Annotated in this window: 44 protein-coding genes and 1 pseudogene; 16 read left to right on the top strand and 29 right to left on the bottom strand. The window is 73.0% G+C overall.

Annotated elements, in window-relative coordinates:
* Window positions 1–1,275 (bottom strand): annotated as a pseudogene (locus EBN88_RS06480) (DNA-binding protein); the annotation flags it as partial.
* A 189-nt stretch (window positions 1,276–1,464) separates the two neighbouring features.
* On the opposite strand from EBN88_RS06480, the gene EBN88_RS06475 reads away from it, so the two are divergent.
* Window positions 1,465–2,319: a helix-turn-helix domain-containing protein gene (locus tag EBN88_RS06475; protein ID WP_122182836.1), complete on the top strand. Its 855-nt coding sequence runs from the start codon at window positions 1,465–1,467 to the stop codon at window positions 2,317–2,319.
* Between the two features lie 128 nt (window positions 2,320–2,447).
* Here EBN88_RS06475 and pstB read toward each other — a convergent pair whose 3' ends face one another.
* The 5 genes from pstB to EBN88_RS06450 form a co-directional block, all read right to left on the bottom strand.
* Window positions 2,448–3,227 (bottom strand): phosphate ABC transporter ATP-binding protein PstB, encoded by a 780-nt coding sequence (gene pstB, locus EBN88_RS06470; protein ID WP_122182835.1) that lies wholly within the window; start codon window positions 3,225–3,227, stop codon window positions 2,448–2,450.
* Between the two features lie 59 nt (window positions 3,228–3,286).
* Window positions 3,287–4,384 carry a phosphate ABC transporter permease PstA gene (pstA, locus tag EBN88_RS06465; protein WP_122182834.1) on the bottom strand — a complete coding sequence of 366 codons (1,098 nt, stop codon included), beginning with the start codon at window positions 4,382–4,384 and terminating at the stop codon, window positions 3,287–3,289.
* Window positions 4,384–5,367, bottom strand: coding sequence for a phosphate ABC transporter permease subunit PstC (pstC, locus tag EBN88_RS06460; RefSeq protein WP_233580496.1), 984 nt, complete (start codon window positions 5,365–5,367; stop codon window positions 4,384–4,386). Before pstC ends, pstA begins: the two co-directional genes overlap by 1 nt.
* Window positions 5,368–5,493: 126 nt before the next feature.
* Window positions 5,494–6,606, bottom strand: coding sequence for a phosphate ABC transporter substrate-binding protein PstS (locus EBN88_RS06455; RefSeq protein ID WP_122182833.1), 1,113 nt, complete (start codon window positions 6,604–6,606; stop codon window positions 5,494–5,496).
* A 256-nt stretch (window positions 6,607–6,862) separates the two neighbouring features.
* Window positions 6,863–7,570, bottom strand: coding sequence for a response regulator transcription factor (locus EBN88_RS06450; RefSeq protein WP_226961621.1), 708 nt, complete (start codon window positions 7,568–7,570; stop codon window positions 6,863–6,865).
* Window positions 7,571–8,120: 550 nt separating this feature from the next.
* Between EBN88_RS06450 and EBN88_RS06445 the strand changes: the two genes are divergently transcribed.
* Entirely contained in the window at window positions 8,121–9,179 is a 1,059-nt protein-coding gene (locus EBN88_RS06445) for a hypothetical protein (protein WP_122182832.1), read from the top strand.
* 30 nt (window positions 9,180–9,209) lie between these two features.
* Here the strand turns inward: EBN88_RS06445 and EBN88_RS06440 are convergent, their stop codons facing one another.
* Window positions 9,210–10,076, bottom strand: coding sequence for a GIY-YIG nuclease family protein (locus tag EBN88_RS06440; protein WP_122182831.1), 867 nt, complete (start codon window positions 10,074–10,076; stop codon window positions 9,210–9,212).
* 132 nt (window positions 10,077–10,208) lie between these two features.
* On the opposite strand from EBN88_RS06440, the gene EBN88_RS06435 reads away from it, so the two are divergent.
* From EBN88_RS06435 to EBN88_RS06425, 3 genes are all read left to right on the top strand, one after another.
* On the top strand, window positions 10,209–11,498 hold the full coding sequence (locus EBN88_RS06435; protein WP_122182830.1) for a DNA cytosine methyltransferase: 1,290 nt from the start codon (window positions 10,209–10,211) through the stop codon (window positions 11,496–11,498).
* 263 nt (window positions 11,499–11,761) lie between these two features.
* Window positions 11,762–12,286 (top strand): very short patch repair endonuclease, encoded by a 525-nt coding sequence (locus EBN88_RS06430; RefSeq protein WP_233580495.1) that lies wholly within the window; start codon window positions 11,762–11,764, stop codon window positions 12,284–12,286.
* A 212-nt stretch (window positions 12,287–12,498) separates the two neighbouring features.
* Window positions 12,499–13,356: an alpha/beta hydrolase gene (locus EBN88_RS06425; protein ID WP_122182828.1), complete on the top strand. Its 858-nt coding sequence runs from the start codon at window positions 12,499–12,501 to the stop codon at window positions 13,354–13,356.
* A 118-nt stretch (window positions 13,357–13,474) separates the two neighbouring features.
* Here EBN88_RS06425 and EBN88_RS06420 read toward each other — a convergent pair whose 3' ends face one another.
* The 4 genes from EBN88_RS06420 to EBN88_RS06405 all read right to left on the bottom strand — a co-directional run bounded on the left by EBN88_RS06420 (window position 13,475) and on the right by EBN88_RS06405 (window position 17,551).
* Window positions 13,475–14,446 (bottom strand): ABC transporter substrate-binding protein, encoded by a 972-nt coding sequence (locus EBN88_RS06420; protein WP_122182827.1) that lies wholly within the window; start codon window positions 14,444–14,446, stop codon window positions 13,475–13,477.
* A 68-nt stretch (window positions 14,447–14,514) separates the two neighbouring features.
* The gene (locus EBN88_RS06415) at window positions 14,515–15,417 is read right to left on the bottom strand and encodes an ABC transporter ATP-binding protein (protein WP_122182826.1); all 903 of its coding nucleotides are present in this window, start codon (window positions 15,415–15,417) and stop codon (window positions 14,515–14,517) included.
* Window positions 15,414–16,499, bottom strand: coding sequence for a FecCD family ABC transporter permease (locus EBN88_RS06410; protein WP_122182825.1), 1,086 nt, complete (start codon window positions 16,497–16,499; stop codon window positions 15,414–15,416). The genes EBN88_RS06415 and EBN88_RS06410 overlap by 4 nt, the downstream gene beginning before the upstream one ends.
* A complete protein-coding gene (locus EBN88_RS06405; RefSeq protein ID WP_122182824.1) occupies window positions 16,496–17,551 on the bottom strand; it encodes a FecCD family ABC transporter permease in 1,056 nt (351 codons plus the stop codon). Before EBN88_RS06405 ends, EBN88_RS06410 begins: the two co-directional genes overlap by 4 nt.
* Before the next feature lie 66 nt (window positions 17,552–17,617).
* On the opposite strand from EBN88_RS06405, the gene EBN88_RS06400 reads away from it, so the two are divergent.
* A complete protein-coding gene (locus EBN88_RS06400; protein ID WP_122182823.1) occupies window positions 17,618–18,286 on the top strand; it encodes an HAD family hydrolase in 669 nt (222 codons plus the stop codon).
* Window positions 18,287–18,317: 31 nt separating this feature from the next.
* Here the strand turns inward: EBN88_RS06400 and EBN88_RS06395 are convergent, their stop codons facing one another.
* On the bottom strand, window positions 18,318–18,560 hold the full coding sequence (locus EBN88_RS06395; RefSeq protein ID WP_233580494.1) for a hypothetical protein: 243 nt from the start codon (window positions 18,558–18,560) through the stop codon (window positions 18,318–18,320).
* A gap of 166 nt (window positions 18,561–18,726) precedes the next feature.
* Here EBN88_RS06395 and EBN88_RS32550 point away from each other — a divergent pair, with 166 nt between their 5' ends.
* Complete coding sequence (locus EBN88_RS32550) at window positions 18,727–19,110, top strand: cold-shock protein (protein ID WP_122182821.1); 384 nt, start codon at window positions 18,727–18,729, stop codon at window positions 19,108–19,110.
* A gap of 108 nt (window positions 19,111–19,218) precedes the next feature.
* Here EBN88_RS32550 and EBN88_RS06385 read toward each other — a convergent pair whose 3' ends face one another.
* From EBN88_RS06385 to EBN88_RS06370, 4 genes are read right to left on the bottom strand one after another with little or no spacing between them, the layout of a single operon-like run.
* A complete protein-coding gene (locus tag EBN88_RS06385) occupies window positions 19,219–20,100 on the bottom strand; it encodes a 1,4-dihydroxy-6-naphthoate synthase (RefSeq protein ID WP_122182820.1) in 882 nt (293 codons plus the stop codon).
* Complete coding sequence (locus EBN88_RS06380) at window positions 20,097–20,822, bottom strand: futalosine hydrolase (RefSeq protein WP_122182819.1); 726 nt, start codon at window positions 20,820–20,822, stop codon at window positions 20,097–20,099. The genes EBN88_RS06385 and EBN88_RS06380 overlap by 4 nt, the downstream gene beginning before the upstream one ends.
* 21 nt (window positions 20,823–20,843) lie before the next feature.
* Entirely contained in the window at window positions 20,844–21,422 is a 579-nt protein-coding gene (locus tag EBN88_RS06375) for a hypothetical protein (RefSeq protein WP_122182818.1), read from the bottom strand.
* A 27-nt stretch (window positions 21,423–21,449) separates the two neighbouring features.
* Window positions 21,450–22,847, bottom strand: a complete 1,398-nt coding sequence (locus EBN88_RS06370) for an MFS transporter (RefSeq protein ID WP_407703380.1) — start codon at window positions 22,845–22,847, stop codon at window positions 21,450–21,452.
* A gap of 294 nt (window positions 22,848–23,141) precedes the next feature.
* Between EBN88_RS06370 and EBN88_RS06365 the strand changes: the two genes are divergently transcribed.
* On the top strand, window positions 23,142–23,918 hold the full coding sequence (locus EBN88_RS06365) for a DUF3027 domain-containing protein (RefSeq protein ID WP_122182817.1): 777 nt from the start codon (window positions 23,142–23,144) through the stop codon (window positions 23,916–23,918).
* 89 nt (window positions 23,919–24,007) lie between these two features.
* Here EBN88_RS06365 and EBN88_RS06360 read toward each other — a convergent pair whose 3' ends face one another.
* Window positions 24,008–24,730: a sulfite exporter TauE/SafE family protein gene (locus EBN88_RS06360; RefSeq protein WP_122182816.1), complete on the bottom strand. Its 723-nt coding sequence runs from the start codon at window positions 24,728–24,730 to the stop codon at window positions 24,008–24,010.
* Window positions 24,731–24,911: 181 nt separating this feature from the next.
* Here EBN88_RS06360 and EBN88_RS06355 point away from each other — a divergent pair, with 181 nt between their 5' ends.
* Window positions 24,912–28,085, top strand: coding sequence for a sacsin N-terminal ATP-binding-like domain-containing protein (locus EBN88_RS06355; protein WP_233580493.1), 3,174 nt, complete (start codon window positions 24,912–24,914; stop codon window positions 28,083–28,085).
* A complete protein-coding gene (locus EBN88_RS06350) occupies window positions 28,073–28,939 on the top strand; it encodes an endo alpha-1,4 polygalactosaminidase (protein ID WP_122182815.1) in 867 nt (288 codons plus the stop codon). The genes EBN88_RS06355 and EBN88_RS06350 overlap by 13 nt, the downstream gene beginning before the upstream one ends.
* A gap of 58 nt (window positions 28,940–28,997) precedes the next feature.
* Here EBN88_RS06350 and bla read toward each other — a convergent pair whose 3' ends face one another.
* The 5 genes from bla to EBN88_RS06325 form a co-directional block, all read right to left on the bottom strand.
* Window positions 28,998–29,939: a class A beta-lactamase gene (gene bla, locus EBN88_RS06345; protein ID WP_233580492.1), complete on the bottom strand. Its 942-nt coding sequence runs from the start codon at window positions 29,937–29,939 to the stop codon at window positions 28,998–29,000.
* On the bottom strand, window positions 29,936–30,604 hold the full coding sequence (locus EBN88_RS06340) for a hypothetical protein (protein ID WP_122182814.1): 669 nt from the start codon (window positions 30,602–30,604) through the stop codon (window positions 29,936–29,938). The genes bla and EBN88_RS06340 overlap by 4 nt, the downstream gene beginning before the upstream one ends.
* Window positions 30,605–30,622: 18 nt before the next feature.
* Window positions 30,623–35,191 carry a DUF6531 domain-containing protein gene (locus EBN88_RS06335; protein WP_147472666.1) on the bottom strand — a complete coding sequence of 1,523 codons (4,569 nt, stop codon included), beginning with the start codon at window positions 35,189–35,191 and terminating at the stop codon, window positions 30,623–30,625.
* A 209-nt stretch (window positions 35,192–35,400) separates the two neighbouring features.
* Window positions 35,401–35,589, bottom strand: coding sequence for a DUF397 domain-containing protein (locus EBN88_RS06330; protein ID WP_122182812.1), 189 nt, complete (start codon window positions 35,587–35,589; stop codon window positions 35,401–35,403).
* Between the two features lie 12 nt (window positions 35,590–35,601).
* A complete protein-coding gene (locus tag EBN88_RS06325; protein WP_122182811.1) occupies window positions 35,602–36,453 on the bottom strand; it encodes a helix-turn-helix domain-containing protein in 852 nt (283 codons plus the stop codon).
* Window positions 36,454–36,609: 156 nt separating this feature from the next.
* Between EBN88_RS06325 and EBN88_RS06320 the strand changes: the two genes are divergently transcribed.
* Complete coding sequence (locus EBN88_RS06320; protein WP_122182838.1) at window positions 36,610–36,930, top strand: hypothetical protein; 321 nt, start codon at window positions 36,610–36,612, stop codon at window positions 36,928–36,930.
* A 42-nt stretch (window positions 36,931–36,972) separates the two neighbouring features.
* On the opposite strand, the gene EBN88_RS06315 is transcribed toward EBN88_RS06320, so the two are convergent.
* Both EBN88_RS06315 and EBN88_RS06310 read right to left on the bottom strand, forming a co-directional pair.
* A complete protein-coding gene (locus EBN88_RS06315) occupies window positions 36,973–37,896 on the bottom strand; it encodes a phosphotransferase family protein (RefSeq protein ID WP_122182810.1) in 924 nt (307 codons plus the stop codon).
* 77 nt (window positions 37,897–37,973) lie between these two features.
* Complete coding sequence (locus tag EBN88_RS06310) at window positions 37,974–38,321, bottom strand: DUF2530 domain-containing protein (protein WP_122182809.1); 348 nt, start codon at window positions 38,319–38,321, stop codon at window positions 37,974–37,976.
* Between the two features lie 211 nt (window positions 38,322–38,532).
* On the opposite strand from EBN88_RS06310, the gene EBN88_RS06305 reads away from it, so the two are divergent.
* The 3 genes from EBN88_RS06305 (at window position 38,533) to EBN88_RS06295 (ending at window position 41,861) form a co-directional block, all read left to right on the top strand.
* Window positions 38,533–38,973 (top strand): MarR family winged helix-turn-helix transcriptional regulator, encoded by a 441-nt coding sequence (locus EBN88_RS06305; RefSeq protein ID WP_122182837.1) that lies wholly within the window; start codon window positions 38,533–38,535, stop codon window positions 38,971–38,973.
* A 147-nt stretch (window positions 38,974–39,120) separates the two neighbouring features.
* Window positions 39,121–40,479 (top strand): MFS transporter, encoded by a 1,359-nt coding sequence (locus tag EBN88_RS06300; RefSeq protein ID WP_122182808.1) that lies wholly within the window; start codon window positions 39,121–39,123, stop codon window positions 40,477–40,479.
* 77 nt (window positions 40,480–40,556) lie between these two features.
* A complete protein-coding gene (locus EBN88_RS06295; RefSeq protein ID WP_147472665.1) occupies window positions 40,557–41,861 on the top strand; it encodes an aminoglycoside phosphotransferase family protein in 1,305 nt (434 codons plus the stop codon).
* A 238-nt stretch (window positions 41,862–42,099) separates the two neighbouring features.
* Here the strand turns inward: EBN88_RS06295 and EBN88_RS06290 are convergent, their stop codons facing one another.
* Window positions 42,100–42,615, bottom strand: a complete 516-nt coding sequence (locus tag EBN88_RS06290) for a GNAT family N-acetyltransferase (RefSeq protein ID WP_122182806.1) — start codon at window positions 42,613–42,615, stop codon at window positions 42,100–42,102.
* A gap of 78 nt (window positions 42,616–42,693) precedes the next feature.
* Between EBN88_RS06290 and thpR the strand changes: the two genes are divergently transcribed.
* On the top strand, window positions 42,694–43,260 hold the full coding sequence (thpR, locus tag EBN88_RS06285) for an RNA 2',3'-cyclic phosphodiesterase (protein WP_122182805.1): 567 nt from the start codon (window positions 42,694–42,696) through the stop codon (window positions 43,258–43,260).
* 335 nt (window positions 43,261–43,595) lie between these two features.
* Here the strand turns inward: thpR and EBN88_RS06280 are convergent, their stop codons facing one another.
* The 3 genes from EBN88_RS06280 to EBN88_RS06270 all read right to left on the bottom strand — a co-directional run bounded on the left by EBN88_RS06280 (window position 43,596) and on the right by EBN88_RS06270 (window position 46,339).
* The gene (locus tag EBN88_RS06280) at window positions 43,596–44,594 is read right to left on the bottom strand and encodes an aldo/keto reductase (protein ID WP_122182804.1); all 999 of its coding nucleotides are present in this window, start codon (window positions 44,592–44,594) and stop codon (window positions 43,596–43,598) included.
* Window positions 44,595–44,783: 189 nt separating this feature from the next.
* Complete coding sequence (locus EBN88_RS06275; RefSeq protein WP_122182803.1) at window positions 44,784–45,308, bottom strand: hypothetical protein; 525 nt, start codon at window positions 45,306–45,308, stop codon at window positions 44,784–44,786.
* Between the two features lie 260 nt (window positions 45,309–45,568).
* Complete coding sequence (locus tag EBN88_RS06270) at window positions 45,569–46,339, bottom strand: hypothetical protein (protein WP_122182802.1); 771 nt, start codon at window positions 46,337–46,339, stop codon at window positions 45,569–45,571.
* A 139-nt stretch (window positions 46,340–46,478) separates the two neighbouring features.
* Here EBN88_RS06270 and EBN88_RS06265 point away from each other — a divergent pair, with 139 nt between their 5' ends.
* A complete protein-coding gene (locus EBN88_RS06265) occupies window positions 46,479–47,552 on the top strand; it encodes a hypothetical protein (RefSeq protein WP_122182801.1) in 1,074 nt (357 codons plus the stop codon).
* Between the two features lie 62 nt (window positions 47,553–47,614).
* Here the strand turns inward: EBN88_RS06265 and EBN88_RS06260 are convergent, their stop codons facing one another.
* Window positions 47,615–48,061, bottom strand: a complete 447-nt coding sequence (locus EBN88_RS06260) for a hypothetical protein (protein WP_199742275.1) — start codon at window positions 48,059–48,061, stop codon at window positions 47,615–47,617.
* Window positions 48,062–48,290 lie beyond the last annotated feature (229 nt).

Raw genomic sequence — 48,290 nt, 5'->3', positions numbered from 1 at the left:
CAGCAGCCCCAGCGCCCGGTGGCGCAGCGCGGCGGCCGGGCCCCGGTCCAGGCCGCCGCCGAGCGCCGCCAGCAGCCGGCCCTTGCCGTCGCGGGTGCCGACCAGGGACGGCACCCGGGTTCCGGCCAGCCAGGCGGTGGCCAGCCGCAGCCAGCGTTCGCCGGTGGGCGCGGCCAGCCAGTCGTCGTAGGCGGGGGTGGGCGCGTACCGTTCGTCGGCCTCGTCGTCGGAGGCCAACAGGCCGGCGGCGTAGGCCAGTTCCAGCCAGAACACGGCCTCGGGCTCGGGCACGTCCAGGGTCACAGCGACCCGTTTCAGCTCCCGCACGCCCAGCCCGCCGGAGCGCAGCACGGGCGGGCCCTCGTGCTCCCAGGAGGCCAGCAGCTCCTCGACGGTGTCAACGGCGCGCTGCGCCGCGCCGGCCGCCGTGGCGTCGACCAGCTCGGCCGCGTGCTCGGCGACGGCGACCACCGGCGGCGGCTGCGGGCGCGGCTCGCGGTGGGCCCGGCCGCCGCGCAGGGTCAGCGCGACCTCCCTGGGCAGCACCACGGTGCCCGGCTGGGTGGGCATCAGCAGGCCCCGGTCCAGCAGCCAGCGCAGCGGGGCGCCGGAGCGCGCGGCCTCCGCGCCGCTGCCGAGCGTGCCGTAGGGCGGGCCCCAGGTCAGCCGGTCCAGCGCGGACCTGGCGGCCTCAGGCGCATCGGCGAGCAGCGCGGCCAGCCGCTCCGGGTCGCGGAAGAGCGCGCCGAGCGCGGCGACCGCGCTCACCGGGTCGTGGGTGGGCGGCAGCCCGCACGCGGTGAGCAGCGCCTGGGTGCGGCTGGGCGCCATCCCGGCGGCCGCCTCGGCCAGCGTCGGGCCGAGGCCGGTGGCGCTGGGCCGGCCGGCGCTGGGCGCGAGCAACTCCTGGGCGACGCGCACCAGTCGGAGCGCGTCCGCGCGCCCCCACAGCAGCGCCCGGGAGCGCAGCGTGGCGAGCGCCTCGGGGAGCCGTTCCTCGCCGCCGGGCAGCAGGGCGGTCAGCGCGTGTTGCGAACAGGGGCGCTCGGCGATGGCCAACGCTTCCGCCGTCTGGAGGGTGAAGGTGTCCAGATGCTCCAGGGCGCGCATCACGGAGGTGCGCGCGCCGGCCCGCGTGGCCAGCTGGGAGAGGTCGCCGGGCAGCGGGGAGAGCAGGTCGGGGCGGGCGCGCAGCAGCTCGGACAGCTCCGCGTCGGAACGGGAGCGCAGTTCGTCCGCGAGGGTGCGAGGGCTGTCGATGGAACCGCTGGTCATCCTGCCAACCGTAGCGGCAGTCGGCCCCGGGTGACATGGCCTGGCGCGGTGGAGCGCGTCGGCTGAACCGTTTTTGTCGTCCGTTTGCTCCGGGGCAACCGTGCCATTGGGGGTGTGTCAGGCGAGTGGACTGTCGAGGTCGGGGCGCGGCAGACTCGGAAACCAGTCAACGGAAGGACCTGATCGACGATGCCGCCGAGGGAGAACCCGACCGCCCGACAGGCCCGACTCGGCGCCGAACTGCGCAAGTTGAGGGTGGCGGCGGGGCGTACCGCGCGCGAGACGGCGGCCATGCTGGGCACCGACCAGGGGAAGATCAGCCACATAGAGTCCGGCCGCATCGGCGTCAGCGAGGAGCGCATCCGGAAGCTCGCCGACTTCTACGGATGCGCTGACGAGGCGCTGCTTGAGGCGCTCTGCGCGATCGCCAGGGAGCACCGTGGCCAGTTCTGGTGGGACGAATATCGTGGCACCCTTGCCTCCCAGTACCTGGCGGTCGCCGAGCTGGAGCACCATGCCACCGCGCTGCGCACCCTCCAGACCGTGACGGTGCCGGGCCTGTTGCAGACGGAGGAGTACGCGCGGGCGCTGTTCCGGGGCGGGCTGCCCGAGCCCACCGAGGAGGAGATCGACGTGCGGGTGGCGCACCGGATGCGCCGCAAGGCGGTTCTGGAACGGGAGAACCCGCCCCCGTTCTCCGCGTTCCTCCACGAGGCGGCGCTGCACATGCGGTTCGGCGGGCGGAAGGTCGCCAGGCGCCAGCTGGAGACGCTGATGGAGGCGGCGGACATGCCGCAGGTGACGGTGCGGGTCATCCCGTTCACCAACGAGGACTTCTACGAGGTCACCCAGCCGATGCTCTATGTCCACGGCGTGGTGCCCCAGTTGGACACGGTGCTCGTCGACGGCCCCACCGGGGGCGGGCTGTTGGGCGCGGACGACGAGCTGGCGCACTACCGGATCTTCTTCGGCCGCGCGACCTCGCGTTCGCTGGACCCGGAGGAGTCCCGGCAGCTGATCCACCACATCGCGCGCACGCTCTAGCGCTGTGCGTTCGGGGAACGAGGCGTGGTTCGGTGGGACGGCGGGTTGGGCGGGTGCGGGGCGCCCGTGGCGGGCGTCCCTTTTCCCACCCACCCGCCCTTTTTCGGCGGAGCCGGGGAGGTGCGGTGTCAGCCGAAGCGGCCGGAGACGTAGTCCTCGGTCGCCTTGTTGCTGGGGGAGGAGAAGATCTTCGTCGTCTCGTCCATCTCCACCAGCCCGCCCGGCTCGCCGATGGACCGCAGGTTGAAGAAGCCCGTCACATCGCTGACCCGCGCCGCCTGCTGCATGTTGTGGGTCACGATCACGATCGTGTACTGCTGCTTCAGCTCCAGCATCAGGTCCTCGATCGCCTGGGTGGAGATCGGGTCGAGCGCCGAGCAGGGCTCGTCCATCAGTAGCACGTCCGGCTGCACGGCGATCGCCCGCGCGATGCACAGCCGCTGCTGCTGCCCGCCCGAGAGGCCCGAACCGGGCCGCTTCAGCCGGTCCTTGACCTCCTCCCAGAGGTTCGCCGACCGCAGCGAGCGTTCCACCAGCGCGTCCATCTCGGACCGCTTCATCCGCTTGTTGTTGAGCCGCACCCCGGCCACCACGTTGTCGTAGATGGACATCGTGGGGAACGGGTTGGGCCGCTGGAAGACCATCCCGATGTGCCGGCGCACCGCGACCGGGTCCACCTGCGGGCCGTACAGGTCGTGCCCGTCCATCAGCACCTTGCCGACGGCGCGCGCCTTGGGCACCAGTTCGTGCATCCGGTTCAGGGTGCGCAGGAACGTGGACTTGCCACACCCCGAGGGCCCGATCAGGGCGGTGACCGAGCGCGGCTCTATCGTCATCGAGACGCCCTGCACGGCCAGGAACTTGTCGTAGTAGATGTCGAGATCCTTGACCTCGATGCGCTTGGCCACGGTGCTTCGCTTCCTCTGCGTGTCCGGTGTGGACGGTGTGAACCCGGTCCCTGCGGCCGTCAGGCGCGGGTCTTCGGGGCGAACAGGCGGGAGATCAGGCGCGCCACGAGGTTGAGCGCCATCACGATGAGGATCAGCGTGAGCGCCGCCGCCCACGCCCGGTCCAGGAACGGTTGCGGCGGGATGCCCGGCGTCGCGTACTGGTTGAAGGAGAAGACCGAGAGCGTCGCCATCCGGTCGTCGAACGGGTTGAAGTTGTCGCTCGCGGTGATGCCGACCGTGACCAGCAGCGGGGCGGTCTCGCCGATCACCCGGGCGATGGCCAGGGTGACGCCGGTCGCGATGCCGGCCAGCGCGGTCGGCAGCACGACCTTGACGACGGTGCGCCACTTCGGCACGGCCAGCGCCATCGACGCCTCGCGCAGCTCGTTGGGCACCAGCTTCAGCATCTCCTCGGTGGAACGCACCACCACCGGGATCATCAGCACGCTCAGCGCGACCGAGCCCATGATGCCCATCCGCACCCCGGCGCCGAAGAACAGCTCGAAGAGGGCGTAGGCGAACAGGCCGGCCACGATCGAGGGGATGCCGGTCATGACGTCCACGAAGAACGTGATGTAGCGGGCCAGCGCGCCGCGCCCGTACTCGACCAGGTAGATCGCGGTGAGCAGCCCGATCGGCACCGAGATCAGGGTGGCCAGGCCCGTGACGATCAGCGTGCCCATCAGCGCGTGGTGCGCGCCGCCGCCCTCGCCGACCACGCCGCGCATCGAGTTGTTGAAGAAGTCGGCGTCGAAGCGCTCAAGTCCCCGCGCCAGCACCGCGCCCAGCACGGAGACCAGCGGCAGCAGCGCCACCAGGAACGCCGAGGTGACGACCGCCGTGACCAGCCGGTCCTGCGCCTTGCGCGCGCCCTCGACCGCCCGCGACCAGCCGCAGACCAGCAGCGTGTAGCCGACGGCGGTCACCAGCCCGGCGACCACCGGGTTGACGTCGAGCAGCAGGTGCAGCGCCAGGCCCAACGCGGCCCAGGCCAGCAGCGCCAGCGGCGCGGCGCGGCGGGGCAGCGAGCCGTGGGTGAGCGCGGGGCGCTCCAGCACCACGGGCGGCTCCTCGGGCTCGGGCGCCTTGGTGAGGGAGGTCGGTGATGTGCTCATCAGTTGGCTCCCGAGAAGTCACGGCGGCGGTTGATCACCGCGCGGGCCGTCATGTTGACCAGCAGGGTGACGGCGAAGAGGACCAGGCCCGAGGCGATCAGCACGTTGATGTCCAGGCCCGAGGACTCGGGGAAGTCCAGCGCGATGTTGGCCGCGATGGTGGACGGGTTGCCGTTGTTGATCAGGTTGAACGTGACGCCGCCGGACGGGGAGAGCACGATCGCCACGGCCATCGTCTCGCCCAGCGCGCGGCCAAGACCCAGCATCGCGCCGCCGATGATGCTGGAGCGGCCGAACGGCAGCACGGCCTGTCGGATCATCTCCCAGCGGGTCGCGCCCAGCGCCAGCGACGCCTCCTCGTGGAGCCGGGGCGTCTGGAGGAACGCCTCCCTGATCACGGCCGTGGTGATCGGAAGGATCATCACCGCCAGCACGATCGAGGCCACCAGCATGGTGCGGCCGGTCGCCGAGGCCGGGCCCTCGAAGAGCGGGATGAACCCGAGGTTCTCCTCAAGCCAGCGGGTCGGCTCCACCGTCAGCGGCGCCAGCTCCGACAGGCCCCACAGGCCGAAGATGATGCTGGGCACGGCCGCCAACAGGTCGATCACATAGCCGAGCGCCGTCGCCAGTCGGCGCGGCGCGTAGTGCGTGATGAACAGCGCGATGGCCACCGCGAGCGGCGCGGCCAGCAGCAGCGCGAAGAGCGCGGCCAGCAGGGTGCCGAAGAGCAGCGGCCAGACGTAGAGGACGATGCCGTCCCCGCCGGGCACCTCGTCGGGATCGGCCCACAGCGCCGGCCACGCCTCGACCAGCAGGAACGCCGCGACCCCGGCCAGGATGACCAGGATCAGCACGCCGGCGCCCATGGCCGACGAGGAGAACACCCGGTCCCCGAAGCGACTCACCGGTTTCTCGAACAGCGGTGCTTCGGGCGGCGGTTGGGGCTGGTTGTCGGGGTGGGTCAGCTCGGTGCTCGATGACACTCTTCGCTCCCTTCGTCGAGGCTGGTTCTCCGAACGGGCGGGGCCGCCGCCCCGGGAGGGGCGACGGCCCGTGCGCGGGTGGCCTCCCCGCCGGGGGGAGGCCACCCGCGCCGGGCGTTCGGATCGTCAGCCGGCCGCGATGGCGTCGATGGCGGGCTGGATCTCCTGGCGCAGCGCGTCGGAGATCGGCGCCGAGCCGGCCGCCTCGGCGGCGGCCTGCTGGCCCTCCTCGCTGATCACGTAGGAGAGGTAGGCCTTCACCAGCTCGGCCTCGGCCTCGCTCTCGTAGGTGGCGCAGGCCATCGCGTAGGAGACGAGCACGATCGGGTAGGTGCCGGCCTCGGTGGTGTCGCGGGCCAGCTCGTAGGCGAAGTCGTACTGACCCCGGCCCTCGACCCGCTCGGAGACCTCCAGCACGTTGGCGGCGGCCTCAGGGGAGTAGGCGACGAAGTCCTCGCCGACGCCCACGTTGACGCTCGGCAGGTCACCGGCCTGGCTGGCGTCGGCGTAGCCGATGGTGCCGTTGCCGCCGGAGACGGCCTGCACCACGCCGGAGGTGCCCTGGGCGGCCTCGCCGCCGGAGACCGGCCACTCGTCGCTGACCTCGTGCGGCCAGGCGTCGGGGGCGACGATGCTCAGGTACTCGACGAAGTTCTCGGTGGTGCCCGACGGGTCGGAGCGGTTGACCGGGGTGATCGGGGTGTCGGGCAGCTCGGCGTCGGGGTTGTCGGCGGCGATGGCCTCGTCGTTCCAGGTGGTGATCTCCTGGTTGAAGATGCCGGCGATGGTGGCGGGCTGGAGGTTCAGCTCGTCCACGCCCTCGACGTTGAAGATCAGCGCGACGGGCGAGACATAGACCGGAACCTCGATGACCTCGCCGCAGCGCTCGGTGGCGGCGGTCAGCTCCTCGTCGGCGAGCGCGGCGTCGGTGCCGCCGAAGGCGATGCCGCCGGCGATGAACTGCTCACGGCCACCGCCGGAGCCGACCGGGTCGTAGTTGACGGTGACATCCGGGTTGGCGGCCAGGAAGCCGGCCTGCCAGGCCTGCTGGGCGGCGGCCTGGGAGCTGGCGCCGGCCCCCGATATGGTGCCGGACAGTTCGGAGCCGCCCTCGCCGTTGCCCCCCGAAGTGCCCCCGTCGCCGTTGTCGTTGCTCTCGTTGTCGCTGCTGCACGCCGTGACCAGCGCCAGGGCGGACACCACGGCTATCGCGGCGATGCGAGCGCGCGTCTTGCGCATGACCTGCTCCTTGTTCCTGACCGGCCCCGTGGCCGGGATGTGGAGATAACGTCGATGACGTGTTTCACCGAGAACGTAGGAGCGGCCAGCGAAGCAGTGAGGGCCAGAAGGTGAACAAAAAGATAGGTTCGGCGGAACCGGTAGTTTCACAAAGAGAGTTGGAATCGTTAAGGAAGAAGCCTGGTGATCATGGCTGTGATCAAGGGCGTGTCCCGGCCCTGGAGCGGGCCGGGGCACACCGGGATCGGGCCGTGTGTCAGCCGGCCGGGGGCACCAGGCGGTAGCCGACGCCGCGCACGGTCTGGATGATCTCCGGGTGGTGCGGGTCGTCGCCGAGCCGCTCCCGAAGCCGCCGAATGTGAACGGTGATGGTGTTGGAGCGCCGCGCCCCCTCGCCCCACAACTCCGTTCTGATCTGGTCACGTGTGATCACTTTTTCGGCGTGCAGCATCAACAGATGTAGCAGCTGAAACTCCCTCAGCGGCAGCCGGGCCGTGGAGACGCCGTGCATCCGCACCTCGTAGGTGCTCGGGTCGAGCGTCAACGGGCCGCAGACCAGCGGCTGGTCCCAGCCCCGGTGGCCCCGGTCGGCCAGGCTGAGCAGCTGGGCCACCTCGCGCGGCCGATAGGGGCGCGCGACACATGCGCTCGCGCCGGCGGCCAGCGCCGGCGCCACCTGCGCGGTGTCCTCCGGGCCCACGCCCAGCACCACCGGGATCGACAGCCGCCGCCGGACCAGCCGCAGCACGGTCGCCCCGTCGATCAGCGGCAGGTCGGCCGAGACCAGCAGCACGTCGGGCTTGCGTAGCCCGGCCTCCAGCAGCGCGGCGGCGCCGTCGGCGCAGTGCACCACCGACACCTGGTACTTGGCCAGCTGTGTCGTCAGCCCCTGCCGGATGCGCTCGTCGGCGTCGGCCAGCAGCACCACGGGGTGCGTGCCCAGCGGGATGGGCGCCGGGCCCACGGCCCGCTCCGGCCCCACGCCGGCGGCAGGGCCTTCGTCCTCCGCACCGTCAACCTCCGTGCCAGGCACGGAGGTTGCCCGAGTCGAACTCAACCAGGCGCCCACGGGCTCTCCCTCGCTGTCGGTCTCGGCGGTGGTCTCGGTGGTCGTTACGGCAGTCGACTCGGCAGTGGTCTCGGCGGTGAACGAACGGCCAGGGCGTCAGGCCGCGTCGCGCCACGGGAGACGAGCGGGGCCGGCGGGCGGGCCGACGGCCGTGCGCCGGGCTCCCGGGAGGCGTGAAACCGGTGTCCACGAGCGACGTTCACCATGTAACGAGCTGTGGGTAGCGGGTTGCACGGCGTTCGGTGAACCCGCGATGAACAACGGTGTTCCCCCAGGTTCCGCCGCGCTCCCGCGCGGGATCGTCGCCGCGCGTCGGCCAGCGACGGCGGGATCGTTTCCGCGCGGCGGGCCCCGCTGTCGGTGTGCGTCAGTAGCATCGGTGGGTAACGCGGGGAGTGTCGGGGACCGCATCGGGTCCGGGCCGGGCGAGCGCAGGGGCAGTGGCGTGGGGATCGAGGACGAACAGCTGGTGTTCGACTATCTGAGCCGGGTCGGCGACCTGGCCCATGGCACCGCCATGTCGTCCGCCGAACGGGCCCGGCTGGTCAACCGACTGCGGGACGAGATCGGCCGCGCGCGGGCCGACGCGGGCTCCGAGACGCGGTCCGCCGCCTCCGTGCGCCGCATCCTGGGGAAGCTCGGCAGCCCCGAGGACGTGGTGGCCCGCGCGGCCGGCGACGCCCCGCCGGCCACCACCAACGGGCCGGCCCGGCCACGTTCTTCACCTTCGCCGTCCCCTTCACCTTCGCCCCCCGCTCCGTCCTCCGCTCCGTCCTCCTTTCCGTATGCCTCTTCGCCGCCGGCGCCGCTGCCCGCGCGGCGCGAGCGGCCGGCGCGGCGCGAGCGGCCGGGGTCGCCGGGCGCTGACGGGCCCGAGGTGCCGCTGCGCTGGCCGAGGGAGGAGCTGCCGCGCGGCGGCGGTTGGCAGCGGGGGCCCGAGGGGCAGATCGCCGGCTTCAGCGGCGGGATCGACATCCCCGAGCTGATGCACCCCAGCGGCCTGGCCGACGCCGAGCCCGGGCCCGCCACGGAGGCCGAGCTGACGGCGGCCGAGGCGGAGCGCGAGACGGCCGACGCCTCGCTCACCCAGCCGGTGGTCGAGGACGCCGACCCGCCACGCCGGCGGGCCCGGCTGGCCAGGGCCGTCCTCGGCGGGCGCCGCAGGGGCGGGATCGTCGAGCTGGCCGGCGTGGTGGCGCTGGTCGGCGGCGCGGTCGCCGGCTCGCTGCCCGCGCTGGCGCTGGGCTGGGTGCTGGCGTACTGGTCGCCCCGGCTCGGTCAACGCGAGCGCCAGTGGGCCACGTTCGGGATGCCGGCGCTGGTCGCGACGGTCTACGGCGTCTGGCTGATGGGCCGCCTCGGCGGGAACTGGGGCGAGCCGCTCGCCGACGGCGAGGTCGAGAAGCTTCTCGCCAACGACTGGCCCCTCCTCCTCCGCCTGGCCGCCTTCGCCTCCGCCGCCTTCCTCCTCTTCCGCGCCCGCCGCCCCGTCAAGGAGGGCTGAACGGGGCCCGTCACCGAGGTCGCGGCCGAGCTACTGCGGGTCTTCCTCGTCCTCGTCCTCGTCCTCGTCCTCGAAGAGAGTGCCAGCCTCGCCGGCGGGCACCCTCTTCGGTTGCTCCTCGGTCACGGTTACGCCGCGGTAGTAGCGAAAGCCGCTGGGGTAGTCGGCTCCCTTGTCCGGATACATGATCACGTATCCCATCAGGGCGCTGATCTGCCAGTCCTCGGGCAGCGCGGGCGCTACCAGTCGGAAGACCGCGTCGGCGGTCAGCGCTGCTGAGGGGACGGTGACGGAGACCGCGTCGAAGCGCGAGTCCTTCTGGAAACGGAAGTTGTAGGGCAGTCCGCTCTTGATCTTCGCGAGAAGGTCCGCGAGTTGGTGTTCTCCTGTCCCCAGTCCATCGACCTGACGATCGAGGTCGATGGGGAACAGCGCGTCGAAGTGATCGGCGCTGAGCGCGGTGCGGTCGCGCCTCTGCCCCGGGTCCTTGTTGCCGAAGCCGTTGGTGTTCCAGGGGATGTGTCCATCCGCCTTGTACTTCTTGATCAGCAGCTTCTCGGGCGCGACCGCTGAGAAGTCCTCTGCGACGTAGAGGCATTTGAACGAGATCTCCGAGGGACTGATGTTGCTTCGGCCAGAGATCTTCCGCAGGTGTTGACTCAGCCTTCCGGAAAGCCGCTTGTCGGCCTTGCCCACGTAGACGAACTCGCCCCGTCGGTAGAGCTGGTAGACCCCTGACCGGCTGCTGAGTCGCTCGGCCTCCGCCTGTTCGTCGAGGCGGTCGAGGTTCTCTGGGGTGAGCGGCGCGGGCGCGAGTTCGTCGAACGCTTCCGCCAGTTGGTGCCCGAGCGCCCTGGTGATGCTCAGGCGGAACTGACTGCTGAACTGGCTGGCCATACGTGGGGCGACCTCCTGGGCGAGCGCGTGAACGTGACACTAGCTCCGCCGTACGACGAGTGCGAATGGGAGAGTTGAGAACCGCGACGTCGATAGCCTTGCCGAGTGCGATCTCCGCGGTACACTTCTTGGGTGTTTGAGCTGCGAGAAGGACGTCACGACGTGCGGACGTGTGTCGAGCTGTTCGCCGGTGGCGGAGGGCTCGCCATGGCCGTGCACGCGGCCGGTTTTCGCCCTCTCCTGCTCAACGAGATCGCGCGACGCGCCTGCGAGACCATCCGCGCCAACCCTCTCCAGCCCGCCCGGGACGATGAGTTGCCCATGCCGTGGCCTCTGATCGAGGGGGACGTTCGGGACATCGACTTCGCCAAGGAGGTGAGGGAGAGGGTGGACCTCGTCGCGGGCGGGCCGCCCTGCCAGCCGTTCAGTCTCGGTGGCTCGCACAGGGGTGACGAGGACGAGCGCGACATGTTTCCACAGATGTTCCGGGCTATCCGAGAGCTCAGGCCGAAGGCGGTCATCTGCGAGAACGTGCGAGGGCTGCTTCGCCCGTCGTTCGCGCCCTACTTTGACTACATCAAGCGGGGACTGACTCTGCCGTTCCTGACACGGTCGGCTGGCAAGACGTGGGAGGAGCACGACAACGAACTGGAGAAGGCCATCGCGAACGATGACGCCGACCCCACCGAGCGCTACGTCGTGACTCATATGCCCGTCAACGCCGCTGACTACGGAGTTCCGCAGATCAGGCGACGAGTGATCATCGTCGCCTTCCGCGCGGATCTCGGTGTGGACTGGGAGGCGTTCCACCCTCGACAGGAGTATTCCTACGAGTCGCTGATCCACTCCATGCGCGCCGACGGGCCGTACTGGGATCGGCACGATGTGACCGACGAGGTGCGTGATCGGGTCATCTCCGAGCTTCCGAAGCTCGACCTCGCTGACGAGGGCGTTCGCCGTCGGCTCGCTCTGAGGCCGTGGCGCACCCTTCGCGATGCGATCGTCGGTGTGGATGAGAACGAGGGAAGTCCGTTGCCGCCCGTCGAGGTCGGGGACCTCAGGCCGAAGCGTCAGGTGGGGGACGTCACGGGGCACGTCGGCTGGCCAGGGGCGCGGACGTATCCAGGGCACACGCCCAACCTCCTCGATCGACCAGCGAAAACCGTGAAGGCGGGGGTGCACGGTGTTCCCGGAGGCGAGTCAGTGATGCGTGTGGACGACCCTGGGTACGACGGCACGGGCTACCGCTATATGACCGTGCGCGAGACCGCCCGCGTGATGACTTTCCCTGACCACTGGGAGCTCAAGGGGCCACGCGGCGAGCAGATGCGGCAACTCGGCAACGCGGTTCCGGTCAAACTCGGCGCGACGTTCGCGAGGGCGGTGGCCGCCGCCTTGACGGAAGCCGAGCGCCGGCGGTGACCGCCAACGCGGGGCGCGGAGGGAACCGTTCCTGGAAGGAGCGGGTACCGGAGGAGAGGGCCTGGAAGCCGAGGGCCGGAATGAGTGTGCGCGCGCGTTCAGCGGAACAGGACCGGGCGGCCGGCGGGTCACGGAATCGTGCTGTGCGGACGGGCGAAGGACGCTTCGCTCGCGGATCGATCGCACTCCGCCTCTATGGAAAGCGACGTCGTGTCCACGCGTACCTGCGCTGGTCGCAGGACGGTCGCACGCGTGAGCGCCACGTGGGCGAGGTCGATGAGGGAACGCGCGCCGCGAATCTCAGAGCGGCCTGGGCGCTGGCTCACGCTGCGGGGCTCGCCGCCAGCGAGACGTTGCCTTCGGACTCAGGAGCGTCGTCTCCGGAGTCGCGCGCGGTGATGAGGGCGAACAGAGGACGCGACACGAAGCCGGAGCTTCTGCTTCGCTCGCTGCTCCACCAGAGGGGGCTGCGCTACCGGGTGTCGATCCGCCCGCTACCTGATCTTCGGAGAACCGCCGATGTGGTCTTTCCGAAGGCCCGGGTCGCCGTGTTCGTCGATGGTTGCTTCTGGCATGGCTGCCCTGAGCACCACAGACCAGCGACCAAGCGTGCGGAGTTCTGGCGGGAGAAGATCGAAGGCAACCGGGCCAGAGACGCCGAAACCAGCCGGCTCCTTCTCGAACGAGGATGGCGCGTCGTCCGCGCCTGGGAACACGAGGACCTCTCCCGAGTCGCGGAACGAATCGATCTGCTTGTCCGCGCCCGCCGCCCCGTCAAGGAGGGCTGAACGGGGCCGCGCCGGGCGGCCGTTGGGTTTCGGGCCCCGGCGTCGCGGGTTTCCGGCGGGGTCGGTTAGCCTGTGGGTATGTCCCTCGTCATTCATGCCTGGTCGAGCGTCCGACTGCGGTCGGGGCGCTGACCTGCGACGTCGGCCTGGTGCCGGCGTCGGGGTCGTACGCGTCCCCATGTCCCACCTCAGGATGACGAGGTTTTTCCGTTATGCGTTCTCAGTCCACTTTTGTCCTGGTGCACGGCGGCTCCGGCACCGCCAGGACCTGGACCCCGCTGCGCAACGAGCTGGCCCTGCGCGGCCACCGTTCGTACGCCGTCGACCTGCCAGGGCACGGCGACCTCGCCGACGTGCCCGCCGCCTACTACCGGCAGCCGCAGGACCCGGCGGCGCTGGCGGCGGCGCCGTCCCCGCTGCGCGGGGTCACGCTCGCGGACAACGTGCGGCACGTCGCCGCGATCCTGCGCCGGCTCGCGCCGGCCGGCCCGCTCGTGCTGGTCGGCAACAGCCTGGGCGGCCTGACGATCAGCGCCGTCGCCGACGCCCACCCCGAGCTGGTCGGCCGCGTGGTCTACCTCTCCGCGCTCTGCCTCAGCGACCCCGCCATGCTCACCGAGCCCTGGGGCGTCGAGGACGACAACCTGCTGGACGCCGCCGCGGCCCGGATCGCCGTGCCCGGCGTGGCAGAGCCGGGCGTGGCCCGGCTCAACTGGCGTGCGGCGCACGGCGATCCGGAGCTGTTCGCGCGGCTGAAGGCCGCGATCATGGCCGACGGCAGCGACCACCAGTTCCGGATGCTGCTCGACGCGCTGGACCCCGACGAGAACCACGGCGTCCTGGAGGCCGGGGCCGTCGTCACGGCGGAGGGATGGGGCCGCGTTCCCCACACCTTTGTGCGGCTCGCCGAGGACCGGGCCATCACGCCGGCCGTGCAGGACGTCATGATCCGCCGCGCGGACGAGCTGACCCCGGCCAACCCGTTCGAGGTCCACACCCTCGCGGCCTCGCACGTCGGCTACTTCAGCCGCCCGGCGCTCTTCGCCGACCTGCTGGCCCGCCTGGCCTGAACCGGACGCCCTCTCCGCCAGCCCCGGCGCGAGGGGCCCCGGCGCGAGGGGCGGCGGTCGCGCGCCACGGCCCGGCCCAACGGCCGGGCCGCTGGCGCGCGTTCCACCGGCCCGGCGTTCAGCCGGCGAGGGTCTCCGCGATCTCGTCGAGGATCTGCTCGGCCGCCGTGTAGCCGATGCCCAGGAACCACAGCTGGTCGTTGACCGGGAACGCGCGGTTCTCCTGGACGGCGGTCAGGTCCTCCCACAGCGGGCCGCCGACCGCCGCCTCCTCGCCCGAGGCGTCCGGGTCGCCGTAGGAGGAGTAGTAGATGACGTCGGCGTCGGCCTGGTCCACCTGCTCGGGGCTGATCTCCACGGCGAAGCCGTCGGTCGCGTCGTCCACGATCGCCGGCCGGCCCAGGCCCACGTCCTCCAGGATGCCGCCGATGTAGTTCTCCCGCCCGTAGAGGCGGGTGTTGCCGCCGTCGATGAAGCGCAACATGCTGACCTCGATCTCGGCCGCCGCCTCGGGCCCGCCGATGGCCTCGGTGACCTCGGCGACATGCTCCTCGTAGGCGGCGACGACCTGCTCCGCCTCCTCCGACCTGCCCAGCGCCTCGGCGTGCATCAGGAAGTTCTCCTTCCAGGGCGCGCCCACCGTCTCCGAGAAGACCGTCGGCGCGATCGCCGACAGCTCGTCGTAGCGCTGCTCGTCGCGCACCTTGCTGCCGATGATCAGGTCCGGGTCCAGCTCGTTGATGGCCTCCAGGTTGGGCGCCGCGATGTTGCCCACGTTCTCGATGTCGGCGAGCTGGTCCTGCGGCAGGTAGTCGAGGAACTCCTGGGTGGCGTCGGCCTGGACGGCGCCGACCGGGACGATGCCCAGGGTGATCGCGGTGTCCAGCTCGGCGGTGTCCAGCACCACCACGCGCTGCGGGTTCTCCGGCACCTCGACCGGGCCCATCGCGGTCTCCACGGTCCGGGTGCCGCCCGAGCCGTCGGAGCCGGACGAACCGGAGGAGCCCTCCGAGTCCGCGTCGTCGCCGCAGGCGGCGAGGGCGACGGCGCAGGCGAGCGCCAGGGCGGAGGCGGTGATGCGACGGTTCATGGCGGGCGGGGCCTTTCTGGCGAAGCGGGAACGGGAACGGTAACGGGGGACGCGGCGGCGCGCTGGGGTCAACGGGCCTCCCCCGGCAGGGGCGTGGGGGCCTCGGGCACGACCAGCGGGGAGCCGGTGACCGGGTCGGGGATCACGACGGCCGCCAGGCCGAAGACCTCCCCCACCAGCTCGGCCGTGACGATCTCGTCGGGGTGGCCCTGGGCGGCGATCCGGCCGTCCTTCATGGCCACCAGGTGGTCGGCGTAGCGGGCGGCCTGGTTGAGGTCGTGCAGCACGGTGACCACGGTGCGGGCCGGCGTCTCGTCCGTGGGGGTGGCCAACTGGCGGACCAGGTTGAGCACTTCGACCTGGTGGGCGATGTCCAGATAGGTGGTGGGCTCGTCGAGCAGCAGCAGGTCGGTCTGCTGGGCGAGGGCCATCGCGATCCAGACCCGCTGCCGCTGCCCGCCGGAGAGGGCGTCCACCGGCCGGTCGGCCAGCCCGCTGACGTCGGTGCGTTCCATCGCCTCGGCCACGGCGGCCTCGTCGGCCGGGGACCACTGCTGCCACCAGCGCTGGTGCGGCTGCCGGCCCCGGGAGACCAGGTCGGCGACGGTGATCGCCTCGGGCGCGACCGGGGTCTGCGGCAGCAGGCCGAGCGACTGGGCTATCCGCCGGGTGGGCAACGTGTGCAGCTCGGCGCCGTCCAGCAGCACCGTCCCGGCGCGCGGCTTCAGCAGCCGGCCCAGCGCGCGCAACGTGGTCGACTTCCCGCAGGCGTTGGGCCCGACGATCACGGTGACCTCGCCGTCGGGGATATCGAGGTCCAGCGCGTCGACGACCGGCCGGTCGGCGTCGTAGCCGAGGGTCAGCCCCCGCGCCGCCAGCCGGCCCGCCGGCGGCCCGTCGCCGGAGAACCTCTCCGGCCCGTTGCCCTGTTCGCCTCCCGGCTCGTTCCCCGGCTTGGAGAGGATGCTCATGCCCGGCCTCCGGTGCGGTTCTTGAGGATCAGCCACAGCAGATAGGGCGCGCCGATCGCCGCCGTGACAACGCCGGCGGGCAGCTCCGTCGGCGAGAACAGCGTCCGGGCCAGCAGGTCGGCCAGCACGGTCAGCAGCGCGCCCACCAGCGCCGTGGTCAGCAGGGGTATCTGCGCGGTGCCGGTCAGCCGGCGCGCGATCTGCGGGGAGAGCAGCGCGACGAAGTCCACCGGGCCCGCCGTGCCGGTGGCGAGCGCCGCCAACAGCACGCCGACGCCGGCCAGTCCGACGCGGGTCACGTTGAGCCGGACGCCCAGCGCGATCGCGGTGTCGTCGTCCAGGGTCACGGTGCGCTGCGCCCGCGCCGCCCAGCACACCGCCGGCACCACCGCGAGCAGCGCCCAGGCCAGCGGCTCGGCCTCGGCGTAGCCCCGGCCGTTGAACGAGCCGGTCATCCACACCGTGGCCTGCTGCGCCACGGTGTGGTCGCCCTTGGTCAGGAAGAGTTGGGTGACGGAGCGCAGCGCGACGGCGAAGCCGATGCCGACCAGCACGAACCGGCCGGCGTGCAGCCCGCCGCGCCAGGCGAAGAGATAGACCAGCACGGCGGCGCCGAGCCCGCCGGCGATCGCCCAGTACGGCAGCACGGCGGTGGACGCCAGGCCGTAGGTCATGGCGATCACCGCGACCGCCGCCGCGCCCTGGCTGACGCCGATGATGTCGGGGCTGGCCAGCGGGTTGCGGGCGACGGTCTGGATCAGCCCGCCGGCCACCGCGAGCGCGGCGCCCACCAGCAGCGCCACGGTCAGCCGGGGGAGCCGCAACACCCCGATCACGAAGTCGTGTTCGTCGGTCAGACCCAGCACCGAGCGGACCGCCTCCAGCGGCGGGACGCTGGACTCGCCGAGCGAGAGGTTGGCCACACAGCCGGCGGCCAGCGCCAGCAGCAGCACGGCGACGACCAGCAGCGTGCGGCCGTGGACCAGCACCGAGGCGCCGCCGAGGCGCACCGCGCGGTAGCCGGTGGGGCGCGCGGCGCTGGTCCTGGCCGTGCGCGGCGGCCTGGCGAGCGTCGTGGTCATCCGCGCACCCCCGAGCGGCGCACCAGATAGACCAGGAACGGAACGCCGACCAGCGCCGTGGTCACCCCGGCCGGCACCTCGGACGGCGGGAAGACCAGCCGGCCGACCACGTCCGAGACCAGCAGCACCGCCGCGCCCAGCAGCGCCGCCATCGGCAGCAGCCAGCGGTGCCCGCCGCCCACCAGCGCCCGCCCGATGTGCGGAACGGCCAGGCCCACGAAGGCGATCGGCCCGGCGGCCGCGACCCCGGCGCCGGTGAGCACGGCCGCGCCGAGCCCGCCGGTGATCCGGACGGCCGCCACGTTCTGGCCCAGGCCACGGGCCACGTCGTCGCCGAGCGCCAGCGCGTCCAGGCCGCGCGCGGCGGCGGCCACCAGGACCACGCCGGCCAGCAGGAACGGCCATATCCGCTCGGCGATGTCGGCGTCCCTGCCGGTCAACGAGCCGACCTGCCAGAACCGGTACTCGTCCAGCGTCGCGCCATGGGTGGTGAGGACGCCGGCGATCACCGAGGCCAGCAGCGCGTTGATCGCCGCCCCGGCCAGCGCCAGCCGCACCGGCGTCGCGCCGCCCCGGCCCTGGTTGGCGACCGCGTAGACGAGCACGGCGGCCAGCGCCGCGCCGGCGAACGCGAACCAGACGTAGTCGTCGAGGGAGTTCGCGCCGGCGAAGGTGATCGCCAGCACCACGCCGACGGCCGCGCCCTGGCTGACGCCGAGGATGCCGGGCTCGGCGATCGGGTTACGGGTCAGGCCCTGCATCACCGCCCCGGCCATGCCGAGGGCGGCGCCCACCATGAGCGCGATCAGGGTGCGCGGCACCCGCAGCTCGCGCACCACCTTGGCGGCGCTGGCGTCCTCGCCGCTCAGCGCGTCGGGGGAGGTGGTCAGGGCGCGCAGCAGCTGTTCGACGCCGATGGAGCGGCTGCCGAGGGCGACGCTGAGCAGCATCGCGACGGCGACGACGGCCACCCCGGCGGCCAGCCAGGCGAGCCGTCGCGAGGTGGTGGCGCGACGCTCCACAACGGGCGGGCGGTCGGCGATGGTTGGCATGGATTCCCTGCGCGGTTAGGTTAGGCGAGCCTAAGTATAGGCAACTGCCAGGGGCACAATAGCGGCATGTCACTTTCCACGTCGCCGCGTTCCGCCGACCTCGAACCCGCACCCGGGTTCACGGTCGGATTCGATCTCGACATGACCCTGATCGACTCCCGACCTGGCATCCGGCGGACCTATCTGGCCCTCGCGGAGGAGACCGGCGTCTTCATCGACGCCGACCTCGCGGTGAGCCGCCTCGGGCCGCCGATGGCGGAGGAGTTGGCGAACTGGTTCCCGGCGGAGCTGGTCCCGGCGATGGCCGACCGCTACCGCGAGCTGTATGTCGAGCTGGCCGTCGAGCCCACGCCGGCGCTGCCGGGCGCGGCCGACGCGATCGAGGCCGTGCGCAGGCTCGGCGGCCGGAGCATGGTGGTAACGGCCAAGTACGGTCCCAACGCCCAACTGCACCTTGATCATCTGGGCCTCAAGACGGACCTGTTGGTCGGCTCGCTGTGGGCGGAGGGCAAGGCGGAGGCGCTGCGGGAGCACGCCGCCGGCGTGTATGTCGGCGACCACATCGGGGATGTGCGCGGGGCGCGCGCCGCAGGGGCCGTCTCGGTCGCGGTGGCCACCGGGCCCTGCCCGGCCGAGGAGCTGCGGGAGGCGGGGGCCGACGTGGTGCTGACCGATCTCACCGCGTTCCCCGACTGGTTGGCCGCCCACCGCGCGCCGGGCGCCTCCGGCGCCTGAGCGGAGCGCGCCCCTCTACCACACCGCCCCTCTACCGCACCGCGCGCTGCGCCGCGCGGTCCTCGCGCCGCTGCGCGGCCACGGAGCGCGCCAGCCCGCAGCCGGCGACGAAGAAGCCGACGCCCATCAACATCGAGACCAGATAGGCGGCGGTCGGCAGCGGCTCGGCGCCGACCAGCAACGGAATCACGGTGACCAGGGTGGCCACCGCGCCAACGGCGAAGATCACGCCGCCGACCCGGACCAGGCCATCCCCTGCTTGTTCGTTACTCACCCCCACAGGATCGCAGGTGCGAGCATATTTGCGACGCGGTGGGGGCAGTGATCCTCCGAAACGGCCCGGGAGCATCTTGTCACCGGGCTACGGGCGATTAGCCTGGGACGTGGCGGGCTGATGTGGCCCGCCTCACTGCTATGGACGAGTGCGAGGACGAGGACACGTGCCTACCGGCAAGGTCAAGTGGTTCAACAGCGAGAAGGGCTTCGGCTTCCTTTCCCGTGATGACGGCGGCGACGTCTTTGTGCACTCCTCCGCGTTGCCCGCCGGGCTGGACGTGCTCAAGCCGGGCCAGCGCGTCGAGTTCGGCGTCGTCGCCGGCCAGCGCGGCGACCAGGCGCTCTCCGTCGTCCTGTTGGACCCGGTGCCCTCGGTGGCGGCCGCGCAGCGGCGCAAGCCGGACGAGTTGGCGTCCATCGTGCAGGACCTGACGACGCTGCTCGACGGCGTCTCCCAACAGCTGGAGCGCGGCCGGTATCCCGACCGCGCCAGCGGGCGCAAGATCGCGGGGATGCTGCGCGCGGTCGCGGACCAACTGGACGTCTGAGGCCCCGGGCCGGGCGTCGTCCTCCCCGGCCCGACGCCCGGTCCCAGCCCCCAGCCCCAGCACCGCGCCGCCCGCCATCAACCGGCCGGCGGGCGACCACCCAGGCCGTCAACTCACCGGCGTCAGCCGGCCCGTGGCCGGGACCAGGCCGGCCGTCGCGGCGCGGGTCAGCAGGGCGTCGATCGCGGCGTAGCCGGCCGGGCCCAGGTCGGCGGTGAACTCGTTGACATAGAGCCCGATATGGGCGTCGGCCACCGCCGGGTCCATCTCCTGCGCGTGCGCCAGCACATGCTCGCGGCTGGCCGCCGGGTCGGCCCACGCGTGCCGCACCGAGGCGCGGATCGCCTCGGTGACGGCCGCCAGCCGCTCCTCGCCCAGCGAGCGCCGCGCGACGATGGCGCCCAGCGGGATCGGGTGCCCGGTGCTGGACTCCCAGTACTCGCCCAGGTCGGCCAACTGCCGCAGCCCGTACGTCTGGTAGGTGAAGCGCGCCTCGTGGATCACCAGCCCGGCGTCCACCCGGCCGTTCCGCACCGCCGGCATGATCTCGGCGAACGGCAGCACCCGCACCTCGCCGACGCCGCCCGGCACCAACTCCCCGGCCCAGAGCCGGAACAGCAGGTAGGCCGTCGACCGTTCGCTGGGCACCGCGACCGTCCGGCCCGCCAGCTCGGCCGGCGAGGCCGCGCCGCCGGCGGCCGTCAGCACCAGCGGGCCGCAGCCCCGGCCCAGCGCCCCGCCGCACGGCAGCAGCGCGTACTCCTCCAACACCCAGGGCAGCACCGCGTAGGAGACCTTCAGCAGGTCGCCCTCGCCGCGCTCCGCCCGGCCGTTGGTGATGTCGATGTCCGCGTAGTCCACGGTGACCGGCGGCGTGCCGGGCAGCAGCCCGTGCGTCCAGGCGTGGAAGACGAAGGTGTCGTTGGGGCAGGGGGAGTAGGTCAGGGAGAGCGGCGGGGCGCTCTCCCGGGTGCCAGCCGTGGTGCTCATGGGGTGTCAGCCTCCTCGTGGTGCTTCTTCCGCCACGTCTCGACCGCCGGGCCCAGCGCGGCGAACGCGTCGGTCAGCGCGCGCAGCGCGGCCGGGATGCGCCAGGCCGCGCGGTCCCGTGGCCCGACGGGGTTGGACACGGTGCGGACCTCCAGCACCGCGAGCCGGTGCGCGGCGGCGGCCGTCGCCACGCCGTGCCCCTCCATCGCCTCCGCCGCGGCGCCCGGGTGCCGGGCGGCCAGCGCGGCGGCCCGCTCGGCCGTTCCCGTCGCCGTGGCCACCGTCAACACCGGCCCCAGCACCGCGCCCGTCGCGTCGGCGACCGCCTGGGCCAGCACGGCCGGCGGCCGGTGGCTGACCTGGCCGAAGCCCAGCTCCGCCAGGTCGATGAAGCCGTCGGGCCCCTCGGCGCCCAGGTCGGCGGCGACCAGCGCCGAGCCGACCACCGCGTCACCCACCGCGGCCACAGGGGCGAACCCGCCGGCGATGCCGGCCGCCACCACCAGGTCGTACCGCCCGGGCGCCACGGCCAGCACCGTCGCCGTGCCGGCGGCGGCAGCGGCCGGGCCCACGCCCACGGCCACCGTGTCCCACGCCGGCCCCCGGTGCAGCGTCAGCCCGGCCGGCAGGGTGAACGGGTCGGGCGGCGCGCCCGTCGCCAGCGTCACCGCGTCCCGCTCGGCGGGCACGGCCGTCACCACCAACGTGCGTCCGCTGCTCATCGGTTGACGCGCCCCGCGCGCTCAGTCGCCCGGGGTGAGCGTCGCGTTCCAGACACCCTCGACGCTGCCGAAGAGGTTCTCCTGGAACTCCTCCTCCGACTGCGAAGCCCAGATCGTCTCGATGTCGTAGTCCTCGCGGACCTGCGCCACGCTCAGCCGCAGGTCCTCGGCGACCGGCGGCGAGCCGGGCTCCGCCTGCTGCTGCACCATCTGGAAGAGCTGGTCGCTGGGGAAGCTGCGGTAGGTGCCGGTGAACGGCTCCGCGCGGTAGAGCTGGTCGTTGACGAACAGCAGCCAGCCCTCCTCGGCGATCTCGGTGTCGACCCCGATCCGGAAGGTGTCGCCCGGCGTGCTGGAGAACGTCGCGCGGTTGTCGTCGCTGGAGAGGCACTCCATCGCCCGCTCCGCGCCCAGCGCCTCGCCGTGCCCGTAGCAGTCGCTGGCGGTCTCCCGCGTCTTGCTGCTGCTCTCCAGTGTGAAGTGCGCGTTGGGCGACGGCTTCTCGCACGCGGACAGCACGAGGACGCCCAGCGAAACGGTGCCGATGGCGAGCGTCGTACGAATGGCCCGGCGGCCCCGGTTCCTGGCGGTAGCGGTCATGCACCGCAGATTACCGGCCGATACCGGTCACCTGACGCGCGGGTGCGGCGAGCCGCGTCGGGCCGTCGCCAGCAGGCCCCGCACGCTCAGCCCGGCGCCGACCAGGACCAGCGTCGCCGCCACACCCATGCCCAGCGGCCCGATCAGCGGCAGCGAGATCCCGATCGCGCCGCCCAGCACCCAGGACATCTGGAGGGTGGTCTCCGAGCGGGCGAACGCCGAGGTCCGCACCACCTCCGGCACGTCCCGCTGGATCAACGCGTCCAGCGCCAGCTTGCCGAGCGCCTGACAGATCCCGGCCGCCGCGCACACCGCGATCACCGTCACCGCGAGATAGCTGACCGTCGCGGCGACCGTGGTGCCAACGGCCACCGTCAGCACCGCCAGCAGGATCAGCTCGGGGGAACGTTCCCGCAGCCAGTTGCCCAGCAGGTTGCCCATGCCGTTGCCCACCCCGGCGGCGACGCCCACCAGGCCCAGGGAGAGCGCGGCGCCCAGGCCGGGCAGCGGCTCGCCGCGCAGCAGGAACGCCATGAAGAAGAGGAGGAAGCCGGAGAGCGCGCGCAGCGAGGAGTTGGCCAGCAGCGCCTTGATCACGGGGGAGTCGCCGACCCTCGGCAGGAACCCGGCCCGCTGCCCGTCGTTGCCGCCCCGCCCCGAGCGCATGTCGGCCAGCTCGGCCAGGTGCGCGGTCCGCTCGCCCTTGGCGAGGTCGACCCGGCCCGGCAGCCGGAACGACATCAGCGCCCCGGTGACCGTGATGGCGCAGGCGGCGTAGAGCGGCCACCGCTCGCCGATCGCGTTGAGCGCCAGCCCGACGGGCGCCATCGCGCCGGCCGAGATCAGCCCGGTCAGCGTGATCCGCGCGTTGGCCTTCACCAGCGAGACGCGCGGCGGCAGCAGCCGGGGCACCACGGCGGCCCGCACGATGTTGTACGCCTTCGAACAGACCATCACGCCGAGCGCCGCCGGATACAGCTCAAGGCCGCCGGTGACCACGGCGCTCGCGATCACCAGCGCCAGCATCCCGCGCGCCAGCAGCGCGCCGGCCATCGCCGCGCGCCGCCCGTGCGGCAGCCGGTCGAGCAGCGGCCCGATCACCGGCGCCAGCAGGATGAACGGGGCCATGGTGACGGCCAGATAGAGCGCCACCCGGCCGCGCGCCTCGTCGGTCGGCACGGAGAAGAAGATGGTGGAGGCGAGCGCGAAGGTGATCAGCATGTCGCCGGCCGAGTGCACGGCGTGCAGCTCGATCAGCTTCGCCATCCCGGACTCGCCCGCGCCGTGCGCGTGCGTCGCGCGCCGCACCCGGCGCGTCACGGCGCGTGGCACGGCCAGGAGCGCGCGCCCCAGCGCCCGGCCGGTGCGCACGATCACCCCGGCGCGGTGCTCGGTTCCCGTGTCCAACCGACCGCCAGCAGCCACAACCGTTAGCGTACGGCCCCGAAGGCCCCTGACTCCTTTGATCCGTCCGGGCTTTACGGGCTTTCCCCGAGCCGGACCAGCCCCGGTCGCCGCGCGGCCCCCTCCGTGCCGGCCCGGCCCCGGAAGAACCCGTGCGCACCGCGCCCACCCCGTGCGATAGCGTGGCCGGCGGTGCGCCTGGCCTGAAGTGAGTGCGCGACGTCGCAGCGGTCCCGGTGTCCGCTCCGTCCGCTCCGTTCGCCGCGAGGTGCCCGCCCGAACAACGCGGTAGGAGAGTTGCCTGTGAGTGCTGGGATGCGAAGCCGGACGCCCGACCGGCTGTGCGCCGAGGCGGTGGAGCTGGCCCGCGAGGCGGCGGCACAGGCGGCGCACCCGCACCGGCTGGGCGAGCACCTGGGGATGGTGGCCGAGGGCGAGCGGCTGGTGACGCACTTCTTCGCCAGCGAGGTGCCCGGCTACTCCGGCTGGCGCTGGGGCGTCACCGTGGCCCGCGCCTCGCGCGCCCGCTATGTGACGGTCGACGAGGTGGCCCTCACCCCGGGGCCCGAGGCGCTGCTCGCCCCGGACTGGGTGCCGTGGAGCGAACGGCTCCGCCCCGGCGACCTGGGCCCCGGCGACCTGCTGCCGGCGGAGGAGGACGACCCGCGCTTGGAGCCGGGCTTCCTCGCCGAGGACGCGCCGCCGCCCAACTCGCCGCTCGCCGAGGAGGCGGAACGGCCGGAGCGCGGCACGGTGCGGGACGTCGCCAGCGACCTCTTCCTCGGCCGGAACCGGGTGCTGTCCCTCCAGGGGCTGCGGGAGGCGGCCGAACGCTGGGACGAGCAGTTCGGCGCGGAGACCCCGATGGCGCAGGCGGCGCCGGCCGCGTGTGTGAGCTGTGGCTTCCTGGTGCCGCTGGCGGGGAGCCTGCGGCAGGCGTTCGGGGTGTGCGGCAACGAGTTCTCCCCGGCGGACGGCCGGGTGGTCTCCCTCGCCTACGGCTGTGGCGCGCACTCGGAGGCGGCCGAGTCGCCGAAGCACCAGGCCCCGCCGCCGCCGGTGATCGACGACCTGGGGACCGACCCGCTGTAGGCGAAGGGGCCGCGGCGGTCATGGGGTGGGCGGGCGCCGCCCGTTCACCCCGTGACCGCCGCCCTGGTCGTGCCGGTCCGCCGTGTCCCTCACGCGAGCACCGCGCGGGCGACCAGCCCGACGCCCGCCGCGCCCACCACCGCCAGCAGCACCGCGCGCAGCACCCGCGCGTCGACCCGCTGCCGCGAGGCGCGGCCGGCCAGGAAGCCGGCCACCACCAGGGGCGTGGCCGCCAGGCCGTACCCGACCTGCCGCCCGTCCAACTCCCCGGCGGCGATCAGCGCGGCGAGCGAGATCGCCCCGCCCAGCAGGAAGAACGCCGCCAGCGTCGCCCGCACCCTGGCCGGCGGCTCGTACTGGTAGAGCAGCGCCATCGGCGGGCCGCCGATCGACGTCGCCGTGCCCGTGACCCCCGACAGCGCGCCCGCGCCCACCAGCGACCAGGGGCGGATGGCCAGCCGCGCGCGCCACAGCGAGGCGGCCACCGCCAGCAGCACCATCGCGCCCACCGCCCCGGCCAGCGCGCCCGGCGCCAGCCGCCCGACCAGCCACGCCCCGAGCAACGCCCCCGGCACCCGGGCCGGCAGCGCCCACGCCAGCCCGCGCCAGTCCACCTGCCGCCACTCGCTGACCACGCCGAGCACCGGCAGCACCATCGAGGTGATCAGCAACCCGCCGGGCAGCAGCGACGGTTCGAGCAGGGCCAGCGCCGGCGCGCCCAGCAGCCCCAGGCCCAGCCCGATGCCGCTCTGGAGGGCCGACCCGACGAACACCGCGCAGGCCAGCAGGAACAGAGTGGATATCTCGGTCACAGGACCCCGAACGTAACACCCGCCACCGACAGTCCGCCGACCGCCCGGCGCCGGGCCGTTCGCCCTGCCGTTCGCCGGGCCTCCCCCTGCCGTTCGCCGGGCCGTCCAGCGGCCGTTCGCCGGGCCGGAGGAGACGCGGTCCGGGGCGTCATCGTCAGTGGACGGCGATAGTGTCGGTGGCGTGACCACCGACCACGCGGTTGACCCGTACTCCGGCCTGCCCGACCCGTTCGCGACCGAGCGGCTGCGGCACCGTGTCCTGCGCGCCTGGCGGGACTCGCCGGCCAGGTTCCGGGAGGACGCCAACGCCGAGGAGGACCTCGCGCGCGGCGGGTACCGGGACCGGCTGGTCGTCGAGTTGGCGCAGAACGCGGCCGACGCCGCCCAACGCGCCGGCCGGCCGGGCCGGTTGCGGCTGACCCTGCGCGACGGGGTGCTCACGGCCGCCAACACCGGCGCCCCGCTGGACGCCGCCGGCGTCGAGTCGCTCGCCACGCTCCGCGCCTCGGCCAAGCGCGGCGGCGCGGGCGTCGGCCGGTTCGGCGTCGGCTTCGCCGCCGTTCTCGCCGTCAGCGACCGCCCGGAGATCGCCGGCGCCGGCGGCGGCGTGCGCTGGTCGCTCGCCGAGGCGACCGAGCTGGCCCGCGCCGCCGGGGAGGAACGCCCGGAGCTGCTCGCCGAGTTGGAGCGCAGGGCGGGCGAGCGGCACGCCGTTCCGCTGCTCCGGCTGCCGCTGCCGCACGCCGGGGCCGACGTTCCCGACGGCTATGACACGGTGATCACCCTGCCGCTGCGCGACGCGGCCGCCGAGGACCTCGCCGACCGGCTGCTGGCCGCCGTGGACGACACGCTGTTGCTGGCGCTGCCCGGGCTGAGCGAGGTGGTCCTCGACACCCCAGGGGGGCAACGGGCGCTGGCCCGGCGGCAGTTCGGCCCCTACACACAGATCACCGAGGAGCCGGGACCGGCCGGCAGCGCGGTGCGGTCCACCCGCTGGCGGGTCTCCTCCCTCGCGGGCGAGGCGGACGAGGCGCTGCTGGCCGACCGTCCCCTGGAGGAACGCGAGCGCCGCAACTGGTCGCTGAGCTGGGCCGTTCCGGTGGACGCCGAGGGGGCGCCCGCGCCGCCGGTCAGCGCGCCGGTGCTGCACGCCCCCACCCCGACCGACGACACGTTGGGCCTGCCGGCGCTGCTGATCGGCAGCTTCCCACTGGAGCCGACCCGCCGCCATGTGGCGCCCGGGCCGCTGACGGACTTCCTGCTGCGGCGCGCCGCCGAGGCGTATGCCGCGCTGCTGGCGGACTGGCGGCCGGTCACGCCCGAGATCCTCGCGCTGGTGCCGGGGCCGCTGGGCCGTGGCGAACTGGACGGCAGGCTGCGGGAGTTGGTGCTGGAGCTGCTGCCCGGCACGGCGTTCCTGCCGAGCGCGGCGGCCGGCGCCGCCCCGCCGGAGCCCCTGGAGCCGGCGGCGGGCGAGGAGCCGGCGGAGCACGAGCCGCCGGTGGCGCTGCGCCCCACCGAGGCCGAGCTGGTGGAACGGGCCGGCGCCGAGACGGTCGCGGTGCTCTCCGAGCTGTTCCCCGGGCTGCTCCCCGCCGGCCTGGAACGCCGCGCCGAACTGCGGGTGTTGGAGGTCGAGCGGGTCTCGCTGGGCGAGATCATCGAGCGGCTGGCCGGCGTGGAGCGCCCGCCCGGCTGGTGGTGGCGGCTCTACGACTCGCTGGCCGGCGTCGACCCGGACCTGTTGACCGGCCTGCCGGTGCCGCTGGCCGACGGCCGCACCACGATCGGCCCGATGCGGGTGCTGCTGCCCACCGTCGGCACCGAGCCGGCCGAGTTGGGGCGGCTGGGCCTCAGGGTGGCGCACCCGGAGGCCGCCCACCCGCTGCTGGAGAAGCTGGGCGCGGCCCCCGCCACGCCCCGCGCGGTGCTGGACACGCCGCAGGTGCGGCACGCGGTGGCGGCCTCGGCCGACCTGGAGGTGTGGGACGAGGACGCGCTGCCGGCCGCCGAACTGGCCGCCACGGTCCTGGCGTTGGTCCGCGAGGCGGACCTCGGCCCCGGCGACGAGCCGTGGCTGGCGGCGCTGGCGCTGCCCGACGAGACGGGCGAGCTGACCCCGGCCGGCGAGCTGGTCTATCCGGGCAGCCTCTTCCAACAGGTCATCAGGCCCGACGAGTTGGCCGCCTGCGACGCCGACCTGGCCGAGCAGTGGGGCGAACGGGTGTTGACCGCCGTCGGCGTGCAGGCGGACTTCGTGCTGGTCAGGGCGGCCGATGTGGTGCTGGACCCGGACGAGTTGGAGCCGCGCGACGGGCCCTATGCCGAGCCGGACGACATCGGCCTGCTGGACTCGGTCGACGTCTGGTGCGAGGACGTGCTGGACGCGCTGCCGGACGCTCCGCTGCCGCCGGTCGCCGCCGAGGTGCTGGCCGTGCGGGACCTGGAGCTGGTGGACGACGACCGCTGGCCGCTGGTGCTGGAGCTGTTGGGCCGCTCCCCGCTGCGGGAGGCGCTCACGGGGCGGGTCCGGGTGCGGATGCCGGACGGCACGGCGCGGTCCGCCCGTTCCTACACGGCCTGGTGGCTGCGCGGCGCGCCGGTGTTGGACGGCCGCCGGCCGGCCGGGCTGCGCTCGGCGGGCGGCGATCCGCTGCTGGCCGGCCTCTACGAGGACGCGGACACCGCGCAGGCCGACGACGAGGTGTTGCGCGCGCTGGGCGTGCGGACGACGGCCGCCGCGCTGCTCGCGGAACCGGGCGGCGCGGCCGAGCTGTTGGCCCGCCTGGCCGACCCTGAGCTGACCGTCTCGGCCTGGCAACTCCACGGCCTCTACGGGCTGTTGGCCGAGCTGGACCCGGAGGAGGTCACGCTGCCGGACGCGCTGCGGGCCGTGGTGGACGGGGAGGTGCGGGTGGTGGACGCGGGCGAGGTGCTGGTGGCCGACGCCCCCGACCTGCTGCCGCTGGCCGGCGGCCGGCCGCTGCTGCCGGTGCCGCCGGAGCTGGCCGGCGACCTGGCGGCCGTGCTGGACGTGCGGCCGCTGAGCGCGGCGCTGCCGGCCGTTCCGCCCTCGGACGGGGAGCGGCGCGAGGTCCCGGCGAGCGCACGGGAGTTGCTGGGCGAGGCGACCCCGACGGAGTACCGGGAGCACGATGACGGCCTGGTGATCGACGGCCGGGAGGTGGACTGGCGGCTCACCCCGGAGGGGGTGCTGCACGCCGCGACCTTCGAGGGGCTGGCCGCCGGGCTGGCCTGGGCCACCGGGCAGTGGCCGCGCCGCTTCGAGCTGGCGGCGCTGCTGGAGGCCCCGGAGCGGGCGGCCGAGTTGGAGACCGCCCGATGGTTCGACTGAGCCGCGCCCCGCTCGCGGTCCTCGCCGCCGCCCTGCTGCTGCTCGCCGCCTGCTCGTCCTCGGACGAGGCCGCTTCGGAGGGCGACGGCTCGGGCGACGGCTCGGGCGGCGACGGGCGGGCGGGGGCCGAGGGGGAGGCGAACGAGGAGCCGGCGGGGTGGTGGCGGCCGACCGCCGGGCTGGACTGGCAGTGGCAGCTCACCGGCGACCTCGACCTCGAACTCCCCGTCGACGTCTACGACATCGACGCCTTCGAAACGACGGCCGAGGACGTCGCCACGCTCCACGACCGGGGCGTGCGGGTCATCTGCTATGTCAACGTCGGCGCCTGGGAGGACTTCCGCCCCGACGCCGACGCCTTCCCCGAGGAGCTGCTGGGCGAGGGAAACGGCTGGCCCGGCGAACGCTGGCTGGACATCCGCGCGTTGGACACCCTGCGCCCGCTGCTCGCTGAGCGCCTCGACCTCTGCGCGGACAAGGGCTTCGACGCGGTGGAGCCCGACCTCCTCGACGGCTACCAGAACGACACCGGCTTCCCCCTGACCGCCGACGACCAACTGGCGTTCAACCGGATGGTCGCCGGGCTGGCCCACGAGCGCGGCCTGGCCGTCGGGTTGAAGAACGACCTGGACCAGATCCCGCAGCTGGTCGAGGAGTTCGACTTCGCCGTCAACGAGGAGTGCGCCGCCCACGACGAGTGCGGGCTGCTCAGCCCGTTCATCGAGGCCGACAAGCCGGTCTTCCACGTGGAGTACGAGCTGGCGCCCGAGGAGTTCTGCCCCGAGACGACGCGGCTGGGGCTCAGCTCGCTCGCCAAGAACTGGGAGCTGGACGCCTGGCGCGCCACCTGCTGAGCCCCCGCCCGCCGAGCACCCGCCGGCGGCGCCACCTGCTGAGCCCCCGCCGGCCGCGTCAGCGGCCCAGGGCCTCGACGGCCACGGTCGCGGCCCGGGCGATCAGCGCGTCGTCGCGCTCGGCGCCCGGCTGGTCGCGGCGGGACATCACGGCCAGCACGATCGGCTCGCCCCCGTCGTCGGGCCAGACCACGGCAATGTTGTTGCGGCCGCCGTAGCCGGCCGTCCCGCTCTTGTCCGCCACGGTCCACTCGGCCGGAACGCCGGCCCTGACCAGCGTCTCGCCGGTGGTGTTGGTCTCCATCCACGCCCGCAGCAGCGCCCGTTCGGCGTCCCCCAGCGCGTCGCCCAGGAGCAGGGCGCGCAGGTCGGCGGCGAGCGCGCGGGGGGTGCTGGTGTCCCGGTCGTCGCCCGGGATGCCCTCGCTGAGGTCGGGCTCCCAACGGTCCATCCGCGTGGTGTCATCGCCGAGTTGACGCAGCCACGCCTCCAGCGCTTCGGGCCCGCCCGCGACGTCGAGCAGCAGGTTGGCCGCCGCGTTGTCGCTGTACCAGAGGGTCGCCGCGCACAGCTCGCGCAGGCTCATGCCCGAGCCGACGAAGTTCTCCGTCACCGGCGAGTTGTCGAGCAGGTCGTCGGCGGTGTAGGTGATCACCTCGTCGAGACCGTTCGCCCCGTGCTCGTCCAGCACCGCGCCGACCAGCAGGGCCTTGAAGGTGGACGCGTAGGCGAACCGCTCGTCCGCCCGGTGGGCGACCTCCCGCCCGGTGCCGGTGTCCACCGCGTGAACACCCAGCAGGGCGTCGAACTCGCCCTCCAGCGCGCCGAACTCCTCCTCCGCCGACGCGTCGGACTCCTCGGCCGGCGGCTCCTCCGTCGCCGACGAGGTGGCCTCCGGCCGCGTCTCGGCGACCGGCTCGGCGCCGCCCGAGCACGCGGCCAGCGCACACAGGAGTGCCAGCGCCGACGCGCCGGGGAGCAGCCGGCGCCACGCCCTCAAGGCCGACCCGCCAGCGCGCGCAGCGACTCCACCTGCTCGGCCGTCAGCTCCAGCTCGGTCTCCTCGCTCAGCGCCAGCAGCAGGCCGGCCAGACGGTCGCCCCTGGGCACCGCGCCGGCGCCCAGCGCCCTGACGGCGTCGGCCGCCAACTCCGCGCCCCCGCCCGCCGGCTCGTGGAGCGCGGCCAGCACCAGCCCGGCGGCGGAACGTGGCCCGCCGTCCCACTCCAGGTCGGCGCGGAGGGTGCGGCAGACCTCCAACGGGTCCGCGTACCGTTCGACGAACGGCACCCCGCGCTGTTCGTAGAGCGAGACGAACTCGTCCACGGTCCGCGCGACATCCGCCGCGTTCCCCATGTACCAGACGGTCTGGGCGCCCGGCTCGGGCGCGTAGAGCGGGGCGGCCAGCGTCAGGTTGGTGGACTTGGCGAACTGCCTGTCGAGGAAGTACTTCTTCAGCAGCAGCTCCACCGGGTCGTGGCGGACCCCGACGCTGGGGATCACCCCGCTCTCCCCGGTCTCGACGTCGTGGCTCAGCGGCATGAAGAGCCCGGCCTGCACCCCGGGCTTGACCTTGCGGAAGAAGTAGCCCCTGGCCCGCTTCCGGAAGCCCAGCGGCGCGAAGACCTCGGCGAACCGCGCGTTGAAGTCGTCGGAGAGGCTCATCAGGTCCCTTGGATGTGGCTATGGATATCGGATGACCCCCACGCTGGTGCCTACGGGGATCGGCGTGCCGTTGGGCACGCCGACGGCGGCCAGCCGGTCGCTCATCACCGTACCGCCGGCCTGCGGCAGGCGCGGGTAGACGATGCGCTGGTTGCGGGTGAACGGGGCGCGGGCGCCGTTCTTCACCTCGATCAGCACGAGCTGGCCCTGGGGGTTGCGGGCGACGATGTCGACGAAGGCGTTGACGCCGGGCGCGCCGTTGGCCTGGATGCGCACCTCCTTGGCGACCACGCTGAAGCCGCTGGCCCGCAGGTCGGCCTCGGCGCGGCGGATGCCGGCGCGGCCCTTGAGGACATAGGCGATGCCGCCGGCCAGGCCCAGCGGGTCCAGCCAGATCAGCGGGTTGGGCACATAGCCGAAGTGGTGCGGCCCCGGCACCAGGCCCAGCGGGTCAGGGGTGAGATAGCGGGCCGTGGCCGGGTCGTAGTAGCGGTGGACGTTGTAGTGCAACCCGCTCTCGGCGTCGAACAGTTGGCCGGGGAAGCGCAGCGGGCAGTCCACGGCCCGTTCGCCGGTCGGTCCGGCCACCGGGAGCCCCCAGAGGGTGGCCCGGGGCGCGCGCCAGGCGACCGTGCCGTCCTCGGTCAGCAACTCCGTCGGGGTGCCCACCAGGTCGCTGACGATGGCGTGAAACCGCTCGTCGATCTCCCGCTGGCCGATCCCGCCCCGGCCGGTCCCGGCCGCCGGCCGCCCGATCCGGTCCAGTTGGGCGACCGGCCGCTGTCCGTCGGGCCCCCACTCCCAGGTCGTGACCCGCTCCCCGCCCGGCGCGGGCTCCCCGCCCGACCCCGGCCCCTCGCCCTTCGCCAGGCCCGCGCCACCCGCCCGCCCGGGCACGGCGATCCGCTGCTCGGCCAACACGGCGTCGTCCCAGACGTACTCGACGCGCTCCACCTCGCTGCCGTCCCCGGCCAGCCGCCGCTTGCTGATCCGCCGGCCGAACGGGTCGTAGCCATAGACCCAGCGCGTGCCGTCCGGGGTGGTCAGCTCGGTGAGCTGGTTCTCCGCGTTCCACGCGTGCCGCCAGACCTCGACCGCGCCGTCGGCGGTGTGCCGGAACCGTTCGACCACCCGGCCCTCGGCGTCGTGGACATGGCCGAACGCGCCCTGCCGCAGCAGCAGCGTGCCGCGCACCTCGTGCGGGGCGGCGGCCGCGTCGGTGACGTTCCCCGAGGCGTCCCAGGCGTAGGACTCCAGGGCGGCGCCCCCGGCGTCCCGCACGGCGTGCACCCGCCCACTGCCGTCGAGGTCGAAGTGCCGTTCCTCGCCGTCCGGTTGGCTCAGCGCGGTGGGCACCCCGTCGCCCCGGTACGCCCAGGCGCGGCGCCCGCCGGCGAACCGCTGCTCGGTCAGCAGATGGTCCGCGCTCCACGCCTGCTCCAGCAGCGGACCGGCCGGGGTGGACAGCGCGGTGGGCCGGGCCGCCGGGTCGTACCGGAACGCGAGGTCGTGCCCGTCCAGGCTGAGCGCCGTCGGCCGGTCGGCCTCGTCGTGCGACCAGACGCTGACCGCGCCGGACGGCGTCTCGCGCCGCGTCCTGCGCCCGACGGCGTCCCAACCGAGCCGCAGTGTCCGCCCGTTGGTGGTCTCCTCGACGAGCCGGCCCAGCGCGTCGCGGGTCAGCACCAGCTCGGCGGTGGCGTTGCGCGCCGCCACGATCCGGCCCATCGGGTCGTAGGCGAAGGTGGCGGCGACGCCGGGGCCGGTCCGTTCGACCATGTTGCCCAGCCGGTCGTGGCGGTAGCCGACCGCCTCGCCCGCGCCGTTGACCCGCTCCGTCAACTGCCCGGCGGCGTCCCACGCGTACCGCACCGAGCGGCCGTTGACATCGGTCTCGCGCACCAGGTTCCCGGCGGCGTCATAGGTGTAGCTCCAGGCGAGCCCTGCCGGGTCGATGATCTCGGTGACCCGCAGCTCGGTGTCGTGGACGAACTCCCGCCGCCCGCCGTCCGGGTCGATCCGCGCCGTGACCCGGCCGAACGAGCCGACCTCGTGCCGGCTGACCCGGCCCGCCGCGTCGGTGTGGGCCAGTAGGTTCCCGTCCGGGTCGTACTCCCAGCGCTCGGTCTCGCCGCCGGGGTGGGTGCGGGAGGCGAGCCGGCGCTCCGGCGTCCAGCTCAACGCCGTCCGCCCGCCGACCGGATCGACCACCTCCACCAGCCGGCCCAGCGGGTCGTAGCGGTAGCGGATCGTGCCGCCCAGCGGGTCCGTGACCTCGACCGGCTGCCCCGTGTCGTCGCACCGCACCCGGTGCCGGCCGCCGGCCGCGTCCACCACCTCCCGCAACCCGCCCCGCTCGTCCCAGACATAGCGCTCGGTCGCGCCCAGCGGGTTGGTGCTGGCGGTCAGCCGGCCCAGCGCGTCATAGCTGTGCTCGTGCCGGGTGCCGTCCGGGTTGGTCACCGCCGTGGGCCGGCGCGGCCCCGCGTACTCGGCGGTGACCGTGCTGCCGTCGGGCCGCTCCACCGAGGTCAGGTTGCCCTCGTCGTCGTAGCCGTACCGGGTGGTGCGGCCCAACGGGTCGGTGCGGGCGAGGAGTCGGTCGTAGCGGTCCCACTCGCTGAGCGTGGTGCCGCCCAGCGGGTCGGTCACGGCGACCACCTGGCCGCGCTCGTTGTACCGGTACTCGGTGGGGTGGCCCAGCGAGTCCAGCGCCACGGTCACCCGCTCCTCGCGGTCATGGCGGAGAGTGGCCGAAAGGAACCCGTCCGAGCCCTCGGCCCGCTCGCAGCGCCCCTCCTCGTCGTAGGTGTAGGCGTAGTGGCTGCCGCTGCGGTCCTCCCAGCTCGCGATGCGGCCGGCGCCGTCGTAGCTCATCCGCAGCGGCAGGTCCGAGGAGTTGACCACCTCGACCAGCCGGCCCATCGGGTCGTAGCCGTAGCGGGCCAGCGTCTCGCCGGTCGCGGGCGCGCGGAGCGCGGTGATCCGGTGCTCCTCCGTCTCCACGGCGAGGTGGTAGCCGCCGCTGTGCCGCACCCCGGTGGGCGCGCCCTCGGGCCCGTACTCGAACGTGATCCGCTGCCCGTCGCGCGCCACCACCTCGGCGATCGGCAGGATCAGCGTCTCGAACATCCCCTGCCAGGCCGGCCCCCCGCCCGGCCGGAACACCAGCGACCGCAGCTCCTCGGGAACGTCGATCACCATCTCGCCGTCGGGCGTCCCGTCCCAGGTCAACGGCCAACGCGGGCCCTCCTTCGGCAGCGTGGGCACGCCCGGCTCGGGCACCGGATAGCCCAACACCACCCCGTCGGGCGCCGCGTACCGCACCCCGTCCGCCTCGACCTCAAGACGCTGGTCGAACGTCGAGGACCAGGACGGCCCGAACCAGCGCCCGCAGCGGTAGGAGGAGACATGGGAACGCTCCACCTCCAGCGGCAGCGTGCCCGGCAGCTCGACGTCCCTGATCAGCATCACCACGTCGCCGCTGACCACGTCCACCGGGTCGCCGCAGGTGAACCGGTTGAGCAACTCCACCGCGTTGCCACGGAGGTTGGCCGCGCCGCGCGAGAGGCTGGTGCCGATGCCGCGCAGGCCGCCGGAGATGCCGCGCAGCCCGGTGCGCGCCGCGTTGAGCCCGCCGCGCAGTCCGCGCGCCAGTCCGCCGAGGGTGGTCAGCCCGCGCATCCCCGGGATGCAGTCGAGTGCCGCGAACGCGACATCGAGCAGACTCGCCCGGCCCTGAACGAACTTGATCAGTGTGTCGGCCAACACGACCACGGCCGCCGCCAGCACCACCCAGGCGAGCGGGCCGCCGATGATCAACACCACGATGCCCAGGACCGCGACGATCACCTTGCAGATCTCGACGAGGACGTCCCAGGCGTCGCTGAGCCACTCGACGAGCTTCTCCCACCACTTCTTGTTCTGGATGCCGGCGTCGGACGCCTCGTCGATGCCCTGGGCGCAGACGCGGGCGGCCTCCTCGCGCATCTCCTGGGCGTCCTGGGCGAGTTGGCGGGCGGCGGCGAGGCGTTCCTCGGCGTCGTTGACCCGGGACCGCGCGGCGCCTGCGGCTGCCTCGGCGGCCTGCTGGTCGCGCGCGGCGGCGCGGACGTCGGCCTCGTCCGGGGGTTCGACGTTGTCCCGCTCGCCCTCGCGCTGGAGGCGTTCGGCCTCCTCGCCGGCCCGGCCCACCCAGTCCTGGGCGTCGCCCAACGCGGCCTGGGCGCTGGCCAGATCGGCCTGGGCGGAAATGGCGCGATCCAGCGCCCGGTCGGCCATGCCCTGGGCGGTCTGGAGCTTGGGCCAGTAGGTCTGGAGCGCCTGGGAACACAGGCTGTAGGAGTCCTCCAGCTTGGTCAGGTTGTCCGGAACGCCCTCGAACTCGGCGCGGAAGGTGTCCGCCGAGAGCCCCGCCCAGTCGAGGATGGCGCGCTCGGAGGCCATGCTGCGGATCCTGCCGAGCGCCTCGCCGACGTCGTCGGCGAACTCCTGCAAGTCATCGGCGAGTTCTCGAACCTCGTCCGGGTCCCCCGGAGTCGGGTCCCGGTCCATGTCCACCGGGGACCAGTCAGACGGACGTGCCACGACCCCTCCTCACGAGGAACGAGCGCCTTACGAGGAGAGGTTACGCAGAGTAATCAAGGGGCGTCAACGGGTGGCATCGCGCAGACCGACCCACAAGGGTCCGAACCGGCCAACTCCCGGCATGACATGGTCCGGTCGACAGCGGCGCGAGGCCCCGGTCGGGCACACGGCGCGCCCGACCGGGGCCTCTCGCCTCGTTCCGCCGGCCCTCAGGCCCGCTTGAGGGTGTGGAGCCAGGTGGTGAGTTGGGTGCGGGGGAAGTGGAGGGTGGCGGTGTCGGGTGTCTTGCTGTCGCGGATGGCGATGGTGCCGTCCGCCAGCTCGGCCACCTGTACGCAGTTGCCGCCGGCGTCGCTGTAGGAGGAGGTCCGCCAGGGGGTGCGGGGCGTTTCGGTCATGGGAGGGGTGCCTTATCCAGGTTGCTCGGCAAGGGCCTTGGCGAGCAGCTCCGTGGAGTCCTCCGGCGAAAGGGCCATCTGGCTCAGATCGTCGAACATCGCCACCAACGTCGCCACATCGCCTTCGTCGCTGATCATATAGCCGCCCAACGGGCCGTCGAAGCAGCCCAACGGAGGGTCCTGCTCCGGGTCCTCGAAGTGCAGCGTCATGAAGTTGGTAGCCACCCCGCCATAGCCGTTACGGTCGGCGGTCATCACCTGAAGCGTGACGTTCTCCGCCGTGGACATGCGATGCAGCTTGGCCAACTGTCCCTTGAGCACCTTGGGCCCGCCGACGGTCAGGTGCAGCACCGCCTCCGGAATCACCGCGTGCAGCCGCAGCGGGCGATGGTCGACCAGTCTCAACTGGCGCCGCATCCGGGCCGCCACCCACCGCTCCACAAACTCCGGGTCCACCTTGTGGCGCCCCGTCTCATGGATCGCCTTCGCATAGTCCTCGGTCTGGAGCAGTCCGGGCACCAGCACCGGCTCGAACGTCTTCACCTCGACCGCGTCCTCCTCGAAGCTGACGATCGGCCGCAGCCAGTCCGGCAGCCCGAACATGGCCCATGGCGACCGGCCCTGGTTGGCCGCCACCCGCAGCTCCTCCAGGCCCTTGCGCACCTCGGCCGGCGCCCGCAACTCGGCGAGCAGATAGGCCAGATCGGACTTGCTGATCTTGGTCTTGCCGCGCTCCCAGTTGACTACGCTGGCGTGGCTTCGCCCCACCACCCGGCCGAGATCGCCCTGTGTCCGCCCGCTGCGCTCCCGCAGCTTGCGAAGCTCCGCCCCAAGTCGCCGCAGCTGCGCCGAAGAACTGGCCATGAGTAACGCCCCCTTGCATCACGCCGGTTGTGCCGGTTCGCGCTCGATCCTACTTCTGATGTAAGGGAATTGAAGTCACACGTTCGAGTGATGACGCACGCTTACGTAAGCGTCTAGCATCTGGTGCTCGACCAACTCACCGAGGGAGAGCGGGACATGACGGACTGGGAAGAACTGGGGATCGACTTCGACACGGAGGTGCGGGATCTGGCGCTGAGCCAACGACCGCGCCTCTTCGCCGTGGTGCAGGTCTTCGGCGAGAACGAGGACGCCGTGGTCGCGGCCTGGGGGATGCGCCAGGAGGACGGCCGGTTCGACGTCATCAGCCACGACGGGCGGCGCATCATGCGACTGCGCTCGCTTGACCGGGTGCTGCTGCCGTTCCAGCGGGCGCCGGAGGTCAGCGCCCGCGTGATCTGGGCCGACCCCGAGCCGGAGACCGACCCGGAACCGGAAGCCGAACCCGTACCCGCCTGAGTGCCCCGCCTCCCAGCCGCGCCCGGTCGGCGGTGGGCGCGGTCAGCCCGTCGGGTCCGGAGATCGTTCCTTCGGGTACAGAAAGCGATCGGCGAGCGCCCGGGCGCGGTGCCGCACCCGGGCGATGCCCTCGGCGTCGTTGTACGCGGCGAACGGCGGCCACAGCCACAGGAGCGTCGCCAACTCCTCGGCCACCAGTGCCCGTTCCCACACCGCCCGGTCGCCGACCGCGACCGGGCGGTGCGCGAGGTAGGCATCGACGAACGCCGGGGGAACCACCGTTCCCCCGGGCGTCGTCCGCACGCTGAGGAACGCCAGATCGGTGCTCGGGCGGCCCACTCCCGCCGTCTGCCAGTCGCAGAAGACGAGGGACGCTCCCCGGTGCGTGATGTTGTCGGTGTGGAAGTCGCCGTGTCGGAAGACCGGGGGCGGAACCTCCATGCGCCGTCGGAACTCCGCCGCGCTGGACAGCAGCACCGCGAGCTGCGGCAGCGCATCGCCCCAGAACGCCGTGATCCCGGGGAGGTCGGGGTCGTCCAGCGCGGCCAACAACGGGTCGGGACGCTCCCAACCGGCCGCCGCCGGGGGCGGCATCGTGTGGAGCGCCGCCAGGTCCCGACCCAACGTCGCCCACAACTCGGGCGTCCAGGACGCCGCTTCCCGTGGTTCGCCGGCGTGGGTCAGCAGCAGGACGACCCCGTCCCCGTCCTCCCAGCCGTCGATCAGGCGTGGCACCCGCACGGGGACGACGGGGGCAAGCTCCCGGTAGAAACGCAGCTCGTTCCGGGCGTTCGCCAGGGACATCGCGCCGGCGGAGGCCGGCACGACCTTGAGGAACGCGCGTTCCCCGCCGGCTCTCCGCACCGATCCGACCGACGCGCCGGAGCGCGACTCCAGCGAGTCGCTCCCGCCGTCGCTGACCACCCCGAGCGCCGTCAAGGCCCGGTCCCGCAGTCGAGCGCCCATCCGTGAACTCCCCCGTCCTCCGCCGCGCGCTCCGGCCGTCACTCGCCGGCCGTCACTCGCCGGCCGCGTGAGCGTTGCTACGCGCCTGCCTCGGGTGCGCCGGGTTTCCCCGGCGCCTCGGGCGCCTCGCCAGCCTCGGGTGCCTCTGGCGTCCCTGCGGCCTGGCGCTCCGCCTCCGCCGCGCGGCGGATCGCCGCGTCGCGGGCGCGGACGTACCAGAGGCCGATCAGGCCGAGCCCGGCGCCGGCGGCGCAGGTCCACAGCCACCAGAGGTGGTCGTTGTCGTCGAACCAGCCGTAGAAGGGGAGTTGGACGACAAACAGCACGGCCCACACGATCGTGCCGACCAGCACCGTGCGGACCGGGTTGCCTTCGAGCGGCTCGGGGGCCTCCCGCTTGCCGTCCGCCAGATCGCCCCAGCGCATCGCGCCAGCCTCCCGTGTCCGTGAACCGTCCGCCGGCTCAGCGTACCCCCGCGCTTTCGGGCACACGGGAGCGCGCCCTGGCCTCGCCGGCGCACGCACCGCGAGCGGGCCACGCGTGGGGTTGCTCACTCCGGTGGCTCCCAGGAATGTACAGCGGCCACCGATCGTCCTATATTTCGTTAGGCAAGCTAATGAGCGAACGGTGGTGTTCATGCCTCACGCGATGGATCGCCCGGAGGACGCCGAGGCGGTCAACACGTTGCGTGTCGGGGTGCTTCGGCTCTCCCGGCGGATGCGCCACCTCTCCGTCGACCGCACGCTCAGCCTCGCCGAGCTGTCCGCCCTGGGCACGCTCGCGCGCTGTGGGGCCATGACTCCGGGGGAGCTGGCTCGCAAGGAGCATGTGCAGCCCCCGTCGATGACCCGCATCCTGTCGTTGTTGCAGGAACGCGGGCTGGTCGCCCTCCAGCCGCACCCGGAGGACCGCCGGCAGAAGCTGGTGGCCGCGACCGATGCCGCCGAGGAGATGCTCGCCGCCAGCCGCGCTCAGCGGAACGCCTGGCTGGCCGGGCTCGCCGACGAGCTGACCGAGGAGGAGTGGGCAGCGCTCCGCGCCGCCGCACCCGTACTCCACAAGCTCGCCCACTTGTAGCGCGCCCCCGGCGGCGCCCCGGGAGACCACCGCCTCGGGACAACCCCCAAACCGCATCACCGAGCAGGACCCGCACCACCGAGCAGGACCGGCACGGCCGGCAGGACCCAGCAGGAACGCACGGAACAGCACTAAGGAGAGACACCCTTGAGTCCGGGACCCGGAGCAGGCTCCGCACCCGCATCCCTGACCGCAAACGACAAAGTATCCACATTCAGCTCATTCCGGGTGCGCAACTACCGCATCCACTTCTTCGGCAACGCGATATCCAACATCGGCACCTGGATGCAGCGCATCGCCCAGGACTGGTTGGTCCACGAACTGACCGGCTCCGCCGCAGCCGTCGGCATCACGACCGCGCTCCAGTTCCTGCCGATGCTGCTCTTCGGCCTCTACGGCGGCGTCCTCGCCGACCGTGTCGACAAGCGCAAGCTGCTCATCGGCACCCAGGTCGCACTCGGCCTGACCGGCCTGACCCTCGCGGCGCTGACGTTCACGGATGTGGTGAACGTCTACCACGTCTATGTCCTGGCCCTGATCGTCGGCCTGGTCACCGTGGTCGACAACCCGGCCCGGCAGACCTTCGTCTCCGACATGGTCGGCCCGCGCCTGCTGCGCAACGCGGTCTCCCTGAACTCGGCGAACTTCCAGTCCGCCCGGCTGATCGGCCCGGCGGTGGCCGGCGTGATGATCTCCGCCGTCGGTGGTGCGTGGGCGTTCCTGGCAAACGGCCTCTCCTTCGTGGCACCGATCATCGGGCTGATGTTGATGCGCACCTCCGAGCTGAACCCGGCCGAGCGGGTGCCTCGCGGCCGGGGTCAGCTGCGGGAGGGGCTGCGCTATGTGGGCGGTCGGCCCGACCTGTTGTGGATGATCGTGCTGGTCGGCTTCATCGGGACGTTCGGCTACAACTTCCCGATCTGGCTGGTCGCCTTCACCGACCAGGTCTTCGACTCGGGCGCCGGCACCTACGGCCTGCTGAACTCGCTGATGGCCGCCGGCTCGGTGGTCGGCGCCCTGCTGGCCGCCAGGCGCGGCAGCAGCCGGATGCGGTTCACCGTGGCCGCCGCCGCGCTCTTCTCCTCTCTGTTGCTGGTGGCTTCGGCCGCGCCGACGTTCGTCACCTTCGCCGTCCTCATGCCGCTGATCGGTCTGGCCGGGATGACCTTCCAGGTGACCGCCAACTCCACCATTCAGATCTCCAGTGATCCGGCGATGCGGGGCCGGGTCATCAGCATCTTCATGATGGTCTTCGTCGGCGGCACACCGATCGGGGGACCGTTGGTCGGCTGGCTCAGCGACGCGTTCGGTGCCCGGGTCGGCCTGATCAGCGGTGGCTTGGTCTGCCTGGCGGCGGCCGTCGGCGTGGCCCTGATCCTCGCCAGGATCGGCGGACTGCGGCTGCGCATCAGCCTGCGGGCGGGAAACCGGGGCCTGGCCCTGGTGCCGCGCGAGCCCGACGAGGCGACGGCCGGCGCCGGTGCGGCGGTTCGCCCGGCGGCGTAGGCGTTGCGGGTGGCGCGACCGGCGCTCGTGGCGTCAGCGGTCTGGGTAGCGTGAGGGGCGTGATGAGGCCGAGCAGCATGAGCGACCCGGGTGGCCCGAGCGTTCGGGACGGCGGCGCTGGCGCCGGCGCTTGGCCGCCGCCGGGCGGCGGGACGTCGGCCAGCGGCCGGGCTTCGACGGTGGGTGGCCTGGGGCCGGCCACCGCCGGTGGCCGCGCGGCGGGCGCTGGCGAGGCGGCGGTAGGCGGCGAGCAGCCGCCGCCGGGCAGCGAGGAACCACCGGCGGACGGCGGCCCGCCAACGGCCGTCGGGGTGCTGCGCGCGATGGGCCTCCGGCCCCTCGCCCTGCTGGGGCAGGGGATGGAGGGGACCGTGTACCGGCTGGCCGACGGGCTGGTCGGCAAGGTCTGGAGCAACGGGCGAACCGCCGCCGAGGCGCGGCGGTTCGCCGCCTTTCATGCCGAACTGGCCGCCCAGCGGCTGCCGTTCGCCACTCCCGAGCCCGTGGCGGTGCGGGAACGGGACGGACTGGTGGTCACCGTGGAGCGTGAGCTGCCCGGCGTTCCGCTGAGCGAGGCGGGGCTGGGGCCTGCGGCGGGGCACGCGGCCGTCGTCGAGGTGGTGACCGCGCTCCGCACGACCACGGCCGGGCCGGCCGCCCGCGCCCTTCCCGCGCTGGGCGAGGCCGCCCCGCTGTGGGCCGGGCACTCCTCCTGGCCGGAGGCGCTGGCCGCCCTCGTCGAGCGCCGCGCGACGGCCGGCCGCACCGCCTTCGCCCGGGCGCTGTCCGGGGCGACGGCGCGGCCGGGCGCCAACGGAGGCGGGCCCGATGCCGGTCCGGTTGCCGATGCCGGGGTGGGTGCCGCCACCGGTCCGGTTGCCGGGGCTGGTGCCGGTGCCGGTGCGGGAAGCGATCCGGGCGCTGACGCGGGGGGCGACTGGAGGGCCGGGCAGGACGCGGTGCTGGCCGGCGTGTTGGCGCGGCTTCGCGCGCTGCCGACCTCGGACGGCCCGGCGCGGGTGGTGCACGGGGACATCTGCCCGCCCAACATCCTTGTGGACAACGACGGTCGGGTCGTCGGGCTGCTGGACTGGGGTTTTCTGAGCACGGCCGGCGACAACGCCTTCGACGCCGCCACGGCCGCCGGCTTCTTCGACATGTACGGGCCCGAGGCGCGGGGGCACGACGAGGCGTTGCTGGTCACCATGACCGGGCAACTCGGGTACCCCAGGGAGACGTTGCTCACCTATCGCGCCGCCTACGCCCTGGCCACCGCCACCGTCTACTCCTCGGCCGGCGACGACGGGCACTTCGCGTGGTGCGTGAACTTCCTCCAACGCCCCGAGGTCCGGGAGCTGTTGGGACTCGGGATGACGCATTAGCGGTGGTGCGGCCGGGCGCCGGGGCGCCGCGCCACGCGCGAGCGACCGCACCAACGCCCTTCCGAGCCGTGCGATCCGCCGTGACACACGGCCCATCACCGTGCTCACCCTGCTCAGCAGCTGCCTCAACATCGTCCAACCCCCTGTGCGTTGCGCCTCGCAGCTCGTCTACTACGAAGAGTAACCGAAGAATGGGGTCGATGTTAACTGAGCGTACTGACAATGCTCCGCTGAGCGTTCAGCCGTCCCCCTGCAGCACCCGTCGCGCCAACACCTGGCCGTGCCAGTCGCCCACGGAGAAGGGCTCGGTCGGGGTGAAGCCCTGGCCGGTGTAGTACGCGACGAGGCGCCCCTCGTTGCCGGCGTAGCAGTCCACGCGGAGCAGGTCCACGCCCACGCGCCGGGTCTCCTCGACCGCGTGCGCCAGGAGTGCGGCGCCGACGCCCCGGCCGGCGAAGCGGCGGTCGGTGACCAGCAGGTGCACATACCGTTCGGGCTCGTCGGCCGGCGGGATCTCCGGTCCGGGGCCCGTGGTCAGGGTCAGGGTGCCGGCCGGTTCGCCGTCGATCTCCGCGATCCAGGGCGCGCCCTCCGTGAGGATGCGCTCCACCTTGGCCCGCGCCTTCGGCCGTGCGGACCACGGCTCCGTTCCCCACTGGCCGGTGTGGCCGCGCGCCACCAGCCAGGCGACCGCGCCGTCCAACATCCCCAACACCAGCGGCAGATCCTCGGGCCCGCCCGGTCTGATCTTCATAACGGGCATCCTAGGTGGCCTGGTCAGCGTCTCACGGTCTCCGGCGACTGTCAGTGGCCGTCCCTATCATGAGCCGCCATGAGAACCTTCGCGGCGCTGCTGCCGCCGGACGAGGCGCTTGACCAACTCGCGGACACCATCGGCCCGTTGCGCCGCCATCCGTCGGGCGAGCGGCTGCGCTGGGCGGAACGGGAGGACTGGCACATCACCCTCGCCTTCTTCGGCGAGACCGACGGGGCCCAACTGCCGGTGCTGTACGAGGGGTTGGCCGACGTGGCGAGGGATGTCGAGCCGTTCTCGCTGCGGCTGGTCGGTGGGGGCGCGTTCGGCCGGCGGCATCTGTGGGCCGGCGTCGCGGGGGACCTGGAGCCGCTGACCAGGTTGGCGTTCGCCAGCGCGGGGGCGGGCCGCGCCGCCGGCGCCCCCGGCGGGACGGTGCACGACGCCTACCGGCCGCATCTGACCCTCGCCCGGAACCGGGACCGGAACGGTGACCTCGATCACTGGCTGGCCAGGCTGGCCGGTTTCGAGGGCGTGGCCTGGACGGCTGACTCGCTGGTGTTGATGCGGAGCGAGGACGCGGCGGACGGCGCCGGCGGGACGCGCTACCGCACCCAGGCCAGCTGGCCGTTGGAGGGCCGATGAAGCGGTGATGAAGCGGTCGTGAGCTGGGCGTACCGTGGTTGGTGTGAACGCCAAGACCCGAGCCCGCATCGTGAGCGCCGCCCTCGTCCTGATCCTCGCCGTGGTCGCCGTCGCCGCCGCCCTCGGCGGCTGACGCGCGCCGGCGCCCGCCGCCCGGGCCGGGTGCGGTGACCGGCGCGGGTGCCGCCGCCGGCGACTCCGGGCCCGGAACATGGCGCGGCCCGCCGGTTCCCTTCCCGAAGGAAGCGGACCGACGGGCCGACTGGAGACACCGAAGCGGACGCCGAGGGGCCGGCGCGACGGACGCGACGGACGAGTCACCGCCCGGGGCGGGGTCACCAGGCGAAGGACTCCGGGGACGGTCCCGGCCCGGGGAAGATCCGGTCCAGCTCGGTGAGGATCTCGTCACTCAGCTCCAACTCGACCGCGCGCAGCGCCGAGTCCAGCTGCTCCCTGGTGCGCGGGCCGACGATCGGGCCGGTCACGCCGGGCCGGGTCAGCAGCCAGGCCAGCGCCGCGTCGCCGGGCGCGATGCCGTGCTTCTCCAGCAGGTCCTCGTACTCCTGCACCTTGGCACGCAGGGTCGGGTCTGCCAGCGCCTGGCCCGAGCGTCCCTCGGTGCTGCGCGAGGCGCCGCCCTCGCGCTCCTTGCGGATGGCGCCGCCCAGCAGCCCGCCCTGGAGCGGGGACCAGGGGATCACGCCCAGGCCGTAGCCCTCGGCGGCCGGGATGACCTCCATCTCGGCGCTGCGCTCGGCCAGGTTGTAGAGGCACTGCTCGCTCACCAGGCCCAACGAGTTGCGCCGCGCGGCGGCCTCGTTGGCGCGGGCGATGTGCCAGCCGGCGAAGTTCGACGACCCGGCGTAGAGGATCTTGCCCTGCTGCACCAGGACGTCGATGGCCTGCCAGATCTCGTCCCACGGGGTGTTCCGGTCCACGTGGTGGAACTGGTAGACGTCGATGTGGTCGGTCCCGAGCCGCTTGAGGCTCGCGTCGACGGCCCGACGGATGTTGACGGCCGAGAGCTTGTCGTGGTTGGGCCATGGCGGCTGGTCGCCGTTGGTGGTGTTCCCGTAGACCTTGGTGGCCAGGACGACCTTGTCGCGCCGTTCGCCGCCCTTGGCGAACCAGGTACCGATGATCTCCTCGGTGCGGCCCCGGTTGTTGGGACCCCCGTAAACGTTCGCGGTGTCGAAGAAGTTAACGCCGGCATCGAGCGCGGCGTCCATGATCGAGTGACTGTACGCCTCGTCAGCGAGAGGCCCGAAGTTCATCGTTCCCAGAACCAGTCGGCTGACTTTGAGCCCCGTGCGTCCCAGCTGTGTGTACTTCATGTTCAGTAAGCAAACGCCTTGGAGTGTGCTCAAGGCAAGGGCCCGCGCCGCCGCCCTGTCCCGGGGGCCGGGAAAGCGAAAGTCGGTCACCACACGTGTGATGACCGACTCGTGGAGTGCGCCCGGTAAACGTTCCGTCGTGGGGCGACTCCCGGCCTGTTGCTTCTGCTAACGAGTGCTAACCGCAACTCACTTCTTGAGCTTGGTGGCCGCGAACGCGCCGGCGGCGAGGCCGCCGAGGGCGCCGAGGAGTACGAGGTAGATGCCGAACCCGGCGGAGATCTCGATGGAGTTGAGGAACTCGTCCATCATCTCCGACGGAATGCCCTCACCCTCCGCCTCGGCGCGGACCACTCGCTCGGGGTCCAGGAAGTTCAGGAAGCCGAAGACCAGAACGATCAGCGCCGGAGCGGCAGCCGCTGCGGACAGCACGACCTTCTTGGTGGCCATGCCAGCGGCGAAGAGGCCGATGGCGACGATGCTCAGCAGCAGAGTCCAGAGGCCATCGCCTTCGAGGCCCTTGGTGCTGCCGGACACGCCCTCTGCCTCGCCGGACGCCCACGCCAGGATCGAGCCCAGCGCGGCGAGCGCGCTGCCGACGATGCCGGCGATGTGGATCTGCTGGGGAAGCGCCGGGGCGAGGGGTGCCGCCGGGGGAGGGGTGTAGGGGCCCTGGTTGTATGCGGCCGGTTGCTGTTGTCCGTATCCACTCATGCCGGGAGACGCTAGGAACAGGGGAGTACCCATGCAACCCGCTTGACCGATAGACCGCTTATGCGCGTTTTATCTTTGCGCAGATGTAGTCATCCGCCGAAAGTCGTCCTCATCCGGAACGGACTTTCCGCTTCGTCCGAAATCCGATGCACGTGCGTTGGACGAGCGACTGTTCCTGATCGTTCCCCACCGACGGCTCGATATCCCTTCTCTGGGTGGGAAGTTGAGCCGTCTCCCCCCGGCGGTTCCCTCAACCGCCGCTAGCTCTTGCGCAGTTGCGTCGCCGCCAGGATGCCGGCCGTCAACGCGCCCAGGGCGCCGGCCGTGACGAGATAGAGGCCGACGTCCGGCGCGAACTCGAAGTTCGCGGCCAGCTCGTCCCACTGCGCGTCGGTGATCGGCATCTCGTCTTCCACGTCGGCGCGGGCGAGCCGTTCCGTGTTGAACATGTTGAGCGCCGCGATGCCCAGAATGAACAGACCCGGCACCGCGCCGGCCGCGTTGAGCACCGGCTTCTTGGCCGCCTTGGCGGCGACGAAGAGCACGACCGCGATGATGCCGAGGACCAGCGTCCAGATGCCGTCCCCCGAGGTGCCCCGGATGCCGTCGGCCTCCCCCTCCGCGATCAGGTCACCGGAGACCTCGACCCAGGAGAAGAACGACGCGAGCGCGGCTATGGCCGAGCCGACGATCCCGATGATGTAGACCTGACCCGGGAACGCCGCACCCGACGACGGGGGAACGGCGGGACCGGGGGCGCCCCAGGCGGGCGGCTGCTGTCCGGCGCCGGGTTGCTGTCCCTGGCCGGGGTATCCGTAGCCGGGCTGCTGCGGCTGACCGGGTTGGCCGGGCTGGCCCTGCTGCCCCGGCTGTTGGCCGTACTGGGGCTGGTGGCCGTAGCCGGGTTGTTGTGGTGTGGGTGGGCCGGTTGGTTGGCCCTGGCCCGGGTATCCATAACCGGGCTGCTGCCCCTGCCCGGGTTGCCCCTGGCCGGGTTGTTGCCCGTATCCGGGCGGTCCGTATCCGCTCATGGGCACTGAGCGTAGAAAGCCGTCACTCCCGGCGCAATGGTCCCTGGATTCCCGGTCAGTCGCGGAACGGCGCGCGGGGCGGGGTGGGTGCGTCGGGCGGGCGCGCCGGGCCCCTCGGCAGGATGGCACCCTTGGAGCCATGCCCACCTGGATCTCGCGCGTTCTCGTCGTTCCCTGCCTGGTGGTGGGGGTGTGGGCCGGCGTCGCGCCGGTCGCGGTGGCGGACGACGGGGAGTCGGACGATGGCCCTGCGGAGTTCACCCTGGCCGACCCGAGGCTGACTGAGTCCAGTGGCCTGGCGGCGAGTTCACGCCACCCGGACGTCTACTGGACGCACAACGACAGCGACGACGCGGCCCGGATCTACGCGGTGGACGGCACCACGGGCGAGACCCGGGCCACGGTCAGCCTGGAGGGCGTGACCGCCCGGGACGTCGAGGCGATCTCCCTCGGGCCCGACGGCGACCTCTATGTCGCGGACATCGGCGACAACTTCGGCGGGGAGTGGCCGGAGGTGTGGATCTACCGGCTGCCCGAGCCGGCCGAGTTGGCGGACGCCACGGTCGCGCCGACCGTCTACACCGTCCAGTACGCCGACGGACCGCGCGACGCGGAGGCCCTGATGGTGCATCCGGCGACGGGCCGGGTCTATATCGCCAGCAAGAACGGGGACGGCGAGGGCGGCCTCTACGCCGGTCCCGAGGAATTGTCAGAGGCGGGGGTTAACGTCTTTGAGCGGGTGGCCGACATCGAACTGGAGGTGACCGACGGGGCGTTCGCGCCGGATGGCAGCAGGCTTCTGCTGCGTGGCTACTTCGCGGCGAGGATGTTCGCCTGGGGCGAGGACGGGATGCCCCAACGGCTGGAGCGGCGGGTGCGGGTCCCGCTTCAGCAGCAGGGGGAGTCGGTGACCTTCGCCACCGGTGGGCGGTACCTGATGTTCGGCTCGGAGGGGGAGGGCAGTCGGGTCGAGCCGATCGAGTTGGAGGGGGAGCTGCTGCCGGAGAGCGTCGCGGCCGAGGACCGCGCGCGAGAGGAGGGAACGGACGAGGGGGCGAACGAACGCGGTGCGTCCGGGGGTTCGGGCGACGGCGAGTCGAACGACGGGGACGGCGGTATCAGCGCCAACTCGGTCATGGTGCTGCTGGTGGTCGGCGCGATCGCGCTGCTCGCCTCGCGGCGGCTGCCCGGGAAGGGCGGGAAGGGAGAGTGAGAACGAGGGGGACGAGAGGACACAGGGGAGTGGGAGCGGGACGGAGCCTTCTCCGGCGTGCGTCACCGGCCATCGCACCGAACGTGCCGATCGCGTCGGTCGCGTCGGTCGCGCAGGGCGGCGGCGGCGCGTCCGCAGGCGGCGCCCCAGAGGGTGTTCACCGCGAGCAGGGGGGCGATGGTGAAGGGCCGGGCCAGCGGCCCCTCCAACTCGCCGTCCAGCAGCGGGGAGAGCACGCCGCTGAGCGCGATGGCGGCCAGGGCGTAGCACAGCCCTGCGGCGACCAGCGTGCCCAACGGGTCTGGCGCGTTGCTCCGGGCGACGATCAGCACCCAGGCCAGCGAGATGGCCACGGTGAACGCCAGCGGGGCGAAGGGTCGACCGAGCGCGTCGGTCAGTCCGGTGATGGAGCACAGCGGCCGGATCAGGGCCATGCCGGTCAGCAGGGTGACCAGCCGTCGGTCGAGCGCGGCCGCGCGCAGGGCGAGCGGGGAGCGGGAGCCTTCCATGCGCCAAGGCTCCGTGGCGCGGTGCCATGCGGTCGTCGGCCCGTGGCTGACACCTGCCGTACCACGGCGGTGGGAGACGCCGGCCGTGCGTACACCGGGAGTTGCGTCTTCGGGGTCCGGGCTCCCTAGGGGATGCGCCAGGTCCTCCGGGGCGCGGCGCGCGGCATGGGCGTGCGCCGCGCGGCACGGCGCTGCCGTGCCCCCGCGTGCCCGGCCGGCAGGCCGGCGT

The sequence above is a fragment of the Streptomyces triticirhizae genome, assembly GCF_003696235.1.
Classification (GTDB): domain Bacteria; phylum Actinomycetota; class Actinomycetes; order Streptomycetales; family Streptomycetaceae; genus Streptomyces; species Streptomyces triticirhizae.
The sequence above is the reverse complement of the archived record's forward strand: the minus strand, read 5'-3'. Positions and strand labels throughout refer to the sequence as shown.

Excerpts from the sequence above, each read along its gene's own strand:
- EBN88_RS06455 (WP_122182833.1), bottom strand. The coding sequence starts at position 6,606 with ATGCGCAAGACGCGCGCTCGCATCGCCGCGATAGCCGTGGTGTCCGCC.
- EBN88_RS06295 (WP_147472665.1), top strand. The coding sequence starts at position 40,557 with ATGAGCGACCCGGGTGGCCCGAGCGTTCGGGACGGCGGCGCTGGCGCC.
- EBN88_RS06310 (WP_122182809.1), bottom strand. The coding sequence starts at position 38,321 with ATGCGCTGGGGCGATCTGGCGGACGGCAAGCGGGAGGCCCCCGAGCCG.
- EBN88_RS06260 (WP_199742275.1), bottom strand. The coding sequence starts at position 48,061 with ATGGAAGGCTCCCGCTCCCCGCTCGCCCTGCGCGCGGCCGCGCTCGAC.
- EBN88_RS06315 (WP_122182810.1), bottom strand. The coding sequence starts at position 37,896 with ATGGGCGCTCGACTGCGGGACCGGGCCTTGACGGCGCTCGGGGTGGTC.
- EBN88_RS06365 (WP_122182817.1), top strand. The coding sequence starts at position 23,142 with ATGCGAAGCCGGACGCCCGACCGGCTGTGCGCCGAGGCGGTGGAGCTG.
- EBN88_RS06325 (WP_122182811.1), bottom strand. The coding sequence starts at position 36,453 with ATGGCCAGTTCTTCGGCGCAGCTGCGGCGACTTGGGGCGGAGCTTCGC.
- EBN88_RS06385 (WP_122182820.1), bottom strand. The coding sequence starts at position 20,100 with ATGAGCACCACGGCTGGCACCCGGGAGAGCGCCCCGCCGCTCTCCCTG.
- EBN88_RS06375 (WP_122182818.1), bottom strand. The coding sequence starts at position 21,422 with ATGACCGCTACCGCCAGGAACCGGGGCCGCCGGGCCATTCGTACGACG.
- EBN88_RS06400 (WP_122182823.1), top strand. The coding sequence starts at position 17,618 with ATGTCACTTTCCACGTCGCCGCGTTCCGCCGACCTCGAACCCGCACCC.
- pstA (WP_122182834.1), bottom strand. The coding sequence starts at position 4,384 with ATGAGCACATCACCGACCTCCCTCACCAAGGCGCCCGAGCCCGAGGAG.
- EBN88_RS06270 (WP_122182802.1), bottom strand. The coding sequence starts at position 46,339 with ATGAGCGGATACGGACCGCCCGGATACGGGCAACAACCCGGCCAGGGG.
- EBN88_RS06280 (WP_122182804.1), bottom strand. The coding sequence starts at position 44,594 with ATGAAGTACACACAGCTGGGACGCACGGGGCTCAAAGTCAGCCGACTG.
- EBN88_RS06420 (WP_122182827.1), bottom strand. The coding sequence starts at position 14,446 with ATGAACCGTCGCATCACCGCCTCCGCCCTGGCGCTCGCCTGCGCCGTC.
- EBN88_RS06440 (WP_122182831.1), bottom strand. The coding sequence starts at position 10,076 with ATGGCCAGCCAGTTCAGCAGTCAGTTCCGCCTGAGCATCACCAGGGCG.
- EBN88_RS06380 (WP_122182819.1), bottom strand. The coding sequence starts at position 20,822 with ATGAGCAGCGGACGCACGTTGGTGGTGACGGCCGTGCCCGCCGAGCGG.
- thpR (WP_122182805.1), top strand. The coding sequence starts at position 42,694 with ATGAGAACCTTCGCGGCGCTGCTGCCGCCGGACGAGGCGCTTGACCAA.
- EBN88_RS06320 (WP_122182838.1), top strand. The coding sequence starts at position 36,610 with ATGACGGACTGGGAAGAACTGGGGATCGACTTCGACACGGAGGTGCGG.
- EBN88_RS06330 (WP_122182812.1), bottom strand. The coding sequence starts at position 35,589 with ATGACCGAAACGCCCCGCACCCCCTGGCGGACCTCCTCCTACAGCGAC.
- EBN88_RS06410 (WP_122182825.1), bottom strand. The coding sequence starts at position 16,499 with ATGACCACGACGCTCGCCAGGCCGCCGCGCACGGCCAGGACCAGCGCC.
- EBN88_RS06425 (WP_122182828.1), top strand. The coding sequence starts at position 12,499 with ATGCGTTCTCAGTCCACTTTTGTCCTGGTGCACGGCGGCTCCGGCACC.
- EBN88_RS06290 (WP_122182806.1), bottom strand. The coding sequence starts at position 42,615 with ATGAAGATCAGACCGGGCGGGCCCGAGGATCTGCCGCTGGTGTTGGGG.
- EBN88_RS06305 (WP_122182837.1), top strand. The coding sequence starts at position 38,533 with ATGCCTCACGCGATGGATCGCCCGGAGGACGCCGAGGCGGTCAACACG.
- EBN88_RS06475 (WP_122182836.1), top strand. The coding sequence starts at position 1,465 with ATGCCGCCGAGGGAGAACCCGACCGCCCGACAGGCCCGACTCGGCGCC.
- EBN88_RS06275 (WP_122182803.1), bottom strand. The coding sequence starts at position 45,308 with ATGAGTGGATACGGACAACAGCAACCGGCCGCATACAACCAGGGCCCC.
- EBN88_RS06265 (WP_122182801.1), top strand. The coding sequence starts at position 46,479 with ATGCCCACCTGGATCTCGCGCGTTCTCGTCGTTCCCTGCCTGGTGGTG.
- EBN88_RS06405 (WP_122182824.1), bottom strand. The coding sequence starts at position 17,551 with ATGCCAACCATCGCCGACCGCCCGCCCGTTGTGGAGCGTCGCGCCACC.
- EBN88_RS06350 (WP_122182815.1), top strand. The coding sequence starts at position 28,073 with ATGGTTCGACTGAGCCGCGCCCCGCTCGCGGTCCTCGCCGCCGCCCTG.
- EBN88_RS06340 (WP_122182814.1), bottom strand. The coding sequence starts at position 30,604 with ATGAGCCTCTCCGACGACTTCAACGCGCGGTTCGCCGAGGTCTTCGCG.
- EBN88_RS06415 (WP_122182826.1), bottom strand. The coding sequence starts at position 15,417 with ATGAGCATCCTCTCCAAGCCGGGGAACGAGCCGGGAGGCGAACAGGGC.